59 protein-coding genes and 1 tRNA gene (1 of these 60 running past the window's edge) are annotated in these 55,853 nt (G+C 72.1%); 10 read left to right on the forward strand and 50 right to left on the reverse strand.

What is annotated here, in order from left to right; genetic code table 11:
* Positions 1–474: 474 nt before the first annotated feature.
* From rlmN to QUG98_RS00025, 5 genes are all read right to left on the reverse strand, one after another.
* A complete protein-coding gene (gene rlmN, locus QUG98_RS00005; protein ID WP_058728071.1) occupies positions 475–1,719 on the reverse strand; it encodes a dual-specificity RNA methyltransferase RlmN in 1,245 nt (414 codons plus the stop codon).
* 97 nt (positions 1,720–1,816) lie between these two features.
* Entirely contained in the window at positions 1,817–2,815 is a 999-nt protein-coding gene (locus QUG98_RS00010) for a C40 family peptidase (protein ID WP_289468633.1), read from the reverse strand.
* A gap of 127 nt (positions 2,816–2,942) precedes the next feature.
* The gene (locus QUG98_RS00015) at positions 2,943–3,815 is read right to left on the reverse strand and encodes an alpha/beta fold hydrolase (RefSeq protein ID WP_289468634.1); all 873 of its coding nucleotides are present in this window, start codon (positions 3,813–3,815) and stop codon (positions 2,943–2,945) included.
* A 110-nt stretch (positions 3,816–3,925) separates the two neighbouring features.
* The gene (locus QUG98_RS00020; RefSeq protein WP_289468635.1) at positions 3,926–4,975 is read right to left on the reverse strand and encodes an AraC family transcriptional regulator; all 1,050 of its coding nucleotides are present in this window, start codon (positions 4,973–4,975) and stop codon (positions 3,926–3,928) included.
* On the reverse strand, positions 4,972–5,139 hold the full coding sequence (locus QUG98_RS00025) for a hypothetical protein (protein WP_161968855.1): 168 nt from the start codon (positions 5,137–5,139) through the stop codon (positions 4,972–4,974). Before QUG98_RS00025 ends, QUG98_RS00020 begins: the two co-directional genes overlap by 4 nt.
* 334 nt (positions 5,140–5,473) lie before the next feature.
* Between QUG98_RS00025 and QUG98_RS00030 the strand changes: the two genes are divergently transcribed.
* From QUG98_RS00030 to QUG98_RS00040, 3 genes are read left to right on the forward strand one after another with little or no spacing between them, the layout of a single operon-like run.
* Positions 5,474–6,187: a class I SAM-dependent methyltransferase gene (locus QUG98_RS00030; protein ID WP_289468636.1), complete on the forward strand. Its 714-nt coding sequence runs from the start codon at positions 5,474–5,476 to the stop codon at positions 6,185–6,187.
* Between the two features lie 10 nt (positions 6,188–6,197).
* Positions 6,198–7,139 (forward strand): DUF6807 family protein, encoded by a 942-nt coding sequence (locus QUG98_RS00035; RefSeq protein ID WP_289468637.1) that lies wholly within the window; start codon positions 6,198–6,200, stop codon positions 7,137–7,139.
* A gap of 34 nt (positions 7,140–7,173) precedes the next feature.
* Complete coding sequence (locus QUG98_RS00040; RefSeq protein ID WP_058750438.1) at positions 7,174–7,428, forward strand: hypothetical protein; 255 nt, start codon at positions 7,174–7,176, stop codon at positions 7,426–7,428.
* A gap of 39 nt (positions 7,429–7,467) precedes the next feature.
* Here the strand turns inward: QUG98_RS00040 and QUG98_RS00045 are convergent, their stop codons facing one another.
* Positions 7,468–8,913, reverse strand: coding sequence for a protein kinase domain-containing protein (locus QUG98_RS00045; protein WP_289468638.1), 1,446 nt, complete (start codon positions 8,911–8,913; stop codon positions 7,468–7,470).
* Positions 8,914–9,031: 118 nt separating this feature from the next.
* Here QUG98_RS00045 and QUG98_RS00050 point away from each other — a divergent pair, with 118 nt between their 5' ends.
* The gene (locus tag QUG98_RS00050) at positions 9,032–9,559 is read left to right on the forward strand and encodes a tetratricopeptide repeat protein (RefSeq protein WP_289468639.1); all 528 of its coding nucleotides are present in this window, start codon (positions 9,032–9,034) and stop codon (positions 9,557–9,559) included.
* A gap of 261 nt (positions 9,560–9,820) precedes the next feature.
* Positions 9,821–10,093 (forward strand): hypothetical protein, encoded by a 273-nt coding sequence (locus QUG98_RS00055; RefSeq protein ID WP_289468640.1) that lies wholly within the window; start codon positions 9,821–9,823, stop codon positions 10,091–10,093.
* Positions 10,094–10,233: 140 nt separating this feature from the next.
* On the opposite strand, the gene QUG98_RS00060 is transcribed toward QUG98_RS00055, so the two are convergent.
* The 8 genes from QUG98_RS00060 to QUG98_RS00095 all read right to left on the reverse strand — a co-directional run bounded on the left by QUG98_RS00060 (position 10,234) and on the right by QUG98_RS00095 (position 15,013).
* On the reverse strand, positions 10,234–10,422 hold the full coding sequence (locus QUG98_RS00060) for a hypothetical protein (protein WP_058750437.1): 189 nt from the start codon (positions 10,420–10,422) through the stop codon (positions 10,234–10,236).
* Between the two features lie 39 nt (positions 10,423–10,461).
* Positions 10,462–11,256 (reverse strand): aquaporin Z, encoded by a 795-nt coding sequence (gene aqpZ / locus QUG98_RS00065; protein ID WP_289468641.1) that lies wholly within the window; start codon positions 11,254–11,256, stop codon positions 10,462–10,464.
* A 161-nt stretch (positions 11,257–11,417) separates the two neighbouring features.
* Entirely contained in the window at positions 11,418–11,981 is a 564-nt protein-coding gene (locus QUG98_RS00070; RefSeq protein WP_289468642.1) for a hypothetical protein, read from the reverse strand.
* Complete coding sequence (locus QUG98_RS00075; RefSeq protein ID WP_289468643.1) at positions 11,978–12,553, reverse strand: Asp23/Gls24 family envelope stress response protein; 576 nt, start codon at positions 12,551–12,553, stop codon at positions 11,978–11,980. The genes QUG98_RS00070 and QUG98_RS00075 overlap by 4 nt, the downstream gene beginning before the upstream one ends.
* An 11-nt stretch (positions 12,554–12,564) precedes the next feature.
* Positions 12,565–12,897 carry a hypothetical protein gene (locus QUG98_RS00080; protein ID WP_137766939.1) on the reverse strand — a complete coding sequence of 111 codons (333 nt, stop codon included), beginning with the start codon at positions 12,895–12,897 and terminating at the stop codon, positions 12,565–12,567.
* Positions 12,894–13,085 carry a DUF2273 domain-containing protein gene (locus QUG98_RS00085; RefSeq protein WP_289468644.1) on the reverse strand — a complete coding sequence of 64 codons (192 nt, stop codon included), beginning with the start codon at positions 13,083–13,085 and terminating at the stop codon, positions 12,894–12,896. Before QUG98_RS00085 ends, QUG98_RS00080 begins: the two co-directional genes overlap by 4 nt.
* Positions 13,078–13,539, reverse strand: coding sequence for an Asp23/Gls24 family envelope stress response protein (locus tag QUG98_RS00090; protein WP_289468645.1), 462 nt, complete (start codon positions 13,537–13,539; stop codon positions 13,078–13,080). The genes QUG98_RS00085 and QUG98_RS00090 overlap by 8 nt, the downstream gene beginning before the upstream one ends.
* A gap of 364 nt (positions 13,540–13,903) precedes the next feature.
* Positions 13,904–15,013, reverse strand: coding sequence for a fatty acid desaturase family protein (locus tag QUG98_RS00095; protein WP_289469172.1), 1,110 nt, complete (start codon positions 15,011–15,013; stop codon positions 13,904–13,906).
* 293 nt (positions 15,014–15,306) lie between these two features.
* Between QUG98_RS00095 and QUG98_RS00100 the strand changes: the two genes are divergently transcribed.
* Complete coding sequence (locus tag QUG98_RS00100; RefSeq protein ID WP_289468646.1) at positions 15,307–15,555, forward strand: hypothetical protein; 249 nt, start codon at positions 15,307–15,309, stop codon at positions 15,553–15,555.
* 46 nt (positions 15,556–15,601) lie between these two features.
* Here the strand turns inward: QUG98_RS00100 and QUG98_RS00105 are convergent, their stop codons facing one another.
* From QUG98_RS00105 to QUG98_RS00150, 10 genes are all read right to left on the reverse strand, one after another.
* A complete protein-coding gene (locus QUG98_RS00105) occupies positions 15,602–17,086 on the reverse strand; it encodes a hypothetical protein (protein ID WP_289468647.1) in 1,485 nt (494 codons plus the stop codon).
* Positions 17,087–17,168: 82 nt separating this feature from the next.
* Positions 17,169–18,521 carry a family 1 glycosylhydrolase gene (locus tag QUG98_RS00110; RefSeq protein ID WP_289468648.1) on the reverse strand — a complete coding sequence of 451 codons (1,353 nt, stop codon included), beginning with the start codon at positions 18,519–18,521 and terminating at the stop codon, positions 17,169–17,171.
* Positions 18,518–19,438, reverse strand: coding sequence for a carbohydrate ABC transporter permease (locus QUG98_RS00115; protein ID WP_289468649.1), 921 nt, complete (start codon positions 19,436–19,438; stop codon positions 18,518–18,520). Before QUG98_RS00115 ends, QUG98_RS00110 begins: the two co-directional genes overlap by 4 nt.
* Positions 19,428–20,390, reverse strand: coding sequence for a carbohydrate ABC transporter permease (locus QUG98_RS00120; RefSeq protein ID WP_289468650.1), 963 nt, complete (start codon positions 20,388–20,390; stop codon positions 19,428–19,430). The genes QUG98_RS00115 and QUG98_RS00120 overlap by 11 nt, the downstream gene beginning before the upstream one ends.
* Positions 20,387–21,649: a sugar ABC transporter substrate-binding protein gene (locus QUG98_RS00125; RefSeq protein WP_289468651.1), complete on the reverse strand. Its 1,263-nt coding sequence runs from the start codon at positions 21,647–21,649 to the stop codon at positions 20,387–20,389. Before QUG98_RS00125 ends, QUG98_RS00120 begins: the two co-directional genes overlap by 4 nt.
* An 89-nt stretch (positions 21,650–21,738) precedes the next feature.
* Positions 21,739–22,788, reverse strand: a complete 1,050-nt coding sequence (locus QUG98_RS00130; protein WP_289468652.1) for a LacI family DNA-binding transcriptional regulator — start codon at positions 22,786–22,788, stop codon at positions 21,739–21,741.
* Between the two features lie 152 nt (positions 22,789–22,940).
* Positions 22,941–24,827, reverse strand: a complete 1,887-nt coding sequence (locus QUG98_RS00135) for an arabinofuranosidase catalytic domain-containing protein (protein WP_289468653.1) — start codon at positions 24,825–24,827, stop codon at positions 22,941–22,943.
* Between the two features lie 235 nt (positions 24,828–25,062).
* Positions 25,063–25,136: transfer RNA gene (locus tag QUG98_RS00140), tRNA-Pro, on the reverse strand.
* Between the two features lie 153 nt (positions 25,137–25,289).
* Positions 25,290–25,886 (reverse strand): DUF2238 domain-containing protein, encoded by a 597-nt coding sequence (locus tag QUG98_RS00145; RefSeq protein ID WP_491700643.1) that lies wholly within the window; start codon positions 25,884–25,886, stop codon positions 25,290–25,292.
* The gene (locus QUG98_RS00150) at positions 25,886–26,716 is read right to left on the reverse strand and encodes an endonuclease/exonuclease/phosphatase family protein (protein ID WP_289468655.1); all 831 of its coding nucleotides are present in this window, start codon (positions 26,714–26,716) and stop codon (positions 25,886–25,888) included. The genes QUG98_RS00145 and QUG98_RS00150 overlap by 1 nt, the downstream gene beginning before the upstream one ends.
* Positions 26,717–26,787: 71 nt before the next feature.
* Here QUG98_RS00150 and QUG98_RS00155 point away from each other — a divergent pair, with 71 nt between their 5' ends.
* Together QUG98_RS00155 and QUG98_RS00160 are read left to right on the forward strand one after the other, a co-directional pair.
* Positions 26,788–28,302, forward strand: coding sequence for a hypothetical protein (locus tag QUG98_RS00155; protein WP_289468656.1), 1,515 nt, complete (start codon positions 26,788–26,790; stop codon positions 28,300–28,302).
* A gap of 106 nt (positions 28,303–28,408) precedes the next feature.
* Positions 28,409–30,610: a RecQ family ATP-dependent DNA helicase gene (locus tag QUG98_RS00160; protein ID WP_289468657.1), complete on the forward strand. Its 2,202-nt coding sequence runs from the start codon at positions 28,409–28,411 to the stop codon at positions 30,608–30,610.
* A gap of 45 nt (positions 30,611–30,655) precedes the next feature.
* Here the strand turns inward: QUG98_RS00160 and QUG98_RS00165 are convergent, their stop codons facing one another.
* The 17 genes from QUG98_RS00165 to QUG98_RS00245 all read right to left on the reverse strand — a co-directional run bounded on the left by QUG98_RS00165 (position 30,656) and on the right by QUG98_RS00245 (position 45,668).
* Complete coding sequence (locus tag QUG98_RS00165) at positions 30,656–31,525, reverse strand: oxidoreductase (RefSeq protein WP_289468658.1); 870 nt, start codon at positions 31,523–31,525, stop codon at positions 30,656–30,658.
* A 19-nt stretch (positions 31,526–31,544) separates the two neighbouring features.
* Positions 31,545–32,084 (reverse strand): hypothetical protein, encoded by a 540-nt coding sequence (locus QUG98_RS00170; RefSeq protein ID WP_289468659.1) that lies wholly within the window; start codon positions 32,082–32,084, stop codon positions 31,545–31,547.
* 56 nt (positions 32,085–32,140) lie between these two features.
* Positions 32,141–32,776 (reverse strand): hypothetical protein, encoded by a 636-nt coding sequence (locus tag QUG98_RS00175; protein WP_289468660.1) that lies wholly within the window; start codon positions 32,774–32,776, stop codon positions 32,141–32,143.
* Between the two features lie 15 nt (positions 32,777–32,791).
* Complete coding sequence (gene der, locus QUG98_RS00180) at positions 32,792–34,315, reverse strand: ribosome biogenesis GTPase Der (protein WP_289468661.1); 1,524 nt, start codon at positions 34,313–34,315, stop codon at positions 32,792–32,794.
* Positions 34,316–34,436: 121 nt separating this feature from the next.
* A complete protein-coding gene (gene cmk / locus QUG98_RS00185) occupies positions 34,437–35,132 on the reverse strand; it encodes a (d)CMP kinase (protein ID WP_289469173.1) in 696 nt (231 codons plus the stop codon).
* A gap of 185 nt (positions 35,133–35,317) precedes the next feature.
* Positions 35,318–36,442: a prephenate dehydrogenase gene (locus QUG98_RS00190; RefSeq protein ID WP_289468662.1), complete on the reverse strand. Its 1,125-nt coding sequence runs from the start codon at positions 36,440–36,442 to the stop codon at positions 35,318–35,320.
* 20 nt (positions 36,443–36,462) lie between these two features.
* Entirely contained in the window at positions 36,463–37,218 is a 756-nt protein-coding gene (locus QUG98_RS00195; protein WP_289469174.1) for a pseudouridine synthase, read from the reverse strand.
* A 665-nt stretch (positions 37,219–37,883) separates the two neighbouring features.
* Positions 37,884–38,372 carry a hypothetical protein gene (locus QUG98_RS00200; protein WP_289468663.1) on the reverse strand — a complete coding sequence of 163 codons (489 nt, stop codon included), beginning with the start codon at positions 38,370–38,372 and terminating at the stop codon, positions 37,884–37,886.
* On the reverse strand, positions 38,369–39,055 hold the full coding sequence (scpB, locus tag QUG98_RS00205; RefSeq protein WP_289468664.1) for an SMC-Scp complex subunit ScpB: 687 nt from the start codon (positions 39,053–39,055) through the stop codon (positions 38,369–38,371). The genes QUG98_RS00200 and scpB overlap by 4 nt, the downstream gene beginning before the upstream one ends.
* Positions 39,045–39,887, reverse strand: coding sequence for a segregation and condensation protein A (locus QUG98_RS00210; protein WP_289468665.1), 843 nt, complete (start codon positions 39,885–39,887; stop codon positions 39,045–39,047). Before QUG98_RS00210 ends, scpB begins: the two co-directional genes overlap by 11 nt.
* Positions 39,888–39,915: 28 nt before the next feature.
* The gene (locus tag QUG98_RS00215) at positions 39,916–40,794 is read right to left on the reverse strand and encodes a ParA family protein (protein WP_137766909.1); all 879 of its coding nucleotides are present in this window, start codon (positions 40,792–40,794) and stop codon (positions 39,916–39,918) included.
* Between the two features lie 204 nt (positions 40,795–40,998).
* Positions 40,999–41,832, reverse strand: coding sequence for an SseB family protein (locus tag QUG98_RS00220; RefSeq protein ID WP_289468666.1), 834 nt, complete (start codon positions 41,830–41,832; stop codon positions 40,999–41,001).
* 5 nt (positions 41,833–41,837) lie between these two features.
* A complete protein-coding gene (gene priA / locus QUG98_RS00225; RefSeq protein WP_289468667.1) occupies positions 41,838–42,584 on the reverse strand; it encodes a bifunctional 1-(5-phosphoribosyl)-5-((5-phosphoribosylamino)methylideneamino)imidazole-4-carboxamide isomerase/phosphoribosylanthranilate isomerase PriA in 747 nt (248 codons plus the stop codon).
* 208 nt (positions 42,585–42,792) lie between these two features.
* On the reverse strand, positions 42,793–43,428 hold the full coding sequence (gene hisH / locus QUG98_RS00230; RefSeq protein WP_289468668.1) for an imidazole glycerol phosphate synthase subunit HisH: 636 nt from the start codon (positions 43,426–43,428) through the stop codon (positions 42,793–42,795).
* Positions 43,425–44,027 (reverse strand): imidazoleglycerol-phosphate dehydratase HisB, encoded by a 603-nt coding sequence (gene hisB / locus QUG98_RS00235; protein WP_289468669.1) that lies wholly within the window; start codon positions 44,025–44,027, stop codon positions 43,425–43,427. Before hisB ends, hisH begins: the two co-directional genes overlap by 4 nt.
* Positions 44,024–45,148 (reverse strand): histidinol-phosphate transaminase, encoded by a 1,125-nt coding sequence (locus tag QUG98_RS00240; RefSeq protein WP_289468670.1) that lies wholly within the window; start codon positions 45,146–45,148, stop codon positions 44,024–44,026. The genes hisB and QUG98_RS00240 overlap by 4 nt, the downstream gene beginning before the upstream one ends.
* A gap of 145 nt (positions 45,149–45,293) precedes the next feature.
* Positions 45,294–45,668 carry a LysM peptidoglycan-binding domain-containing protein gene (locus QUG98_RS00245; RefSeq protein ID WP_058728400.1) on the reverse strand — a complete coding sequence of 125 codons (375 nt, stop codon included), beginning with the start codon at positions 45,666–45,668 and terminating at the stop codon, positions 45,294–45,296.
* A gap of 235 nt (positions 45,669–45,903) precedes the next feature.
* On the opposite strand from QUG98_RS00245, the gene lexA reads away from it, so the two are divergent.
* Positions 45,904–46,548, forward strand: a complete 645-nt coding sequence (gene lexA / locus QUG98_RS00250; protein ID WP_137766902.1) for a transcriptional repressor LexA — start codon at positions 45,904–45,906, stop codon at positions 46,546–46,548.
* A gap of 196 nt (positions 46,549–46,744) precedes the next feature.
* On the opposite strand, the gene hflX is transcribed toward lexA, so the two are convergent.
* Complete coding sequence (gene hflX / locus QUG98_RS00255) at positions 46,745–48,283, reverse strand: GTPase HflX (protein ID WP_289468671.1); 1,539 nt, start codon at positions 48,281–48,283, stop codon at positions 46,745–46,747.
* A 61-nt stretch (positions 48,284–48,344) separates the two neighbouring features.
* Between hflX and QUG98_RS00260 the strand changes: the two genes are divergently transcribed.
* Positions 48,345–48,959, forward strand: coding sequence for a class I SAM-dependent methyltransferase (locus QUG98_RS00260; RefSeq protein WP_289468672.1), 615 nt, complete (start codon positions 48,345–48,347; stop codon positions 48,957–48,959).
* Between the two features lie 13 nt (positions 48,960–48,972).
* Here the strand turns inward: QUG98_RS00260 and dapF are convergent, their stop codons facing one another.
* The 8 genes from dapF to QUG98_RS00300 form a co-directional block, all read right to left on the reverse strand.
* On the reverse strand, positions 48,973–49,863 hold the full coding sequence (dapF, locus tag QUG98_RS00265) for a diaminopimelate epimerase (RefSeq protein ID WP_289468673.1): 891 nt from the start codon (positions 49,861–49,863) through the stop codon (positions 48,973–48,975).
* Positions 49,860–50,828: a tRNA (adenosine(37)-N6)-dimethylallyltransferase MiaA gene (gene miaA, locus QUG98_RS00270; RefSeq protein WP_289468674.1), complete on the reverse strand. Its 969-nt coding sequence runs from the start codon at positions 50,826–50,828 to the stop codon at positions 49,860–49,862. The genes dapF and miaA overlap by 4 nt, the downstream gene beginning before the upstream one ends.
* Positions 50,815–52,308, reverse strand: a complete 1,494-nt coding sequence (gene miaB / locus QUG98_RS00275) for a tRNA (N6-isopentenyl adenosine(37)-C2)-methylthiotransferase MiaB (protein ID WP_289468675.1) — start codon at positions 52,306–52,308, stop codon at positions 50,815–50,817. Before miaB ends, miaA begins: the two co-directional genes overlap by 14 nt.
* A 95-nt stretch (positions 52,309–52,403) precedes the next feature.
* Positions 52,404–53,390 (reverse strand): regulatory protein RecX, encoded by a 987-nt coding sequence (locus QUG98_RS00280; protein WP_289468676.1) that lies wholly within the window; start codon positions 53,388–53,390, stop codon positions 52,404–52,406.
* Positions 53,387–54,448 (reverse strand): recombinase RecA, encoded by a 1,062-nt coding sequence (gene recA / locus QUG98_RS00285; protein WP_058728394.1) that lies wholly within the window; start codon positions 54,446–54,448, stop codon positions 53,387–53,389. The genes QUG98_RS00280 and recA overlap by 4 nt, the downstream gene beginning before the upstream one ends.
* A 257-nt stretch (positions 54,449–54,705) precedes the next feature.
* Entirely contained in the window at positions 54,706–54,930 is a 225-nt protein-coding gene (locus QUG98_RS00290; RefSeq protein WP_289468677.1) for a DUF3046 domain-containing protein, read from the reverse strand.
* Positions 54,931–54,993: 63 nt separating this feature from the next.
* Positions 54,994–55,302: a helix-turn-helix domain-containing protein gene (locus tag QUG98_RS00295; RefSeq protein WP_058742950.1), complete on the reverse strand. Its 309-nt coding sequence runs from the start codon at positions 55,300–55,302 to the stop codon at positions 54,994–54,996.
* A gap of 154 nt (positions 55,303–55,456) precedes the next feature.
* Positions 55,457–55,853, reverse strand: the 3' portion of a protein-coding gene (locus QUG98_RS00300; protein ID WP_289468678.1) for a CinA family protein. 158 nt of this gene lie beyond the right edge of the window; the window shows 397 of its 555 coding nt (coding positions 159–555); its start codon lies off the right edge, out of view; its stop codon occupies positions 55,457–55,459.

A 55,853-nucleotide genomic window follows, 5' to 3' on the forward strand; every position in this document is an offset into this window, starting at 1 on the left:
ATCAATTCAATCCAAAAGGAATTGTCTCCGACCCGGTCAGCAAACCGACCAGGCACGGGGTCAAAATAATTGGCATTGACAATGTGCACGCTGTTGAGTTCTCAAGGACCAGACGCACCCCCCACTCAGCACCACAACGTGGTACCTCATCAGAGGGGCTGGAAGTTCGTTGCCGGGGAAGAACCGCGGCGGACAAGATCCCCAGGTGAACCCGGTGACCGTCTCGGCCGTTCCGTTCTCCGCCTCAGCGGCAACGAGTGATTACTCTACACACGCCCCACCAGCTCGGCCAACCCGCCCACCGCCCGGGCGTGTCGTCCCCCGACTTCCCCGAGAACTCGCGGAGGGCGGGGTACCGACGCCCGCCGATGACGACGGGCGGCACGGAGCTGCCGCACCCCGGGAACGACGGAAGGCACGGTGCGGACCCGCACCGTGCCTCCCCTCCGACCGAAGGGCTGTCCGTCCGTCGACTCAGACGTCCGTCTCGTCGGCCGCGGCCAACTGACCGCAGGCCCCGTCGATCTCCTTGCCGCGGGTGTCGCGCAGCGTCGTCGGGACGCCGGCGGCGTTGAGCCGGCGGACGAACTCGTCCTGCACGTGCGGCTCCGACGAGGTCCAGACCGAACCGGGCGTCGGGTTGAGCGGGATCGGGTTGACGTGCACCCAGCCCTTGCCGCGGGCGTTGAGCTTCTCGGCGAGCAGGTCCGCACGCCACGCGTGGTCGTTCATGTCCTTGATGAGTGCGTACTCGATCGAGACCCGTCGGCCCGTCTTCGCGTAGTACTCGTACGCGGCGTCGATCGCCTCGTCGGCCTTCCACCGCGAGTTCACCGGGATGAGCTCGTCGCGCAGCTCGTCGTCGGGGGCGTGCAGCGACAGCGCAAAGGTGAGCGGGATGTCCTCGTCCGCGAGCTTCTTGATCGCCGGCACCAGGCCGACGGTGGACACCGTGATGCCGCGGGCACTCATCCCGAGGCCGTGCGGCTGCGGGGCGATCATCGTGCGGACCGCCTCGATCACGCGCTTGTAGTTCGCGAGCGGCTCCCCCATGCCCATGAACACGATGTTCGTGACGCGCTCGGCGTCGACGCGGTCCTGCCCGCCCTTACGCGGGTCGCCCCCGAGCTCACCTGCGGCGATCGCGGCGTTCGCACGGACGATCTGCTCGACGATCTCGGCCGTCGACATGTTGCGCGTGAGCCCCGCCTGGCCAGTGGCGCAGAAGGGGCAGTTCATGCCACAGCCGGCCTGCGACGAGACGCAGAGCGTGATGCGCCCGGGGTAGCGCATGAGCACCGACTCGACCAGGGCGCCGTCGTGCAGCTTCCAGAGGAACTTGATCGTGTCGCCCTTGTCCGTCGCCAGGCGTCGGGTCTCGGTGAGGAGCGGCGGCAGCATCCCCGCCACGAGTTCCTCGCGCTGGGCCGCCGGCAGGTCGGTCATCGTCGCCGGGTCCGACGAGTAGTGGGTGAAGTAGTGCGTCGACAGCTGCTTCGCGCGGAAGCCGGGCAGGCCGAGCTCCTTGACCTTCTCGACGCGCTCCTCGACGGTCATGTCGGCGAGGTGCACGGGCGGCTTGCCACGCTTCGGCGACGCGAACTGCAGGAGCGGACGCCCCTCGGAGTCCTGGGCCTGGGTCCACCCCTCGGTGCGCGGGCGCACCTGCGGACGAGCGGAGCGCTGCTCCTCGAAGGGGGTGCGGGTATCGGTGGCCATCACTCCAGTTTACGGGAGGTGCGCAAGCCCGCGGGCTCCCCGACCGGGAGGCACGGATCACCCCCGCAGACAGCGGCCCGCCCGCTGGACGGCCGGGTCACTCCCCCGCGGGCAGGAGCCGCGCGAAGTGGTGCGCGTTCGGGTACACCGGCACGATGTCGACCGGGTCGCCGGGGTGCGGCGCCTGCAGCACGACACCGTCGCCGAGGTAGATGCCGACGTGGTCCTCGTTGTCGAACACCACGAGGTCGCCCGGCAGGGCCTCGGACTGCGGGATCGTCGTGGCCACGGCGTCCTGCGACGGGACGTAGTGCACCAGCGGGATCCCGACGGCCGCGTACGCCACCATCGTCAGACCGGAGCAGTCGATGCCGGAGTGGCTCGCGCCGCCCTCGACGTACGGGTCACCCATGTACTGCAGCGCTGTCGACACGATCGTCGCGCGCTTGCCGCCGGCGGAGAGCACCTTCGAGATGGCGGCCTCGGCCTGCTGCGTGGTGACCCCGTACTTCGTGACGATGGTCGGGTAGGACACGATCGTCGTCGTGGTCGTCATGCCGTCGGTCTGCACGACCGGCACCTCGACGTCGCGGGCGACCGTGAAGGACTGCGCGTCGTACGCGGCGATCGACGACGACGTCGTGCCGTGCGTGGTCTGCGGGGCGGCGTCGGCGGGGACCGCCAGTGTCAGGGACGAGGTGACCGCGATGGCCGGTGCGAGCAGGATCGCCGCGCGCTTGGCGTTCGCGGCGCGGCGGACGTGCCGTGGGTCGGCGGCGCGCTCGGCGCGCAGGGCCGCGGACCGCGAGAGCACGGCGGCGCCGGCGACGGCGGTCGAGGCGACCGGACGCGGTGCGGCGAGCGCGACGGTGCGGGCGGGCTTCGCCGGCTGGACGAAGGAGGATCGGGCGACCGCGGGACCGAGGGCGGCACGACGGCCACGGGGACGACGCGGTGCGGCCGTGTCCGCCACTGCCGGAGCAGCCACGGCGGGACCGGTCGGGGTCGCCGCCGTCCGGGTCGGCGCGGGGGCGACCGCTTCGTGTGCGGTCGACGTGCTGCCGTCGGGGGCTGCGGGCAGGGCGTGACGTCCCATGGTTCCTTCCGGGTCGGCGACAGGGTGATCGACCGACTCGGGAAGATAACGTATTGGTCACGAACCTGTGACCGGCTGGGCAGGGACCCCGGTTCCCTGCGGTTCGTCACAGGCTCGGCGGCTGCGGTCAGCTCCGTGCGAGGTGGTCCCGCACCCGTGCCTGCACGGCGGCGGCGTCGTGGTGGTCCCAGAGCCCGAAGTGCGTGCCGCCCGGCAGGGTGACGAGTTCGACGTCCGGTACGGCGGCGGCGGCGCGGGCGCTGTGCTCCATCGGGACCTCGGTGTCCGCGTCGCCGTGCACCAGGAGCGTCGGCGCGCGGACGGCTGCGAGCTCGAGGTCGTCGACCGCACCGAGCACCCGGACGTCGTTGTCCCACCCGGGTCGGTTGCGACCACCGGCGTTGCCGCTCGACGACAGGTCGAGCAGGACCCGGCGGCGCGGCCGGTCGTGCAGGACGTCCGCGACGTGCGCGGTGAGGGCGCGGCCACGCAGCGAGCTGACGCCGGCCTCGGCAGTGCGGACGACGACGGACGGCAGGAGTCTCGCGGCGAACGCGGCGAGCGCCGCCCCCGGACGCGTGGAGGTGACCAGCCACTCCGCGAAGGACGGTGCGGGCGGTACCCACCGGCCCGAGAGACCGGCGACCACGACGAGCGCGCTGACCCGGTCCGGGTGGCGGACCGCGAACCGGTAGGCGGTCGGACCGCCTCCCGACCAGGCGAGCACCGCCACGCGGTCGATGCCGAGTTCGTCGAGGAGTGCCGCGTACCGATCGGCCTCGTCGTCGAGCGACGGCTGGTCCGGCTCGAGGGTCGTGCCCGCGTAGCCCGGTCGGGCGAGCGTCACGACGCGGAAGCGGTCGGAGGGCAGGAAGCGCGCCATCGCCTCGGCGGCGGCGATGCCGCCCGGTGTGCCGTGCAGGACGAGGACCGGAGCGCCGGCGCCGCGCACGGCGACCGCGATCCCGCCGGTCCGGGTGCTCGGTGACGTCCGCTGCATCCCTGCACGCTACCCAGCGCACCATGGGGCGGTCCGAGGTCGCGCAATGGACGCGCCGAGTGCCTCCCGGTCGACCTGCGGATCCGGACAGCCGACGTGCGGGGGACCGCTCAGCCCGCGTGCGACCAACGTGTCCGCCCCGGTGTCCCCGCCACCGCGATCATCCGTCGCTGCCCCCGCAACGTCTCCCCCGGCGGCTCGCCGAAGCGTGCGGCGTAGTCGCCGGCGAACCGCCCCATGTGCCGGAAGCCGCAGGAGGACGCGACGGCCGCCACCGTGGTCTCGCGTGCGTCCGCGAGCTGGAGCGCGAGCCAGGTCTTCTCGAGCCGGAGGTCCCGCAGGTAGGCGGTCGGCGTCGACTCCTCGTACCGCTGGAAGGTCTCCTGGAGCGTCCGGAGGCTGGTCTCGGCGCCGGCCGCGATCTCGGAGGCGCTGAGCGGGCGGGCGAAGTGCGCGTACATGTAGGCCTTGGCGCGCTCGAGCGTCGCGACGGGCACGTCCGGGACCCCGCCGTCGAGGTCGGGGCGGAACGCCTCGAGGACGGCCTCGGCGAGGCGCAGGTCGAGCGCCGCCCGTGGGCCGTCCACCACGTCGACGTCGAGCATCGGGGCGGCGAGCTCGCGGAGCGTGCGCTGGAGCGGCGCGAGCCGGGCGGACGGGACAGCGGCGGGGAAGGCCAGCGGCACGGGGGCGCCCGTCCCGCCGACCACCGCGACGGCCTCGAGGAAGTCCGCGTCGAGGTGCACCAGGTGCACGGTGCCGGGCGGCGCCGCCACGGTGAAGGGGCGACCCGCCGGGCACATCACCGGGACACCCGGGCCGAGGGTGACGCCGTCCTGCCGGTCCGGGTCGAGCACGACGCCACCCTCGACCGACCACGCCAGCAGGTACTGCCGGCCGGGGGCGAGCACGCCGCCGTGGTGCGCCGAGACCGACGAGGTCCGCAGGCTGACCCGCCCGTCCCCGGTCGAGCGGTAGCGGTAGGAGAAGGGCGTGTCGCCGTCGGGACGGGACCACAGGTCGCGACCGTCGTACACGCTCTCGTGGAGGGCGCGGGCCTCGTCGGGTTCCGTCCCGCTGTGCACGACCTGGCGGACCGAGGTCCGGCGTCGTTCGATCGTCCGGTCCTCGGCGGGCGGGTCCTGGGTCGCGGTGATCACGTGCGGTCGCCGCGGCCGGGCCCGCGGACCCGCGCCAGGTCGGCGAGCGAGGGCGCCGGGGTGCCCTCCGGCACCGCCCAGCCGCGTCGAGCGGCACGGCGGAGGTGGCGGTAGGTGGTGACGCGGACCGGTTCGACCCGCTCGTCTGCCTGGTACGTCGACATGTCGTGCTCCCTGCATCACGACCGCCCGGCGTCCTGCGCCGTCCGGAGCGTCGGGGTGGCGTAGCCCACCCTGGCGGCTCCCGCGTGGCGTGGGCGCCGGACGATCTCGTCGTGCCGGTGACGGTACGCGCCGGTGCGCGGCGCCACGGCCACGGGATGCGCAGACCGCGCACTCTGGACGGAACGTCGTCGGGACCGGGTCCGGTGTGCGACGGACGGGAGGCGCGGGGTGGGCGGCGGCGTGCCTCCCGTCCCTCGGTTGCTCGCGGTGGTCCGCGTTGCCGGTCCGGCAAGGATGCTTGCGGTGTGCGCCGCCGCGCGGTGCACTGGGCGCATGCACGCGCACGACGAGCCTGACCACTCCCCCTCCGCCGTTCCCTCGGACGGCGCTCCCGTGGACGGGACGGCCCGCGAGTGGTGGGAAGCCCGGTACGCGGAGCGGGACGGCATCTGGTCCGGCCGGGTGAACGCCGTGCTCGCCGACGTCGTCGCCGGACTGCCGGCCGGTGGCGGCCGAGCACTCGACCTCGGGTGCGGTGAGGGCGGCGACGTCGTCTGGCTCGCGGAGCAGGGCTGGACCGTGTCCGGCGTCGACCTCTCCCGGACGGCCGTCGAGCGCGGCGAGCGTGCGGCGCAGGCCGCCGGCGTGGCCGAGCGGACGCGGTTCGTCGCCGCCGACCTGGCGACCTGGGCCCCGGGTGCCGACGAGCGGTTCGACCTGGTCACGGCGTCGTTCCTGCAGTCGTGGCCCGTCGAGATCCCGCGCGACGCGATCCTGCACCGGGCGACCGCGGCCGTGGCCCCGGGCGGACACCTGCTCGTCACCGCGCACGCCGCACCGCCGCACCGCGACCTGCCCGAGGAGATGCGGGCGTACCGCTTCCCCACGCCCGAGCAGGACCTCGCGGCACTGCAGCTCGACGGCGGGTGGGACGTGGTGGTGGCCGAGGGACGTCCGCGGTCGAGCACCGGTCCGGACGGGGAGCGGCACGAGACCGTCGACAGCGTGGTGCTCGTGCGGCGACGACTCGGGCAGGTCAGCGCGTAGCGTCGGGCCGGTGAGGACGGACGGCAGCGTGGGGACGGACGGCGCTGCGGGGACGGACGGTAGCGTGGGAGCGGGCGGTGCGCGCTGTGTGCCCGGGTGCCTCGAGGTCGCCGAGGTGCGGGTGGGCGAGGTGCTCGACGGCACGGACCTCCCCCGGGCCTGGGCGCCGCGGCCGTTCGTGCACCCCGTGCGCACCCTGGGTGGCGTGGTGCTGACCGACCGGGGTCCGGACGACCACGCCTGGCACTCGGGCCTCGGCATCGCGTTGCCCGACGTCGACGGCGTCAACTGCTGGGGTGGGCCGACGTACGTGCCGGGTGCGGGCTACCGGTGGCAGGACGACCACGGGTTCGCCACGGTCGAGTCCGGGGGCGTCGAGTCCGGGCCCGTCTCGTCCGCATCCGTGGAGTCCGGGTCCGGGTCCGGGTCCGGGTCCGGGTCCGGGGAGCCTGGTGCGTCGGACCGGTCACGGCTGCGGGTGGGGATCGTCTGGCGCGGCCCGGGCGGTGGTCCGCTGCTCCACGAGGACCGCACGCTCGCCTGGGGTCCGGCGTCCGGTGGGTGGCAGCTCACGTGGACCTCGTCGTTCCGCGCAGCCGGTGACCGACGGGTGGTGCTCGGCAGTCCGGGCAGCCACGGCCGCGCCGGGGCCGGGTACGGCGGCTGGTTCCTGCGCTTCGCGCCCTGCACCGACGTCGTGGTCCGGACACCCGACGGGTCGGGCGAGGACCAGGTGCACGGATCGACCGCGCCCACGATGTCGTGGACCGGGTCCTTCGACGGCGGACGGGCGCGCGTGCTCGTCGAGGCGCAGGACCACCACGACCCGTGGTTCGTGCGGGTCGGCGAGTACCCGGCCGTCGGCTCGGCCCTGGCCTGGGACTCCCCCACCGTCGTCGCACCGGACGAGCCGCTCGTGCGGTCGTTCCGCGTGACGGTGTCTGACGCCTGACGGTCTGCCGCTGCTGCTCGCGTAGCCTCGCGGTGTGTTCCTGATCTTCGGTACCCGTGGCACCGACACCCTGCTCACCGTGGTCCGCTTCGTCTGCGGGGTGTGCGGGGTCCTGGCGGCGCAGCGGGTGGTGCGGCGCACGACGAAGCTCAGCCTGTTCTTCGTCCCGCTGATCCCGCTGTCGCGGTCCCACCGCAACGAGTGCGTGAACTGCGGTGCCGTGACCAGCATCACCGCGGAGCAGGCCGACCGCGCCGTGGCCTGGTCGGGCGACCAGCCGCGCGCCTGACGTCGGCGGGCTGTCGTCCGTGCCGGTCCGCGGTGCGGCTCAGTGGGCGCCGTCGAGCGGGAGCGCGTCGCTCGTCGTGCGCAGCCCCTCCTGGCGGAGCTCGAGCTGCGTGACGGCCAGGGCGGCGAGGTCGCGGAGGTTCGCCAGGTCGGCCTCGGATGCCTCGCGCGCGCGGACGTCGAGCACGGCGAGCGTCCCCACCGCGGTGCCGTCGTGCCGGAGCAGGGGGACGCTCACGTAGAACCGGATGCCGAGCGGCCCGGTGACGAGCGGACTCTGCCGCATCTCCGGGTGCACCGAACCGTCCGGGATCACCACGGGTACCGGAACCGGCGCGAAGCCGCTGCGGAAGCTGATGTTCCGAGCCGCCTCGTCGACGCCCTCGGCGATCCACGACTGCGACCACTCGCGGTCCTCGTCGAGTACGTCGACCAGGGCGATCGGGGCGTCGAAGAGCCGCGCGGCCATGGCGACCGTGCGCTGCAGCGACTCCTCGGGCAGCGCGTCGAGGGTGGCCGGGCGGGACCCGGTCGGTGCCGCACCACCCGGGGCCGCACCGCCGTGGTCCGCGTCGGCCGGGGCGGCGATCGACGGTGCAGCGGTCGCAGCGGCGTCGGTCCTGGCTGCTGGGGCCGCAGTGTCGCCCGCGGCGCTCTCGGTGATCACGACGTCCCGCAGCATCGCGACGAGCTGCGCGCCGAGGGGCCGGTCCGCCGGGTCCTGTGCCGTCATGGCGCGGAGCAGGTGCTTCCAGTGCTCCGGCAGCGGCTCAGGAACGACCGGGTCGCGCGACAACCGGGCGATGGCGGACTCGACGAGCGAGCCCGGGAACTCGCGGCGTCGCGTGAAGCACTGGAGCAGCACGAGGCCGAGCGAGTACACGTCGCTGGCGGGACCGACGTCGCCGCCGCGGGCCTGCTCCGGGCTGAGGTAGGCGGCGGTGCCGGTCGTGACGCCGTCGGCCGTGAGCCGTTCGACCCCGGCGGCGAGGGCGATCCCGAAGTCGGTCAGCCGGGCCCGTGCTCGCTCCGAGCCGGTGCCGTAGTCCACGAGCAGGATGTTCGAGGGCTTGATGTCTCGGTGCACGACGCCGTGCGGGTGGATGTACTCGAGCGCCTCGGCCATGTCGTAGCCGATCTCGGCGATGTGCTTCGCGGAGAGCGGCCCGGCCTCGAGCCGGGCCTCGAGGTCCTGTCCGACGACGAGGGACATCACGAGGAAGCGCCTCGGACCGCTCCCGACGACGTCGACCACCCCGGCGTCGAGCAGCCCGACCAGACCGTGGTGCTCGAGTGCCGCGAGGACGCCGAGCTCGGCCTCCTGCCGGGCCAGGTCGACGGAGCCCGGGTGGAAGAGCTTCACCGCGACCGGACGGTGCAGCACCTCGTCGGTCGCGCGGTACACGACGGACATCCCGCCCCGCCCGATCTCCTGCTCGAGCCGGTAGCGCCCGTCGAGGAGCGGCGCCGCGTCGTCGTGTCCCATGGGTTCCTCGTCGTCCTGTCGGTGGGCAACGATGCATCTTCGCATCCCGTCGCGCGTGCGCGCGGGAAGGCACGTTCCCCGGATGCTCGACGTGTCGGACCCCCGCTACGGTGACATCGTGACCGACTCCACGACCCCGCAGAAGCGACCGTCCGACGCCGAGTGGGAGGCGCGGGTCGCCGCACTCTGGGCCGACGAGACCGTGGACGACCAGGTCCGGATCGAGCGGATGCGGCTGCTCGCCGCCGAGGCGCCCCACCCGGCCCTCGGCGCTTTCGAGCTCGGCGGTGCGCACGACTCCGGCGGCCGCGAGGCCGAGGCGCACGAGCACTACGCGGCAGCGACGGCTTCCGGGTTGGCGGACGTGGACCCGGACCGTGCCGCGCAGCTCGTGGTGCAGCACGCGTCGACGCTCCGGAACCTCGGTCGCACCGACGATGCGATCGCGATGCTGCGCGACGCTCCCCTGCATCCCGCGACGGGCGCGGCGCCGCGCGTCTTCCTCGCACTCGCCCTGCACAGCGCAGGTCGGGTGGACGAAGCGCTGCGCGTCGCGATCGAGGCAGTCGAGCCGACGCTCCCCCGGTACAACCGTTCGGTCCGCGCCTACGCCGCCGCGCTCACGGATCCTGATCAACGGGACTGAGGACGCCCCGCTCGGCCTGGAAACTGCCCGCGATTGTGCCGTAGCCCGATGGCGACGGAACAATCACGATCTGATGTTTGATGTTTCTCAGATCAACCGCCACAGTGGACCTCACCGCACCACTCGCGGAAGGAATGAGGAACACATGCCCGGTCCCACGAAGACATCACGGCGGACCTGGTGGCGAGTCGGCGTCGCTGCCCTTGCAATCGCCTTCGTCTCCTCCGTCTCGACAGTCAGTCTCGAGAACAGGAGGGAACAATGCCCGTCGGACGCCTGAGGGTGACCCTGCTCTGCATCGGCGCGTTCCTCGCGGGCGCGGGGACGACCCTCGCGCTCGTCGGCGCCTTCGCCATCCCGCCGGGAACGAGTCGATCGACCCACGTGACGGTCGCCGCCCTCCCCGTGGTGATGCTCGGACTGGCACTCCTCCTCGGAGCGCTGCTGCTCGACCGTGCTCGTGCTCGACGTGGCTCGTCACCCGGCCGCAGCTCCGTCGTGACGGACGGGCACACCCCCGACCGTCCGCGCTGACCGATCAGGACGGATCGATGACGGACGGGCGCGCCCGCTCGGCGGCAACGCGGAGCGTTGCGCGGGGCGCGCCGACCGAGTTTGCGAGGGAGGACGGTGCCAGCTGGCACCGCGCCTCCCGTCCGTCGGTCGGTCCGCGCTCAGCGCGAGGCGGCCTTCTCGATCTTCTTGCGGAGCTTGGCGCGCTGCTTCCGCGCGTGCGGGTCGTTCCAGGCCTTGCGGATGGTCTCGGCGGTGGTGGTCTTCTTGACGACCGGACGGTTCGACCGGGAGCCGATCCAGATGCCGACCAGGGCGATGAGCCCGATGACGATGATGCGGTTGCGCATGCTGTTCTCCTTCTCGCGGTGTGGCGTGACCCGGGAGGGTCAGCCGGTGATGCGTCGACGGCCGCCGACGCGGACGATCAAACCGGCGACGAGTGCGCCGACGATCGGCGCCACGATGAACACCCAGAGCTGCGCGAGCGGCGTGGCCCCACCGTAGACCGCGGCCGCGATGGAGCGTGCGGGGTTCACGGAGGTGTTGCTCACCGGGATGCTCACCAGGTGGATCAGGGTCAGGGTGAGGCCGATGCCGATCGGGGCGACGGCCTGGTACTCCTGCTTGGCGGTGATCGACAGGATCACGGCGAGGAACACCCCGGTGAGCACCGCCTCGGTCAGGAAGACCGAGCCGAGGCCGTAGCCGCCCGGACTGGCACTGCCGTACCCGTTCGACGCGAAGCCGGCGTCGTGCGCAGCCTGGAACGCGCCGGTCTTGCCCGACAGCACGATCGCGATGATGCTCGTCGCGGCCAGACCGCCGAGGACCTGGGAGACGATGTAGCCGGCGACGTGCTTCACGTCGGTGCGTCCGGCGGCGAGCAGTCCGAGGGTGACGGCCGGGTTGAAGTGTCCGCCGGAGATGTGCCCGACGGCGGAGATGCCGGCGACGAGCGTCAGACCGAACGCGAGGGCGACGCCGAGGAACCCGACGCCGGACTGGTTGTCGGTGTCGCTCGGGAAGTTCGCGGCGAAGAGCGCCGTGCCGACGCCGCCGAGCACCAGCAGGAACGTGCCGAAGAACTCGGAGAGGTAGCGGGCGAGCGGCGACCAGTCGGAGGCGTCCTCACGACGCTGCTCCGAGGTCGACGCGCTGACGGGTTCGTTGTTCCGGGCCATGGGTGCCTCCTTCAGGCGTGTGCGGACGGGAGGCTCGGGTCGCCTCCCGGGATCGTCTGCGGCCGTGCGGACGGCCGCCTCCGGGCATGGGTCGGCCGGGGGACGTCGGGCGTCCCCCGGCCGGTGGTGGTGCTGGTGGTGCGGTGGTGTTGGTGGTCGCGTTACTGGACGCGGGTGGTGCGTGCCAGTGCGGTGCGGGTGCCGCCGGTGAGGTGGACCAGGACCGGGATCTGCCGGCCGAGGGTGGCATCCAGGGTGCTCAGGGCGTGATCGACGGCGTCGAGGACGGTGACCGCGTCCCCACCACGGCGGACGTGGACCTTGATCCGCGCCGCGCGGGTCTGCTTCACCAGGTACGTGTCGACCTTGGAGCCGACGATGTCGTGGATGCCGGTGAGTTCGTGGTCGATGACGTCCCGGACGAGGGCGACGTTGACGGTGACCTGGTCGTCGCCGGAGCGTTCCCGGACGGCGACACTGGTGCCGCCGCCACCGCGGGTGAACACCACGACCAACGCGAGGACGATGACCACCGCGCAGACGGCGGCGATGATCCACAGTGCGGTGTCGGGGACGCTGACCTGCTCCGGCAGGGTCACGACCTGCCCGAGGGCGTCGCGGACGGGTTGCAGGACACCGGCGCCGATGACCGCGCCGACGATGATGCTGATCAGGCCGATCAGGAACAGCAGGACCCGGTTGAAGCCGCGGTTGGTGGTGGTCATGCCAGGGTTCCCTTCTGTTCCACGGTGACCTTCACGGACGAGCCGTGCTTGCCGCCGAGCCGTCCGAGCCGGTCCTGGACCGCCTGTTCCACGACATGGCGGTCGACGGGGATCCCGGACAGGGGCACCACGTGCACCTCGGTGTGGTGGCCCCTGGCGGAGGCACTGGTGTTGGACTCCGGGACGCCTGCTGCCAGGGCGGCGGCGTTCTGTGCGGTGGAGGCCAGGATGCGGGTGTCGATCACGACCGCGCCGCGGTCCCGGTCGATCCCGGACCGGGGCTGCCGGCCGGGCCCCACCGCCAACACGATCAGGATGATGCCGAGGATCACCAGGACGGCGGCGATGACCTCGGCGATGGTCGTGAACGCCGCGTCGGGCTTCAGGGCGGTGTCGGCCACGGTCTGCGGGTCCGCCAGCAGCGGCCGCTGCCCGATGGCCTTCAGGACCGCTTCGGTGCCGATCCACGCCGCGAGCAGCGCCACGATGATCAGGGTGATCGCCAGGGCGGTGGACCGGGACCGGTGGATGCTGCGACGACGCAGCCGCTTCTCGAGCTGTTCGGTGCTCATGATGGCTCCTCCTACCGGACCCGGCCCTCGTGCTCACGCACGATCCCGGTCAGTTCGATGTGGGTCCGACCCACGTGACGTCCCGACAACTGGCCGACCCTGCGGCCCACGGCATCGGCGGCCGCAGTGGCCGCCCCGACGATGTCGGCTTGTTCGCGCACGGGTCCCGTGACGTCGAGGGCGATGGACCCCCGGTCGTCGTCGAGCCCCACGCGCAGGCGCTTCGCGGGCACGCCGAGCTGCTCGGCTGCGGCGGCCCGCGCCAGCGCCGTCAACGCTCGTGAGGTGATCTCGACGCGGCCCGGGACGGCAGTCGCGTCGACTCCTACCGGGCCGGCGCTCACCGGGAGCTCCGGCGTCCGGTCAGCACGTCGGTCAGGGCGCCGCGGTCGATCTTGCCCGAGGAGATCGCGGCCACGAGGGCACCGATCAGACCGAACACGATCACCAGCACGAAGCCCCAGAACCCGAACTGCAGTGCCACGACGGCGAGGATGGCGCCGATCAGCGCGCCGACGAGTGTGTTACTCAACGCGCGACTCCTTCTTGTCCTCGTTGTCGTCGTCGTCACCCGGGATGTAGACGTCCTGGACGGTGACGTTGACCTCGGCGACCTCCATGCCGACGATCTGCTGCAGGGCACGGGCGACCGACGAACGGACACCGTCGGCGACCTGCTGCAGCGAGACCGGGTACTCGGCCACGATCGTCACGTCGGCAGCGACCTGCTTCTCGCCGACCTCGACCTTGACGCCCTGGCCGTAGTCACGCTGGCCGATCGCGTCGCGGATCGCGCCGATGGCACGGGCAGCGCCGTTGCCGAGCGAGTGCACGCCGTTGACCTCGCGGGCGGCGATGCCGGCGACCTTCGACACGACGGTGTCGTCGATCGTGGTCTTGCCCGAGGTCGCGCCGGACGCGTGGGTGCCGGTCGAGCGGGTCGCGGCCGAGGTGGTCGCGGGGGTGGTCGTGGTGGTGTCAGCCATTGGTTGCTCCCTTCGAGTGCCCGCCGGGACTCGTTCCCAGCGGATGCTGTTCACGGATGAGACGGGCTGACACCGAGGTTCGTCACGTCCCCCGTTCCACATCGAGCGTTTCCCCAGGGAACGGGCATCAGGGGCCGTTCTTGTACCCCGATCGGCGCTCCGGAAGGGCGTTGTGGTGCGCAACCGGACAGCGCCGGTGCGCTCCGGTCGCCGAGCGCACAGCCGCACGACGACGCAGACGCACCACCATGCAGACGCACCGCGACGACGGACGGGAGGCGCGGCACCGGACCGGTGCCGCGCCTCCCGTCCGTCAGGATCGCGTCGTGCGTCGTGCGTCGTGCGTCGTGCGTCGTTCGTCGGGTCAGTGGATGCGGAGCTGCGCGACCATCGGGCAGAAGAAGGGGTCGCGGGCGCTGAGACCCACGCGGTTCAGGTAGCGCACCACGATGCCGTACGAGCGCAACAGCGTCGTCTCGGTGTACGGCACGTCGAGGGTGTCGCAGTGGTCCCGTACCAGCAGACGGGCCTGCTTCAGGGCCGGACGCGGCATCGAGGGGAACAGGTGGTGCTCGACCTGGTAGTTCAGGCCGCCCATCAGGAACGACACCCACCACCCTCCGCGGATGTTGCGCGAGGTCCGGACCTGGCGCGAGAAGAAGTCGACCTTCGCGTCGTGCGCGATCGTCGGCATGCCCTTGTGGTTCGGGGCGAACGACGCGCCCATCATCACGCCGAACACGGCGAGCTGCACGCCGAGGAAGGCGCACGCCATCCCGAACGGCAGGAACCAGAAGACCACCGTCAGGTAGATGCCGAAGCGGGCGAGGAGCATGCCGCCCTCGAGCCAGCGGTGCCGGACGTCGGCCTTCGTGCCGGAGCCCGTGACGATCGACGTCACGGCGTAGCGGTGCAGGTTGAGGCCCTCGAGTGTGAGCAGCGGGAAGAACAGCCACCCCTGGAAGCGCAGGAAGGTGCGCATCAGCGGGCCCTTCGCCGCCGCAGCGTCCTCGGGCAGGAACCGGATGCCGTCGGGGGCGATGTCCGGGTCCTTCCCGAGGGTGTTCGGGTTGCCGTGGTGGCGAGTGTGCTTGTTCATCCACCACGAGTAGCTCAGGCCGACCAGGAACGTGCCGAGCCACCGCCCGGCGTGGTCGTTCCACTTCTGCGAGGCGAAGACCTGCCGGTGTGCGGCCTCGTGCGACAGGAATGCGAACTGGGTGAAGATGACGCCGAGCGCACCGGCCACGATCAACTGGAACCACGAGTCACCGAGGAACGCGAACGCGACCCAGGCCAGCGCGAGTCCCACGACCAGGCTGCCGAACAGGGACCAGTAGAAGCCGGTGCGTCGGCGGAGCAGGCCGTGGTCCTTGACCTGGGCGAGCAGCGCCGAGTAGGTGGAGGTGCCGGAGCGGCTGCCCGGACCGGGACGGGTCCGGGTGAAACCGGGGGCGAGCGGGGTGGTCGTCATCGAGGACCGACCTTCTGTGGTGAGCGATCCTTCGACCGGTCCGGAGAGTTCACGCATCCGCGCTTCCGAGGACCGTAGGTCACGGAACCGGGAGAACGCCTGGACAGTGCGTGACCATCCGGGGAACGCACGCCCTGGCGGACGGGAGGTGCGGAGCGGCCCCGCCACGTGGACCGGCGGCTGGTCGTCGAGTGTCCCCGGATGGCGGCCATCGTTGCGGTTTCGAGACGGTCCGTCGGTCCGGGGCGTGCGAGCCTCATCGCATCGGAGCACACGAGCGGACGGAGCAGTCGGTGGACCGAGCGATCGCGTGGATCGTGCTGGCGCTCGTCACGGCAGTGCCGGCGGTGCTCCTCGCCGTCACGGAGGTGACCTCGTGTGCCGATGCGGCACCGGGCATGGGGCCGAGCTGGTGCACGAGCGGACCTGTGCTGGGGGTCACGGGCTCGTGGGTGGCCGGTACGGTCGCCGCGGCCGTCGTCGTGGTCGCGGTCGTCCAGGTCGTGGGTGCCGTCCGCTCGGTTCCGGCCGCAGAGGGCTGACAGCCCGGTTGCAGCCGGCCGTTGCGGCCGCGCCCGGGCCGGACGATCAGCCGTTCCAGGCGTCCAACAGCGCGCGCTCCAGGTCGGTGCGGTCCGCTCCCCGTTCCTCGCCCTCGCGCAGTGGCGTGTCCGTCAGCTGCCCGTCGCGGAGGATCAGGTCGGTGGTGCCGCCGGTGCCGCGGTCGGCGAGACGGACGTGCAGCCCGCTGCCCTCCGGCAGCACCGGTCGCACGGCCGCGACGAACGCCGGTACCTGCCCCGCGTCGGTCAGTGTCGCTGCGACCGACTGGTTCGTGCTGAACTGCTCCGACGACGCCGGCAGGAACGCCCGAAGCGCCGTGCCGACCTGGATCGACGCACCAAGCATCGCCGGAGAGCCGTCCACCGACAGACGAGAGGAGTCGTCCGCAGCGTCCCGGTCAGCGCCAACGGCCCCGTTCGGGGTGTCGGCCTTCGGTCCGACCCGGATCGACGTCACCGGGTCAGCCGGAGCAGCGACGGCGAGCGCCGTCGCCGTCGCGAGGACCGCGTCCGGGTCGGCGACCGTCACGTCGACCAGGGTCGGCGTGAGCGACACCGCGGTGACGCCCGGCCGGACGGCGACCGCCGCGAGTCGGTCCGCCTCGGCGTAGTCGTCGGCGTCGGGCAGGTCGTCGTCACCCTGGGGCTCGTCCTTCGTGACGATGCCGCCGTCCACGATGACCTGCGCGTCCGGTGCCGCCTGCTGCGCGATCGCGGTCGCGTCCCTGATGTCGCCGAGGTCCGCCAGGTGCATCAGGAGCCGGCCCGGCGTGACGGAGGCATGGGTCACCTCGTGCGCGGCGCGCACGCGCTCGTACGCGGTGATCTCCGGTGTCGGGTCGCCGACGGTGTCGTCAGTCCCGGCGACGTCGTTCGCGATCCGCAGGTCCGGCGTCTGGTACGAGGGGAGGTCGTCCGGCTGGTCCGCCGACCAGGACGCCGTCGTCGAGGCCGTGTCCCAGCGAGACGACGTGGCGGCCTTCCGGACGGCATCCCAACCGGACACCAGGTCGTCGGCCTCGCGGACGGTGAGCGCGATGCGGCCTCCACCGGTACCGGAGGCGGACGGGGCGTCCACGTCGCCACCGAGCCAGCGGTCGTCGCCGCGGAGCCGATCGACGACGGCGAGCAGCTCGTCGTTCTCAGACGCCCGTGCCTTCAGGGAGAACCCGAACCCGTCGGCCTCCATCGAGCCGCGGTACGTCGTGCCGGGACCAGACTCGTTGTGGAGCCACCGTCCGACCTCGTGGGTGACCCGCCGCAGGTCGGCGCCGGACAGGTCGTCGTCTGCGGTCACGATGACGAACGCCTGTCCGGCGAACGGCAGGTTGTTCGTCGCTGTTCCGCTGACGGAGTGCACACCGTCGACCGCGGACAGCTCACGCTCGGCACGGTCGAGGCCCGCGGTCCCCGCATCGAGGTGCGCCGAGCAGCCGGTCGGCAGCAGGAGCGCGGTCAACGTGGCCGCCGTGAGCGCGGCGGATCGTGTGCGTCGTCTCCCCCAGAGCATGGCGGGAGCGTAACGCAGCGGCCTGCCGCCGCGCTGCGCCGATTGCCTCGGCCCTCGCCCCTATCCCCCGGAGCGGGCGGTGTCAGGTCCTGGGGAGCGGTGGCCGCTGCGTCCTCATCGACGCAGTCGCTCGCTCTGCGAACACCGCAGCGGCCGCGGTCGGGATCCGCTCGAGCGCACCGTCGTGGCGCTCCTCGAGGTGCACGAGACCCATCCGCCGCAGGTACGGCGCTTTCCGCGTACTCGAAGCCCGCCGGGCGACCACGTCCGGCGGGAGCTCAAACTCCTCCACGTTCCGTCCGCCGGCTGCGTACGACCAGTCCACGAAGTCGAAGAGCGGCCACCAGGTGAACCCGCGGACGTCGACCCCGTCCGCGGCGAGGGCCTGCACGGTCTCGGCAGCGTCCTGCACCCAGGCCGACCGGACGTCGTCGTCGCCCTCGATGGAGGTCTCGGTCACGAGCATCGGGAGACCGTACCGGCGCTCGAACCGGCGGAGGCTGTCCGCGAGCCCGTCCGTCCACCGGTCGTGCGCGTGCTGGACCACCCGGTCGCCCTCGAGCACCAGACGTCGCGGTGACAGGTCCGGGTAGTAGTTCACGCCGAGCAGGTCGATCGTGACCGCCCCGTCCACCAGGTCCCGCAACGCCGCCGGCGTCGCCCCTTGGTCGACGAGCCAGGCGTGCGCGGGGTGCTCCGCTGTGACGCGACCGAGCACCAGATCGGTCGGGACGGACCCGAGCAGGTCGAGCAGCGCCGCCTCGACGACCACCTCGGCCGCATCGCCGGTCGGTTCGACCAGGGTGCTCGCCTCGACGTGCACGATCACGGCCCTCGGGTTCGCCGCCCGGACGGCGCGGACGGTGCGTTGGATGCCGGCGACGATGCCGAGCACCACGCAGGTCCACCCGTCCCAGCCGGACAGTCCCGGCGGCCAGACGCCCCGGAGCCCCGCGAAGGACGCCGTGGTGATCGGTTCGTTGAGCGGGGTGACGTGGTCGACGACACCGGCGTACCGCTCGGCGAAGGCGCCGGCGAACTCGGCGATCGCGTCCGGGTACCGCGGGTCGGCGAACGAGTCGTCGAGCCAGGTGGGGGTGCCGTAGTGGACGAGGTCCGCGATCACCGTCACGCCGTCGGCCGCCGCGTGCGGCAGCCGTTCGTCGAGCACCGACCAGTCGAACCGCCCGGGACCGAGGTGCACCCGGGGCCAGTCCACGCCGTAGCGGAGCGCGGTGGCGCCGAGGTGACGGACGGTGTCGAGGTCGGCGCGCCACGCGTCGTCGTGCCCGGTGAGCCGGTGCTCGTCGAGCGGCGCCATCGCGAAGCGCGCGGGCGGGTAGACGCAGGTGTCCTCGATGCCGAGGGCCCAGGCGAACGACCCGTGGCTGAAGGGTTCCGCTCCCGCCGTCCCGGTCACGTCAGCGCCGGTCACTTCAGCCCCGAGGTGGCGACGCCGGCGACGAAGTACTTCTGCGCGAAGAAGAACCCGATCGCGATCGGCAGCAGCGAGATCACCGCGCCGGCGAGGAGCACGGCGTGGTCGGTGACGTGCGCACCTCCGAACAGCGTGAGTCCGGCCGGGAGCGTGAGCATGTCGTTCGAGGTGCTCACGACGAGGGGCCAGAGCAGGTCGTTCCAGAGCGCCATGCCATTGAGCACGGCGACGGTCGCGATGGCGGGCTTCGCCAGCGGCAGGATCACCTGCCAGTAGATCCGCCAGTGCCCGGCGCCGTCGATGCGCGCCGCCTCGTCGAGCTCGGGCGGGATGTCGATGAAGAACTGCCGGAACAGGAAGATCCCGAACGCACTCGTCGCCCGCGGGATGATGAGCCCCTGGTACGTGTTGAGCCACCCGAGGTGGAACAGCTCGACGAACACCGGGATGAGCGTCACCTGGAACGGCACCATGAGCGTCGCGATGACGAGCACGAACGCCACGTTCCGCCCGACGAACCGCATGCGCGCCAGCGCGTACGCGCACATCGAGTCGAAGAGCAGCGTCAGCACCGTGGTCACGACCGTGAAGACGAAGGAGTTGAGCAGCAGCCGGAGGAACGGCAGCTGCGACCACACCCCCTGGTAGCCGTGGAGCGTGATGCTCGTCGGGAACAGCGAGGCCGGGTGGCCGAACAGGTCGGCCTCGGACCGGAAGGACCCGCTCACCATCCAGACGAACGGGACGAGCGCGACCACCAGCCCGACGCCGAGGTACACCCACTTGAGCACGGAGCCGGTGACGACGAGGCCGCTCCGACGACCGTGTCGCCGGGTGCGTCGGTCGTTGTCCGGCCGGGAGGCACGGTGCGGCTCCGCCACGGGCGGTCGCCGGGTGAGCGCGTCAGTCGACATCGTCGTAGCGGAACAGTCGGAGCTGCAGGAGCGAGATGAGCATGATGATCACGAAGAGGACCCAGGAGATGGCCGACGCGTAGCCGGTCTGGTAGTTGACGAAGCCGTCGCGGTAGAGCAGGTTCACGAGCGTGTCGGTGGCGAACACGGGTCCGCCGCCGGTCATCACGTAGACGAGGTCGAAGACCTGGAACGACTGGATCGTCAGGATCATCGACGTGAAGAGCAGGGTCGGTCGGATGCTCGGCAGGGTGATCCGCCAGACGGTCTGCCAGCGGTTCGCACCGTCGAGGTCCGCTGCCTCGTAGCGCTCGGCGGGGACGCCCTTGAGCCCGGCGATGAAGAGGATCATCGCGAAGCCGATGCTCTTCCAGACCGACACCAGGATCACGGTCGGCAGGGCGAGCGACGTCGACTGGAGCCAGGCGACGCTCGGGAGCCCGAACAGTGCGGTCAGGCCGCCGACGAGCCCGATGTCCGGGTCGAGCAGGAACTTCCAGACCAGGCCGATCGTGACGAGCGACACGATCGTCGGGAAGAAGAACACCGACCGGACGATCCGGTTGAGCAGGGTGTCCCGTTGGAGCAGCAGCGCCGCGACGAAGCCGAGCACGACGAGCAGCACGACGGAGACGACGGTGTACTCGAGCGTCACCCGGAGCGCGTTCCAGAACTGCGGGTCGCGGGACAGCTGCACGTAGTTGCCGAACCCGACGAACTGCTGCGTCGCCGCGCCGACCGTCCAGTCGAAGAACGAGTACCAGAGCGACCGAAGGATCGGGAACAGGACGAACACGCCGAGGATGAGCAGCGACGGTGCCATGAAGAGCCAGGCCGGCTGGAAGCGGCGCGCTCGGCGGCGGGTGGGACGCGCCTCCCGGCCGGTCCCGGAGCCGGTGGCCCCGTCGCGCACGCCGCGTGACGGGGCCGACCCGGTGAGCTGGTCGGTCACTTGCTGCAGCCCGTCAGGCCGTCGATGGTCGACGCGGCCTCCTTCGTCGCGTCGGCGACCGACGTGCCGCGGGTGATCTTGCCGATCATCGGGACGTAGGCGTCGGAGTCGACCTTGGTGGCGTTCTCGACGTGCGGCAGGTACAGGCGGGCATCGCCGACCTGGCTGGCGAAGACGGACACGGTCGGGTCGGCCGTGAGCTCGGCGTCGTCCGACAGGTCGGTGCGGAGCGGCGGGAAGCCGGTCTGCAGCGAGAACTTCTGCTGCGCGGTCTTCGACGTCCAGTAGGCCAGGAACTGCTGGGCCTGCTCCGGGTACTTCGTCTTCGCCGAGATCGACAGCGGCGCGATGGACCCGAGGGTGCTCGACTTGCCGTCCACGCCGACCGGCACCTTCACGATGCCGAGGTCGATGCCGGCGCTCTTGTACCCGGACGCGGCCCACGGCCCGTTGATCTCCATCGCGGCCTTGCCGGCGGAGAACAGCGAGTCCGCCTCGGCACCGGTGAGGCCGACCGGGCTGACCCCGTCCTTCGCCACCAGGTCGCCCCAGGCCTCCAGGCCCTGCTGCGAGGCCTTCGTCTGGACGGCGCTGCACCCCTTGCTCGTGACGATGTCGCCGCCCTCGAGCCACTGCAGCACCGGCCACATCTGGATGGTCTGGTTGTCGGCGAGCGCGATGCCGTACTTCCCACCGGTGGTCAGCTGCTTCGCGTCGGCCGCCAGCTCCTGCACCGTCGTCGGCGGGCTCGCGATGCCGGCGTCCTGGAAGAGCTTCTTGTTGTAGTACAGGCTCAGCGTGGCGAAGTTGGCGGGGACGCCGTAGAGCTTGCCGTCGTAGGTGAACTCGTCGACGGTGCCGGGGGCGAACTGCGACGTGTTGATCTTGCCGTCCCCGCTCCCGGTCATCGTGATCGGGAGCACCGAGTTCGTCTTCACGTACTGCGCGACGGCGTTCGGGTCGGAGCTGACCGCCGCGACGTCCGGACCCTGGCCGGTCAGCCACGCCGAGGGCAGCTTCTGCTGGATGGTGTCCCACGGTTGGACGGTCATGTCGACCTTGATGTCGGGGTGGACCTTCTCGAAGTCCTTGACGATCGTGGCGTAGCCGGGGCGGTCGCCGCCGGTGAAGCCGGTCCAGACCTTGAGGGTGACCGGGCCGTCGGTGCTCGCGGTTCCGCCGGCCGAGCAGCCGGTCAGGACGAGGGCGAGCGCGGCGGCTCCGGAGACGACCGCGAGGGTCGTGCGCGTGTGCTTCATCGTTGTAACGCTCCTTTGCGTTGCAGTGGTGCGCGGGTCGGTGTTCGGTGTCGGACGGTGCGCTGTGGGTGGAGGGGTGGGAGAGCAGTTCAGGGGGCGGCGGGGCCCGCGTCGTCGTCGCAGCCGCAGGATCCGCGGAGGACGACCTCGACCGGCAGCTCGGTGTGCTGCCCGGTCGTGCTGGGGGTACGGCGGTCGACCAGATCGAAGAGGCGCTCGGTGGCGATGCGCCCCATCTCCTCGGCCGGCACGCGCACGGTGGTGATGCCCGGGGTGGTGACCCGGGCGAGCCCGAAGTCGTCGAAGCCGACGACCGAGACGTCCTCGGGCACGCGGATCCCGGCGCGACGCAGCTCGCGGAGCCCGCCGACCGCCATGTCGTCGTTCGCGAACACGATGCCGTCGAACCCGGGTCGGGCGCCGACCACGTGCTCCATCGCGGCGGCTCCGGAGGCCTCGGACAGGTCGCCCTCGACGACGGCGACCTCGGAGAGCCCGTGGGCGTTCGCCGCCCGGAGGAACCCGTCGCGCCGGTCGATGCCGGTCTGGTGGTCGAGGGTGCCGGTCACGTGCAGGAGCCGGCGACGGCCGTGCACCGTGACCAGGTGTTCGACGAGCCGTTCGGTGGCCGTGACGTCGTCGATGCCCACGGAGACCGCGCGGTCCAGGTGCGGGTAGTTGCCGATGAGCACCACCGGCAGACCGCTCGCGACCAGGGTCTGCACGTGGTCGTCGTCGATCGCGGCACTGGTGACGATGGCACCGTCGGCGGTCCGGGAGCGCATCACCCGCTCGTAGGCCACACCCCCGGTCGAGGTGTCGGCGTTCGTCGAGACGATGACCTGGGCGTCGTGTGCGTTCGCCGCGGTCGACATGCCCGTTAGGACGTGCATGAAGTAGAGGTGGCCGAACACGTGCGTCGACGAGTTCGGCACGATGAGGGCGACGGCGTCGGCTCGCTGGCTGCGGAGCGCCCGACCGGCGGAGCTCGGCACGTAGCCGAGTTCGTCGGCGGCCTGCTTGACGGCGGCGCGGGTCTTCTCGCTGATCCGCTCGTGCCCGGACAGCGCCATGCTCGCGGCGGCCGAGGTGACGCCGACTGCGGCGGCGACGTCCTTCAGGGTCACGGACTTCGGCACAGGAGGCCTCCTCGGGTCGGGTGGCGCGGTTGCTTTATCGATTAACCGCACGGACAGTCTGCACCTGCTGAATCGATCGAGCAAGTACCGCTGTGCGATCGGACGGGAGGCACGTGGCGGGGCCGCCCCGCGCCTCCCGTCCGACGGGTGGATCAGTTGAAGCGGAACACCTGCGGTGCCTGGCCGTTGCAGTCGTACAACTGCAGCGGCGTCTGGTTCGCGGTGTTGCCGGACGGCACGTCGAGGCACCGGCCGGACTGCGGGTTCAGCACGGAGCCGTTCGCCTGCGGCACCCACTGCTGCCCGCCGACACCGTTGCACGTGTACAGCTCCAGGTGCGTGCCGTTCGCCGTCGCGTTGCCGTCGAGGTCGAGGCACCGCCCGAGCGTCCGGATCGTGTGGTCGTTCGCGTTGTACGCCCACTGCTGGTCCGTCGTCTGCTCGTCGGTCAGCAGCGTCTGGCAGTCGTACACCTGCACCTGCTGGCCGTTCTGCTGCAGGTCGTTGCCCGCCACGTCGACGCACTTGCCGCCGATCGTGCCGATCGGCACTGCGGCGACGAACTTCTGCGCCGCGTTGCCGTTGCAGTCGTACAGCTGCAGGGCCGTGCCGTTCGCGGTGTTGCCGGACGGGTCGTCGAGGCACCGCCCGGACTGCGGGTTCTTGATCGACCCGTCGGGCTGCACGATCCACTGCTGCCCGCCGACGCCGTTGCAGTCGTAGAGCTCGACGTGTGTGCCGTTGGCGGTTCCGTTGCCGTTCGCGTCGAGGCACCGGCCGAGCGTGCTCAGCGTGTGGGCGCCGTAGACGCTGCCGAGCCAGTGCTGGTCGGCGGCGAGGGTCTGGCAGTCCCAGAGCTGCACGACCGCGGTGTTGCCGCCGGTGTCGTCGCCCGCGACGTCGATGCACTTGCCGCCGGGGCCGGTGATGAACGCACCCGGTCCCCCACCCGTCGACACGCCCTGGTAGTTCTGCGCGACGACGTTCGCCTGCACCGCGTCGTCCGCGGCGTCGGACGAGTACCCGGTGGTCATGACACCCTCGAAGAACGACTGCGTGCCGCGGTTCGAGTTGTCACCGCCGGCACCGAGGACGATCGAGCCCTCCAGCTTCATCGGCGTGTAGCCCTGACCGTCGGCGTCCTTGTCGGTCGGCAGTGCACCCTCGTACCACTTCGACAGCGATCCCCCCTGCGCGTCGCCGCCCTTCAGCGCGAAGTTCGCGACGCCGTCGTTCTTCAGGAGCGCGGTGACGAACTTGCTCGAGTTGCCGGTGTTCGCCGTGTTGATCGCCGTCTTTCCCTCGTAGACCCCGTTCTCGATGTCGGCCTGCACCCAGGGGCCGCGACCGGCGCTGCCCTTGCCATTGAGCATGGACAGGTTCAGGGCGTCCATGTGCCCCTTGCCGGTGTCCTTCGGCTGGGTCTCGACGTTGCCGAAGTCCGAACAGCACCCGTGGTTGACGTTCGTGCCGCTGGCGACCTCGTACATCGACTCGGGGCTCGCGCCGCGGGCGGTCCCCTTCGCGACGGTGCTCGAGATCCGGTACGCGACCTGCTGGGGCATGAAGATGCCGTAGGCCTTGTGGCCGGCCACCGTGATCGGCAACGCAGCCGCGTCCGCGGCGTGGTTCGCGGGTCCCGCATCCCCGGCGCCGGCGACCGTGAGGTCGTTGTGGTTGCTCGTCTGGTCGTAGATCTTCGGGATCGTGCACGTCGTGCCCGAGCAGAAGGAGTCCTGCGTCGCAGCGTTGGCGTACCCGCCGGCGGCGAGGAGCCCGACGTTCGTCACCGCCCCGTCCGAGGCACGTTGCACCTGGTAGAGCGGTCCGTTGTAGGAGGCGAAGAGGGCGCGTGTGGAGCTGTAGGCGGCGACGCACGACGTGCCCGCGGTGCCGTAGGTGTCGCAGGGGCCGTTCGTGGCGGCGGAGGCGGTGCCCGCGCCGAGCGTCGCGGCGAAGAGGGTGCCGGCGACGAGGGCGAGAGCGCCGAGCGCGGCGGCGAACGTGCGCCGTCGTCTCGAGGTGGGTTCCGTGTGCATGTTCGAGCTGTTCCTTCCGAGCGTCGTTGCTGGTGGACTGCTGTCGTTCCGCAATGGGTGAACCAGATTGCTTAAACGATTAAACAGAGCATACGCTCCTTCGGCCCGTTCCACCAGCCCGAGCGCGGCAAGCTGGCGATCTCCAGACGTGCCGATGACGGGGGCAGTGACGTGATCGGCGAGGCGGACGAGTGAAGCCCCGATGGAACTCGTGTTCCATCGGGGCTTCTTCCGGTCGGGCTGACAGGATTTGAACCTGCGACCCCTTGACCCCCAGTCAAGTGCGCTACCAAGCTGCGCCACAGCCCGTGAGCTCCGAGGAGCTCGGAACCCCGTTGCCGGTGTCCCACCACCCGCGTCCGACCGGAGCGCGAGCAGCCCGTCAAGCATAGCGGACGCGGGACCCTGCTCGTGCCACGGCGCGTCGCCACCCCCACAGGACCGAAGGACCGGACCGGCCGGTCAGCCCCGCGGCGAGCGCGCCGGCGGCCGCACCACGTCCCGCTCCGCCGCCAGCCACGGCAGCACGAGCCCCACCAGCAGCCCGCCGAGCCCGTCGGCGGCCAGGTCCCCGATCGTGTCGTCGTACCCGACGTAGATCTTCGAGTCGACGAAGTTGTGCCCGAGCCACTCGCACATCTCCCACACGGAGCCGATCGCGAGCCCGAGGGTGAACACCAGGAGCGACACCGAGACCCGCCCTGCGTCCGGGGCGTGCGGCACGAGCCGCAGGTCCGCGGCGATCACGGCGAGCAGCGCCGCGAGCAGCCCGGTGAGCACGACGTGGATCAGCTTGTCCCAGAGGAACACTGAGGTGTACCACTCGAGCGCGCTCGACCACCCGGCGACGAGCACCAGCACGCAGACCGCCAGGTCGAACGCCGGCCGGAGTCCGAGCATCCGCGGCAGGACCACCCCGAACAGCGCGAGCGACATCACCGCGAACGACGTGCTCCCCCACCCGATCGTGGCGACGGGGATGCTGAGGAGCGTCAGGACCCGCACCACGTCGGCCGGCAGGAACCGCCGACGCAGGAAGGTCAGCCCGAGCGAGCGCATCACGACGCCCACCGCACGACCGCGTGCACGGCCGCGTGGTCGGACGGCCAGACCCCGCCCGGTCGGCGGACGTTCACGGCGACCCGGTCGACCACGGCGTCCTCGGTGACGAGCACCCCGTCGATCCGCCGGCCGCCGACACGCGGCGCCCGGTAGTGCGGGTACGTCCCGTACGCCTCCCCCACCTGCCTGGAGGCACTCCCCCAGCTGTCGACGACCCCCGCCTCCGCCAGGGCTCGCCAGGGCGCCGACCCGGCCGGGCAGTTCCAGTCGGCCATCACGACGGCTGGCAGCCCGCGCTCGCGGACGATGCGTCCGAGCAGCTGGGCTCCGCGCAGCCGCGCCCAGGGCGAGGCGACGTCGAGGTGCGTCGCCACGGCCAGGATCCGCTGCCCCGTGGCGCGGTCCACGACGACGGCCCCGACGGCGTGCCGCGGGAAGGCCGTCGCCCACGAGCGTGAGCCCGGACGCGACGGCGTGCGCGACAGTGCCCAGGTGCGCCGATCGACGACGTCGAGGCGCTCGCGGTCGAGGAAGAGCCCGACCGCCTCGCCACCGCCACGTGCTCCGCGACCGACGACCACGGGTTCCCAGCGCGACCCGAGTCGGGCGGTGAGGTCCGCGGTCTGGGTGGGCAGTGCCTCCTGGACGGCCAGTACGGTCGGTTCCTCGCTGGTGACGAGCGCGACGACGGCGTCGCGGCGGCGTTCCCACGCGTCGGGGCGTCCGGCTGCATGCGGCACCCGGCGTCTGAGGTTGAGGGTCGCGCAGTGCACCTCGGGGGCGACCACCGCCCCGATCGTCGGGTGGTCGTCCGGCGCGGCTGGCATGCACCCTGTCTACGAGACGACACCTGTTGCGTTCACAGGGTGTCGTGACCGTCCCTCGTAGGGTGACTCGGATGCGTTCCGCTCGTCCCACCCGTGTCCTGCTCGCGCTGTCGGTCTCCGGGCTCCTGCTCGGTGCCGCCGGCTGCACCACCCACGACGACGCTCCGACGGTCGCGCAACTGACGCGGTCCTCCGCCGACTCGGTGGCCGTGGCGGCCCAGCAGGACCCCTCGGCGCGGTCCGTCGCCACGAGTCGCGCGTTGTTCGCTTCCGCTCCGGGCGCGGTCGTCGTGTCGGCGTCCGACACGGACGCGTTGCGCGACGCGGCGAGCGCCGCTCGAGCCGCCCACGTGCCGCTGCTGGTGGCGGACGACGACGACGCTCCGACGGCGTCACCGACCGCCGGGACGAGCCGCAGCGACGACCGGGTGGCCGCCGAACTCCGTCGGCTCGGGGCGGACTGGTACCAGGCCGAGGGCGCCGTGTCGGTCGACACCGACGTCCCCGAGCGGGACGCACCGGAGCGCGGCGACGCACCCGAGGCGAGCGGGACCTCCCGGACGGCGACGGTGGTCGTGGCCGACCGGCGGGCGGACGTGGCGGCCGTGGCGACGGCGGAGGCCGCCGGTGCCCGCGTGGTCGTGATGCCGGACGGCGTGACCGACCCCGCTGCCGCCCAGGACGTCGTGTCCGCGCTGCATGACCGCGCGGCGCACCCGACCGTGCTCGTCGGGTCGGCGTTCGGTGACCTGCCCGACCCCGACTGGACGGTGCGCGCCGCCGAGAACGGTTGGCAGCTGCCGCACGGCGGGCAGCGGCCGTTCGACGGGCATCGGTACGTCGCGCTGTACGGGGCGCCCGGCGCGCCCGTGCTCGGAGTGCTCGGCGAGCAGGACCCGGCGGCGACCGTGCGTCGGGCCGAAGGGATGGCGGCGGAGTACGACGGGCTCGGCGACGAGCCGGTGACGCCCGCGATGGAGGTCATCGCGACCGTCGCGGCCGGCGACGCCGGAGCCGACGGCGACTACTCGACCGAGCTGCCGGTGTCGACGCTGGAGCCCTACGTCGACGCGGCGACCGACGCCGGGATGCCGGTCGTCCTCGACCTGCAGCCGGGGCGGTCGGACTTCCTGTCGCAGGCGAAGCGGTACGAGTCGCTGCTGGCGAAGCCGAACGTCTGGCTCGCGCTCGACCCGGAGTGGCGGCTGACCGCGGACCAGGTGCCCCTGCGGCAGATCGGGAGCGTCTCGGCGTCCGAGGTGAACCAGGTCTCGTCGTGGCTCGCCGACCTGGTGCGGACGAAGGGGCTGCCGCCGAAGGCGTTCGTGCTGCACCAGTTCCGACTGTCGATGATCCAGGACCGGTCGTCGCTGGCGTCGCACCCGGAGCTCGACCTGCTCATCCACGTCGACGGGCAGGGCTCGCAGCCGGACAAGCAGGCGACGTGGAAGGCACTGCACCAGGGCGCACCGGAGGGCGTGCACTGGGGCTGGAAGAACTTCTTCGACGAGGACGCGCCGATGCTGTCGCCGGAGCAGACCATGGCCGACGTGCAGCCGACGCCGTCGTTGATCACGTACCAGTAGGGGCGTCGGGTCGGGGCCGCGTCGCGTCGCGTCGCGTCCTGCCTTGTTCTCCACAGTCTGGAGGGGCGGGGCGCGTTCCGTCGGCGGCTGCTGACAGCATGGGGGCATGTCTGGTCTCGGTGTCGGTACGTCCGTCGGCTCACCTGCCCCCGGCTCGCCTGCCCCCGTCGTTCCGCCTGCCCCCGCGGCGGCTGCGCCGTCCGCCGAGATCGCTGCAGAGGCGCAGGCGGCCCTGGCCGCCCTGACCGGGCGTCCTGATGCGGTCTTCCACCCCGGCCAGCTCGAGGCGATCTCGGCCCTCGTCGAGCACCGGCAGCGCGCCCTCGTGGTGCAGCGCACCGGGTGGGGCAAGTCGGCCGTCTACTTCCTCGCGACCCTGCTGCTGCGCCGTCGCGGCGGCGGCCCGACCGTGCTCGTGTCGCCCTTGCTCGCCCTGATGCGCGACCAGGTCGCCGCGGCTGCGCGGGCCGGGGTCCGCGCGGTGTCGATCAACTCGGCCAACGCGCACGAATGGGCGGACACGCAAGCGGCGTTGGCGCGGGACGAGGTCGACGTGCTCCTCGTCTCCCCCGAGCGCCTCAACAACCCACGGTTCCGCGACGAGCAGCTGCCGACGCTGATCGCGCGGATGGGCATGCTCGTGGTGGACGAGGCACACTGCATCTCCGACTGGGGACACGACTTCCGCCCGGACTACCGCCGGCTCGCCGAGCTCATCCGGTCGCTCCCCCAGGGTGTGCCCGTGCTCGCGACGACCGCGACCGCGAACGAGCGCGTGGTGGAGGACGTCGCCGAGCAGCTCACCGCCGGCCCGGACGCCCCCGTCTTCACGATCCGCGGGTCCCTGGCTCGGGCGTCGCTCCGGCTCGGTGTCCTGACCCTGCCGGACGCCCGGCAGCGCCTCGGCTGGCTGCTCGCCCACCTGGGCGACCTGCCCGGCAGCGGCATCATCTACACGCTCACCGTGTCCGGAGCCGAGGACATCGCCCGACTCCTGCGCGAGAACGGGTACGCCGTCCGCGCCTACACCGGGCGGACCGACACCGAGGAGCGCGAGCAGCTCGAGCAGCAGCTCAAGGGCAACGCGCTCAAGGCGCTCGTGGCGACGAGCGCACTCGGGATGGGGTTCGACAAGCCGGACCTCGGGTTCGTCGTGCACGTCGGCGCGCCCTCGTCACCCGTCGCCTACTACCAGCAGATCGGCCGCGCCGGGCGTGCGACCGACAACGCCGACGTGCTGCTGCTGCCCGGGCGCGAGGACCGCGAGATCTGGCAGTACTTCGCGAGCGCGTCGATGCCGACCGAGGCCCGCGCCTCCGCCGTGCTCGGTGCGCTCTCCACCGACTCCGCGATGTCCACCGTGGCACTCGAGGGGCTCGTCGACATCAAGCGCTCGACCCTCGAGCTGCTGCTCAAGGTGCTCGACGTCGACGGCGCCGTCCGTCGGGTCGCCGGCGGCTGGGTGTCGACCGGGCAGCCGTGGCAGTACGACGCCGCCCGGTACGAGCGGGTCGCCGCCGCGCGTGAGGCCGAGGCCGCGTCGATGCTCGCCTACGAGTCCACCTCGGCGTGCCGCATGCAGCTGCTGCAGCAGGACCTCGACGACCCGTCCGCCGAGCCCTGCGGGCGCTGCGACAACTGCGCGGGCGTCTGGTACCCGACGTCGGTGTCGGACTCGGACGCCTCGGGTGCCGCCGCCGCGCTGGACAAGGTCGGCGTCGAGATCGCCCCGCGCGCGCAGTGGCCGTCCGGCATGTCCGCGCTCGGCGTGCCCGTGAAGGGGAAGATCCCGGCCGGGGAGCTCGTCGAGCCGGGCCGGGCCGTCGCCCGACTCACCGATCTCGGCTGGGGTGGGCCGCTCCGCGCGCTCTTCTCGGCCACGGCACCGGACGGTCCCGTGTCCCGTGAGCTGGTCGACGGGTGCATCCGTGCGCTGAAGGACTGGCCCTGGGCCGAGCGTCCGACCGGCGTCGTGGCGATGTCCTCGCGGTCGCGGCCGGAGCTCGTCGGGTCGTTGGCGCAGGCGCTGGCGTCGATCGGGCGGTTGCAGTTCCTCGGGACGCTCGGGCGGAGCGGCGGGGAGCCCCGTGGGGACGGTGCGACGAACAGTGCCTACCGGCTGTCCGGGGTGTGGGACACCTTCGTGCTGGACCCGGCGCTCGCAGCGGCGCTGGCGTCGCACCAGGGGCCGGTGCTGCTCGTGGACGACCTGGTGGACAGCCGGTGGACGATGACCGTCGCCGGACGGGAGCTCCGGCGTGCGGGGGCGTCGGCCGTGCTGCCGTTCGCGCTCGCGACGGTGGCCTGACACCCGCGCCCGGGCCGGCGGGCTCGTCGGGACGCGTCGCTCGGCTCAGGCCGCGCCGATCGCGTCCAACTCGCGGATCGCGTCGGCCGGCAGGGTGATGCCCGCGCCTTCGACGTTCTGCCGCAGGTGCTCGACGGACGACGTCCCGGGGATGAGCAGGATGTTGTCCGAGCGCTGGAGCAGCCATGCGAGGGCGACCGACAGGCGCGACTCCCCCAGCCGCGCCGCGACGGCGTCGAGCGCCTCGGACTGGATGGGTGAGAACCCGCCGAGCGGGAAGTACGGCACGTAGGCGATGCCCTCGGCTGCCGTGAGGTCGACGAGGTCGTCGTCCCCGCGTTGCGCCACGTTGTACATGTTCTGCACGCAGACCACGGGTGCGATCCGGAGGGCCTCGACGAGCTGCGCGCCCGTCACCGTCGACAACCCGAGGTGGCGGATCTTGCCCTGCTGCTGCAGTCCGGCGAGCGCCTCGAACTGCGGGGCGATGCTGCCCGGCTCCGGGGCGTCGAATCCGCCGACACGGAGGTTGACGACGTCGAGCTGCTCGAGGCCGAGCCGGTCGAGGTTCGCGTGCACGTCCTCGACGAGCTGCTCGGGCTTGCGCGCAGGCGGCCACTGCCCCTTGTCGTTCCGGCGTGAACCGACCTTCGTGACGATGTGGACCTGTTCCGGGTACGGGTGCAGGGCTTCGCGGATGATCTCGTTCGTGACGTGCGGGCCGTAGAAGTCCGCCGTGTCGATGTGGGTGATGCCGAGTTCGACCGCCGTGCGCAGCACCCGGACGGCCTCGTCGCGATCGGCCGGTGGACCGAAGACGTGCGGACCGGCGAGCTGCATCGCGCCGTAGCCGAAGCGGGTGACCTCGAGGTCGCCGAGGTCGTAGGTGCCACCGGGCAGGCTGTTCGTCGTCATGGTTCGACCATGCTCCCGATCACTGCGGTGTGCCTGGCCCTGGTTGTCCCCTGGTCGCGCGGCCGGGCTTCGGGAAGGTCGCCCGCATGTGGTCGCTCGTCAGCACGTCGCCGATGCCGATCATGAGGAGTGAGAACAGGATCTGCTCGATCACCATCCAGAACGGGTACAACCCCGGGATCGCCGCGACGACGAGGGTCACGACGGGGAAGATCCTGCTGAAGAGTCGCAGCCGCTGGTACGCCCAGTAGTAGCCGAGCTGCGCCCGCCAGGCGAACACGTAGAGCGTCAGGGTGATGAGGAGCACCACGGTCGCCCGGAACCAGACCGCCCACGCGACCGTCTCCCCCGCGCGGGTGAGCAGCACGGCGACGACGATCGCCGCGAGTCCGACCACCGTCTCGGCGACGAGCAGCCACCGGATCCAGCGGAACGACCGCACGGTGTCAGGGTGGGCGAGCATGTCCTCGCGGATCACGTAGTCGGCCTGCCGACCGCCGGCCAGGCGGTCCAGGTGCAGCCGGCACCAGAGACGGTCGGCGAGGACGGGGAGACGCACGGGTCAATGGTGCCGCATCCGGCGCACGACGGAGCGCCGCCCCACTGCGGTGCCGCTCAGTCCGCGGGGACGAGCAGCGCGACGCCGAGGACCTCGTCCGTCTCGTCGTCGACGAGCGCCGCGGAACGCGTGTCCGCCTGGAGGAACGCGGCATCGACGGTGAGCGAGGAGCCACCCGCCGCGTCCCCGGCGACGGGCAGCGTCACGACGGAGGAGGCCTCCGCGAGCACGCCGAGGTCCGGCGTCGCGTCCGGTGCGAGGACGAGTCGGACCGCGCGGGTCGTGGGTGGGACGGCCAGTCCGTCGACGCGGACCGCGACGGTGGACTCGGCGGTGCGTTCGATGCGGACGGTCGCCGCGAACCCGTCGACCAGCGGCGTCGCGCTGCCGGCGACCGGCAGGACCCGGTCGACCCAGTCCTCGACGCTCCGGGGAACGCCCTGTCGGACCTCGGTGCCCGGGATCGGGGCGCCGAGGGCGTTCGACACCGCGAGCGGTCCGGACCCGTCCACGGGTCCGGACGCATCCACAGGCACGGACCCGTCCATCGGTACGGTCGGACGGTCGGTGGGACGCGCGGCCCGGGATCCGTCGTCGTCCCCGGTGACGAGCCAGGCGGCGCCGAGCCCGGACACGACGACGGCGAGCGCCAGCAGGCCCGCCAGGGGTCCTCGCCGTGCTCGCCGTCCCACGTCGTCGTCCGACCGCTACGTGCGCTTGCGGCGCTCGCGCACCCGCATGTTGACGTTGATCGGAGTGCCCTCGAAGCCCCACACCTCGCGCAGACGACGCGTGATGAAGCGGCGGTACTGCGGGTCGAGGAACGCCGAGGTGAAGAGCACGAACGTCGGCGGCTGGCTCGAGGCCTGCGTCCCGAACAGGATGCGGGGCTGCTTGCCACCGCGGACCGGGTGCGGGTGCTCCTGCACGAGCTCGGCGATGAAGGCGTTGACCTTGCCGGTCGGGATGCGGGTGTCCCACGACTCGAGAGCGGTCTCGAGCGCCGGAACGAGCTTCTCGAGGTGCCGGCCCGTCCGCGCGGAGATGTTCACGCGCGGGGCCCAGGCGACGTGCGCCAGGTCCTGCTCGATCTCGCGCTCGAGGTAGCGACGCCGGTCGTCGTCGAGCAGGTCCCACTTGTTGTAGGCGAGGACGAGCGCACGACCGGACTCGAGCACCAGGTCGATGATGCGGAGGTCCTGCGTCGAGATGGGCTCGGTCACGTCGAGGACGACGACGGCGACCTCGGCCTTCTCGAGCGCCGCGGTGGTACGGAGCGAGGCGTAGAAGTCCGCGCCCTGCTGCAGGTGCACACGCTTCCGGATACCGGCGGTGTCGACGAAGCGCCAGACGCGGCCGCCGAGCTCGATCTGCTCGTCCACCGGGTCGCGGGTGGTGCCCGCGAGGTCGTTGACGACGACGCGCTCCTCGCCCGCGGCCTTGTTGAGCAGCGAGCTCTTGCCGACGTTCGGGCGGCCGAGGATCGCGACGCGACGGGGACCGCCGACCTCCTGCTTGGCGACGGCCGACGTGTCGGGGAGCGTCGCGATGATGAGGTCCATCAGGTCCGCGACGCCGCGGCCGTGCAGTGCGGAGACCGGGTGCGGCTCGCCGAGTCCGAGGTTCCACAGCTCGTAGGCGTCCAGGTCACGGCGGTCGTCGTCGGCCTTGTTCGCGACGACGATCACCGGGCGGTCGGTCCCGCGGAGCATCTTCACGACGTGCTCGTCGGTGGCGGTGATGCCGACCGTGACGTCGACGACGAAGAGCACGGCGTCGGCGAGGTCGACCGCGACCTCGGCCTGCGCGGCGACCGAGGCGTTGATGCCGCGGGCGTCGGGCTCCCACCCGCCGGTGTCGACGAGCGTGAAGCGCTTGTCGTTCCACTCGGCCTTGTAGCTCACGCGGTCGCGGGTCACGCCGGGGACGTCCTGCACGACGGCCTCGCGACGGCCGATGATGCGGTTGACGAGCGCCGACTTGCCCACGTTCGGACGCCCGACGATCGCGAGCACCGGGTACGCGGGCAGGTAGTGGACGCCGTCCTCGCCGAGCTCACCGGCGTCGAGGAGTGCGACGTCCTCGTCGTCGAGCTCGTACTCGTCGAGTCCGGCGCGGAGCGCGTTCGCACGCTGGTCCGCCTCGGCGTCGTCGAGTCCGGCGAGCCGTTCGCCGAGCGCGTCGTCGTACTCCGGGAAGTCGTCGTTGTCGTGGCTGTCCTGCTGGGCCATGTGGGTTTCCTCGTGTGCGACCGGAGCCGCGGTGTCGGTGGCCGGTGCCGGCCGGGCCGGTTCCCCGGCCGTGGTGACCGGGCGACCCGGTCGTGGTGACCGGACGGCGCCCGGTCGTGCGTCAGTGCGTGGCCGCTCGGGCCAGGTCGACGACCGCCTGGACGGTCTGGTCGAAGTCGAGGTCGGTGGAGTCGAGCGTCGTGACACCGTCCGCGGCGTTCATGAAGTCGACGACCTTCGCGTCCGCCGCGTCTCGGCGGGCGAGGGCGGCGGAGGTCTCGGCGGCCGACTGCGTGGTGACCTCTGCCGAGCGCCGAGCCATCCTAACCGACTCGTCGGCGGTCAGCAGGATGCGGACCTCGGCGTCGGGTGCGACGACCGTGGTGATGTCACGCCCCTCGGTGATGATGCCCTGCGCGTCGGCCTTCCGCATGACCTGCCGGAACAGCTGCACGAGCTTCTCGCGGACCTCGGGCAGCTTGGCGATGTGCGCGACCGCCGCGGTCACCTCGGGGGTGCGGATCGCCTCGGTCACGTCGGTGTCGCCGACGCGGACGAAGGTGTCGTCGGGGTCGGTGCCGATGGAGTAGTCGAAGGTGTCCCAGCTCGCCACGACCGCGGCGGCGTCGTCGAGGTCGACGCCCTGCTGCAGCGCGTGCCAGGCGAGTGCACGGTAGGCGGCACCGGTGTCCTGGTAGCCGAAGCCCAGGGCACGGGCCGCCGCGCGCGAGACACTGGACTTGCCGCTGCCGGCGGGGCCGTCGACCGCGATGACGGTCTTCGCGACGAAGGCGCCCTGCGGCAGGCCGGACGGCACCGGGGCGCTGGTCGACCCGGGCTCGCCGCCCGGGGTCCCGAGCCCGCCGGCGGGCCCACCGAGCGCACCGCCGTCGGCGCCGCCAGCCGCACCGTCGCCCGGGGTCGGGGTCGGCAGACCGGAGTCGGGCCCCTCGGGGCCCCCGGTGACGCCGGAGTCGTTCGGCGTGACGTGCGTGTCGTCGTTCAGGCCCATGCTGCTGCAATCCTCCATCCGCGCCCCTCGAGTTCCTCGACGAGACGCTGTTCCTGCTCGGGCACGACCGACACCTCGACGATGCCGATCGGTGCGCCCGGTGAGTGCTCGAGGCGCATGTCCTCGAGGTTGATGCCGATCTCCCCGATGAACTGCAGGAGCGCGGCGATCTGCCCCGGGGTGTCGTCGACGAGGACGACCACCTGGGCGAAGCGCTTGGTGGTGCCGTGCTTGCCAGGGAGCCGCTCGACCCCGCGGTTGCCGGCGGCGATGGTCTCCGCGATCGTCCGCGGCGATCCCTGGCCGTCGGGGTCCTCGAGCGCGGCGAGCACCCGGTCGAGGTCGTCGCGCAGGTCCGTCAGCACCGGCCGGATGTTGGCCGCGTTCGCCCCGATGATCTGCACCCACAGGCCGGGGTCGCTCGCGGCGATGCGCGTCACGTCGCGCACGCCACCGCCGGCGAGACCGAGTGACCCGTCGGGGGCCTCCTGCAGCCGCGCGGCCATCAGGGTCGACACGAGCTGCGGCGCGTGCGAGACGTACGCGACGGCGAGGTCGTGCGAGTCCGGTTCCATCGGGACGACGGTCGCGCCGACGTCGAGTGCGAGGTCCTCGACCACCGCGGCACGCTGGTACGAGATCGCGTCGTGCCCGGCGATCACCCAGGGGCGACCGACGAACAGGTCGGCCCGCGCCGCCGTCGGGCCGCTCCGCTCACGACCGGCCATCGGGTGCGATCCGATGTACCGGCTCACGTCGGCGCCCGAGGCCTGCAGTCGCTCCAGCGGTCCCGTCTTCACGCTCGCCACGTCGGTGACGACCGCGCGCGGGAAGGCAGCGAGCTCACGCTCGACGACCGTCGCCACCACGTCCGGCGGGACCGCCACCACGATGAGCTCCGGGTCGTCGCCGTCCTCCGGTCGTCGGCCCGCACCGTAGTCGACGGCGAGCGCCAGTGCGGCGGGCGAGACGTCGTCGAGCACGACGTCGACGCCCTTCTCGCGCAGCGCGAGTCCGATCGATGCACCCAGCAGCCCGGCACCGACGACCCGCACGGGTCCGCGCAGCCGCCGGTCGATGTCCGGTTCGGCGAGCGGGGCGGGGGCGTCGGTCACGGGCCTCAGCCTACCGAGCGTCAGTCGGCAGTCTCCTCGTCGGTGTCGTCCGGTGCAGCGCCCTTCGCCTCGCGCGCGATGCGGAGGAGTGCACCGAGCTCGACGGTCGAGAGCTCACGCACCCTGCCGATCGGCAGCGATCCGAGCTGCAGCGGCCCGAACGACCGACGCACGAGCTCGAGCACCGGGTGGTCGACCGCGTCGAGCATGCGTCGCACGATCCGGTTGCGCCCCGAGTGCAGGGTGATCTCGACCAGGGACTCACCGCGGGCGGACTCGAGCAGCCGCACCTTGTCCGCGGCGATCGGCCCGTCCTCGAGCTCCACGCCGTCGAGCAGCCGCTGCACCGTCGCCGGGTTCACCTTGCCCGCGACCTTCGCGATGTAGGTCTTCGTCACGCCGAACGACGGATGGGCCAGCACGTGGGCCAGGTCGCCGTCGTTCGTCAGCAGGAGCAGCCCGGACGTCTCGGCGTCGAGCCGACCGACGTTGAACAGGCGCTCCTCGTACCGGTCCACGAACTCCGACAGGTCGCGTCGACCGCGCTCGTCCTGCAGGCTCGACACGATCCCGACCGGCTTGTTGAGCAGCACGTACCGCCGCGAGGTGTCGACCTGCACCGGCACACCGTCCACCGCGATCTCGTCCGTCTCCGGGTCGACGCGGCGTCCGAGGGCCTCGACGACCTCGCCGTTCACCGTGACGCGCCCCTCGACGATCAGGTTCTCCGCGACCCGTCGGGACGCCACGCCCGCAGCGGCGATCACCTTCTGCAGCCGCTCACCGTCGGCCTGGAGGCTCGCCGCGCCCCCGGCAGGGGACCCCGCCTCGTCCGCGTCCCAGTCCGGGATGATCGGCCGCTCGGGCGTGCCCTCCACCGGGATGCCGTGGTCGTCACGCGCCCCCTCCGGGCGCGGCGTCGTCCCGCGCTCGGCGCCGCTCGGGATGCGTCCTCGTCCGTTCGTGCCCGGCCGGTCGCCATTGCGTGCGGTGGTCGTGCCACCGACGTAGCGGCGACCGTTGTGCCAGACGGTGCTCGGTCGGCCGTCGGGGGTGCGGCGGTCCTCACGCGCGGGGTCGCGGCGGTCGTCGCGGCGCTCCGCTCCACGCCCGGAGCCGCGGCGGTCGGCGCCGCGACGGTCGTCGTCGCGGCCGCGGTACCCACCGCGGTCGCCACCCTGCCGGTCATCGCGCCCGCGGAACCCACCACGGTCGCCACCCTGCCGGTCGTCACGCCCGCGGAACCCACCACGGTCGCCACCCTGCCGGTCGTCACGCCCGCGGAACCCACCACGGTCGCCACCCTGCCGGTCGTCACGCCCGCGGTACCCACCACGGTCGCCACCCTGCCGGTCGTCACGCCCGCGGTACCCGCCGGAGCGGCCGTCCTCGCGGCCGACGAACCCGTCGCGGTCGGTGCTGCGGCGGTCGGCGTCGCGGCTCACGAACCGGCCGCGGTCTCCCCCGGCCCGGTCGTCGCGTCCGCGGTACCCGCCACGGTCGCCACCGGAACGGTCGTCACGCCCGCGGTACCCACCGCGGTCGCCACCGGACCGGTCGTCACGCCCGCGGTACCCACCACGATCGCCACCCTGCCGGTCGTCACGCGCGCGGTACCCGCCCTGCTCCGAACCACCGCGGTACCCACCACGCTCGCCACCGGACCGGTCGTCACGCCCGCGGTACCCACCACGATCGCCACCACCTGTCGGGCGCTCGTCGCGCCCGCGGTACCCGCCGCGGTCTGCACCGGGCCGGCCACCCGCGCGGCCGGAGCCGGTGGTGCGGTCGCGGGACGCGCCTCCAGGCCGACCGGAGCCGGACCGGTCAGCACCGGACCGATCAGCACCGGACCGGTCGGAGCCGCGACCGTACCCACCGGAGCGGCCGTCCGATCCCCCTCGGGACCCACCTCGTCGTTCGTCCTCATACGCGGCCATCGGGGATCCCTTCGTCGTGCCCGAAGCCGTCCGCGCCGTCCTCCAGCAGAGGCGAGATCAGCGGCAGTTCGTCGAGCGAGTTGATGCCGAGCTGCTGGAGCAGCAGGTCGGACGTGATGTAGTTGATGGCGCCCGTCTCGGCGTCGGTGAACGACTCCTCGATGAGGCCGCGCGCGACGAGCGTGCGGACGACCCCGTCGACGTTCACCGCCCGGATGGAGGCGATCTGCGACCGGGTGATCGGCTGCTTGTAGGCGACCACCGCGAGGGTCTCGAGCGCGGCCTGCGACAGCCGGGCCGGACGCTCTGCCTCGACGAACTGCTCGACGACGTCGTCGAGCTCGCGCCGCACGTAGAAGCGCCAGCCGCCGCCGACCTCGCGCAGTTCGAAGCCACGGCGGACCGTGCCGTCGACACCGTCGAAGTCGGCGACGAGCCGTTCGATCGCCTGACGCACGGCGGGCACGGGCGCCCCCACCGCGGCGCCGAGTGCGACGAGCGACTGCGGTTCGTCGGCGATCATCAGGATCGCCTCGAGCTGCCGGTCGACGGGCAGGTCCGGGTACTCGGTCTGGCGGGCGTGCAGCTCCTGCTCGATCGCGCGGGCGTCGGCGACCTCGTCCGCTCCCCCGGGTTCGGCGCTCGACGCGGCAGCGCGTGCGTCATCCGTCATAGTCGGCTCCCAGGTTCGCGAGGCTCTCGTCGGACCAGTCCTCGGCGGTCCAGCGGAGTGTCAGCTCCCCCAGCGGTTCGAGCTGCTCGAACGAGATCGATGCGTTCCGGTACAGCTCCAGGATCGCCAGGAAGCGAGCTACAACGATACCCGTCTCCGAGACACCGGCGACCAGCTCACGGAACGACACGTCCTCGTCCGCCCGGGTGCGGAGGATCGAGACGACGATCGCGGCCTGCTCACGGATGCTCACGAGCGGGGCGTGCAGGTGGTCGAGCCCCACGGTCGGGATCTCCCGCGGCGCGAACGCCAGCGTCGCGATCGCGGCGAAGTCCTGTACCGAGAGGGTCCACACGAGCTCGGGTGTGCGGGCGCGGAAGCGCTCCTCGAGCCGGACCCGGCGGACGTGTCGGCGGGACTCCTGCTGCCACCGCTCCCCGAACCACTCGGCGGCCTGCTTGAACGCCCGGTACTGCAGGAGTCGTGCGAAGAGCAGGTCCCGGGCCTCGAGCAACGCCACGTCCTCGGCGTCCACGAGCTCGCCCTGCGGCAGGAGCCCGGCGATCTTCAGGTCGAGCAGGGTGGCGGCGACCACGAGGAACTCGCTGGCCTCGTCGAGCTCGTCGGCGGACTCGGCCTGGCGGACGTACTGGATGAACTCGCCCGTGACCGCGCCGAGCGACACCTCGGTGATGTCGAGCTCGTGCTTCGTGATGAGCGAGAGCAGCAGGTCGAACGGGCCGTCGAAGTTGCGCAGCCGGACTCGGAAGCCGGGCGCGGTCGTGGTGCCCGCAGGCGGGGAACCGGCGACGCCGTCGTCGTCGACCGGCACTGTCGGGCCGGACGAGGATGCGGACGGGTCAGGCGACGGCGCCACGCTCGACGAGCTCCCTGGCGAGCGCCCGGTAGGCGTGCGCCGCGGCGTGCTCCGGCGCCGTCTGCGTGATCGGCCGGGCCGACACCGTGGCGTCCGGGAACTTCACCGTCCGGCTGATCACCGTGTCGAGCACGTTCTCGTCGAACGTCTCCACGACGCGCTCCATGACCTCACGCGAGTGCAGGGTCCGCGAGTCGTACATCGTCGCGAGGATGCCGTCGAGCCGCAGTGCCGGGTTGAGCCGGTCCCGCACCTTGTCGATCGTCTCGATCAGCAGCGCGACACCGCGCAGCGCGAAGAACTCGCACTCGAGCGGGATGAGCACGCCGTGCGCCGCGGTCAGGGCGTTGACCGTCAGCAGACCGAGGGACGGCTGGCAGTCGACCAGGATCAGGTCGTAGTCGTTCGACACCTTGCGGAGCACGCTCGCCAGGATCTGCTCGCGGGCGACCTCGTTGACGAGGTGCACCTCGGCGGCGGACAGGTCGATGTTGGCGGGGATGACGTCGAGCAGCGGCACGTTGGTCTGGCGGATGACCTCGCGCGGGTCCTTCACGGAGCCCATCAGCAGGTCGTAGACGGTGGGGACGTCGTGCGTGCGGACCCCGAGCCCGGCGGACAGGGCACCCTGCGGGTCGAAGTCGACGGCGAGGACCCGGCGGCCGTACTCGGCGAGCGCGGCGCCGAGGTTGATGGACGTCGTGGTCTTGCCGACGCCGCCCTTCTGGTTGCAGAGCGCGATGATGCGAGCCGGGCCGTGGCCGTCGAGCGGCGCGGGCACCGGGAACTGCCGGACGGGCCGACCGGTGGGGCCGACCGGGGTCTGCTCGGTGCCGGGGGTGGTCGTCGGGTTCGTGCTCACCCGGTCATCGTACCGGCGTGCCGCCAGGGGCCCCGGTCGCACCGCCGCGCGGGACGCAGCGGACGGGGCGGCGCTGCACTGCGCCTCCCGGCCACGTCACTCGTGCTCGAGTCGTCCGGCAGCGCGACAGGGTCCCCGCGACCGTCGGGCGGACACTGTCGCCTCCGCGGACCACGCGCACCACACGCGATCGCATCGACAGGGTCAGGCGGGCCGCAGCGCGACGCGCATGCTGTCCACCCGGTCCGCGATGACCGCGTCCGCGGTCCAGCGCTGCTGGAGTCGACCGACGAGCGTCTGGACCGCCGCCTGGTCGAGCCCCGGGTGCAGCGCCAGGCCGACCGTCAGCTCGGCACCGGCGAACCTGCCGAGCGGGTCGCCGGGAGACAGCTCGACGCGTGCCACGGCGGGCTCGTCGGCGACGGAGGCTGCGAACGCCTGCCCGACCTCCGGGTCCTCGAAGCACGGGGTCCACGGCAGGTCCTGCCCGATCGCCCACACGGCGGGCCGACGGAGCACGAACTCGGTCGGTGCCGTCGGGTCGAGGACGACGAGCTGCGTCTCCTCGCTCGCCGCCGCCATCGCGACCCGGCGCGAGTCCGCCGGCACCGGGCGCGCGGTGGCGTCCCACGACCGCATCGCCTCGGCCGACGTGAAGGCCGGCATCACACTGCGCCCGTCCGGCCCGGCGACCGTGACGATCGACAGCTCCTGGGTCTTGTCGACGAGCTTCCCCTCGGCGGTGTGCCCGACGTCACCGGCCTCGGCGACGAGCGGGATGAGCAGCCGTGCGCCGCGCAGGGCCTCGACGACCGCACGCTGCGACCCGCCCTGCTGCAGGGCCGTGATCGCCGCGACGACCGCCGGGTCCGCGAGGCCGTCGTCGTCGGCGTAGGCGTCGTCGTGGGCGTCGAACGTCCGTCCGGCCCACGGGTTGCCCGCCGAGTCCGCGGCGCCGCCCGGGGTGTGGGCGTCGTCGTGCGCGCCCGGCTCCGGAGCGTCGGGCCCGGTGCCGCGGCCGTTCGAGATGCCCGCCACGGGGACTACTCGGAGGCGATGTCGAGGGCGGCCGGCAGCGTGAAGGCGCCGGAGTACAGGGCCTTGCCGATGATCGCGCCCTCGAGGCCGTTCGGCACGAGCTCGCGCAGCGCACGGAGGTCGTCGAGCGTCGAGATCCCGCCGGAGGCCACGACGGGTTGGTCGGTACGGTCGCAGACGGCGCGGAGCAGGTCGACGTTCGGCCCCTGCAGCGTGCCGTCCTTCGTGACGTCGGTGACCACGTAACGGGCGCACCCGGCGGCCTCGAGCCGGTCGAGCACCTCCCACAGGTCACCGGCGTCCTCGGTCCACCCGCGACTCGCCAGGGTCGTGCCGCGCACGTCGAGGCCGACCGCGATCTGCTCGCCGTACTCCCCGATCACCCGGGCGGCCCAGTCGGGCTTCTCGAGCGCGGCCGTGCCGAGGTTCACGCGGGCCGCGCCCGTGGCGAGCGCCGCCTCGAGGGACGCGTCGTCGCGGATGCCGCCGGAGAGCTCGACGGAGACGCCCTCGACCTCACGGATCGCCTTCGCGATCACCTCGCGGTTGTCCCCGCGACCGAACGCCGCATCGAGGTCCACGAGGTGGATCCACTCGGCGCCCTGGTCGCGCCAGGTGCGGGCCGCGGCGACCGGGTCGCCGTACGAGGTCTCGCTGCCGGCCTCGCCCTGGGTCAGGCGGACGGCCTGTCCGTCGACGACGTCGACGGCGGGCAGCAGGACGAGGGGCGGGGTCGCGGTGAGGTCGGTCATGGTCCTGTCGGTTCTCGGTGGGAGGTGGTGCGGCCGGTCCGGTGGCCGTCGTGGCCCGTGGCGGCTGCTCGGGTGGCGGCAGCCGGTGCGGTGGCGGCCGATCTGGCGGCAGCCGGTGCGGAGGCGGCCGGGTGGCGGCTGGTGCGGTGGCGGCCGGGAGGCGCGGTGCGCGTCCGTCCGACCCGCCTGCGTCCGGTGGACGGCCGGGTCAGAGCGAGTCGACCCAGTTCCGCAGCAGCCGGATCCCCGGCTCCCCCGACTTCTCCGGGTGGAACTGCGTCGCCGTCAGTGGCCCGTTCTCGACCGCCGCGACGAACCGCTGCCCGTGCTCCGCCCAGGTCAGCCGCGGGGCACGGAAGGGGCCGTAGGCATCGAGCGGGAAGTCCGTCACGCCGTACGAGTGGACGAAGTAGAACCGCTCGTCGTGCAGGCCGTCGAAGAGCACGGAGTCCTCGGGCGCATCGACGCGGTTCCAGCCCATGTGCGGCAGGACCTCGGCCTGGATCTCCTCGACGACGCCCGGCCACTGGCCGAGTCCCTCGACGTCGGCGCCGCGCTCGACGCCCCGGGCGAACATGACCTGCATGCCGACGCAGATGCCGAGCACCGGTCGTCCACCCGCCAGGCGGTGGTCGACGATCTCACCGCCGCGGACGCCCTCGAGCTGGTCGATGACCGCTGCGAACGCGCCGACACCCGGGACGAGCAGCCCGTCCGCACGGAGCGCGGCCTGCTTGTCGTCGGTCAGGGTGACCTCGGCGCCCGCGCGCTCGAGGGCCTTCGCCGCCGAGTGGACGTTGCCCGATCCGTAGTCGAGGACGACGACGTTCGGCTTCGCGGTCACAGCTTCCCCTTCGTCGACGGGATGCCGTCGACCCGGGGGTCGAGCTCGACGGCGCGGCGCATCGCGCGGGCGAGGGCCTTGAACTCGGCCTCGGCGATGTGGTGCGGGTCACGACCACCGAGCACGCGGACGTGCACGGTGATGCCGGCGTTGAACGTGATCGCCTCGAGCACGTGGCGGACCATCGACCCGGTGAAGTGCCCGCCGATCCGGTGGAACGCGAAGCCCTCGGGTTCGCCGGAGTGCACGAGGTAGGGGCGCCCGGACACGTCGACCACGGCTTGCGCCAGGGCTTCGTCGAGCGGCACGAGGGCGTCGCCGTAGCGGCCGATGCCGGCGCGGTCGCCGAGGGCCTGGCGCAGCGCCTGACCGAGCACGATGCCGGTGTCCTCGACGGTGTGGTGCACGTCGATGTCGGTGTCGCCCGTCGCGCGCACGCGCAGGTCGATGAGCGAGTGCTTGCTGAAGGCCGTCAGCATGTGGTCGAAGAACGGCACGCTCGTCGAGATGTCGGACGAACCGGTGCCGTCCAGGTCGAGCGAGAGCTCGATGCTCGACTCGCTCGTGCTCCGGCTGATCGAGGCGGTGCGGGCGGTCATGCAACAACCCTAACCGGCGGCTGGTCGGCGGCCACGCGGCGCATGGCATCGAGGAACGCGGTGGTCTCCTCCTCGGTCCCCGCGCTCACCCGGAGGTGGTTCGGGATGCCGAGGTCGCGGACGATGACGTCCTGGTCGAGCAGGGCCTCGAACGCGGCGTGCGGGTCGGCCACCCCGCCGAAGAGCACGAAGTTCGACCAGGTCTCGTAGGTGCGGTACCCCATCGCCTGCAGCTCGGTGACCATGCGGTCGCGCTGCTGCTTGATGTCGTCGACCATCGCCAGCATGGCGGGGGCGTGCCGGAGCGCGGCGACGGCAGCCGCCTGCGTCAGGGCCGACAGGTGGTACGGCAGGCGCACCAGGCGGAGGGCGTCGACGACGGCCGCGTCCGCCGCCAGGTACCCGACGCGGGCGCCGGCGAAGGCGAAGGCCTTGCTCATGGTGCGGGACACCACGAGTCGCGGGCGGCCGGGCAGCAGGGTGATCGCGCTCGGGGCGTCGGCCGGCATGAACTCGGCGTAGGCCTCGTCCACCATCACGATGCCGTCGGTCGCGTCGTAGGCGGCGCGGATGGTCTCGATGTCGAGCGGCGTGCCCGTCGGGTTGTTCGGACCGCACAGGAACACGATGTCGGGACGGTGCTCCTCGATGGCCGCGACGACGGTCTCCGGCGCGATGCGGAACTCGTCGTCGCGCTGGGCCGGGATCCACCGCGTGCCGGTGCCGGAAGCGAGGATCGAGTGCATCGAGTACGTGGGCGGGAACCCGAGCACCGACCGGCCCGGGCCGCCGAAGGCCTGGAGCAGCTGTTGCAGCACCTCGTTCGACCCGTTCGCCGCCCAGAGCTGCGCCGGGGCGAGCTGCTGCTCGGTGGACAGCCCACCGTTGAGGTAGCCGGCGAGGGACTCGCGGAGTTCGGTGAACTCGCGGTCGGGGTAGCGGTTCACGGTCGTCAGGGCCTGCCGGATCGAGGCGACGATGTCCTCGGCGACGTCCTCGGGGACGGGATGCGTGTTCTCGTTGACGTTGAGCTGCACGCGCACGTGCTTCTGCGGGGCGCCGTACGGGCTCTGCCCGCGGAGGTCGTCACGGATCGGGAGGTCTTCGAGCGTGGTGTCCACCGATCCATCGTAGGCCGCGGCCCGCGAGGGACGACCGGCCGTCCGGACGGTGGCACGGCCGATGGACGAGCAGCAGGACGAGCAGCAGGTGGACGAGCGGTCCCTGCCCCGGGAACCGTCCGGCGGGCGGCGTCCGCCGATCCGGTCAGTTGCCGGCGGTGTACTTCGCCGGGATGGCGATCTGCTCGCCAGCCTGCAGCGTGGAACCGTCGAGCGCGTTGAGGCTCACGACGTCCTGCACGAAGTCGCGGGGGTCGGCCTGCGGTGCGGTCTCCTCCGCCAGCTGCCACAGGGTCTCGCCCGGCTGCACGGTGACGGTCTCGAAGTGCACGGGTGCACCGGCACGGGAGGAGTCACCGGCCGAGGCCTGTCCGCCGTTCAGCACGGAGAGGGCGACGACCAGGAAGACGGGGAGGGCCGCGAGCGTCGTCAGGACGATGCGGCCGCGACGCGTGATGCGCAGGCGCGTACGGACGGCGGGCGTCGCGGTGCGCTGGTCAGCGATGGCGATGGTGCTCATGTCGTTCTTGCCTTCCCGTTCGGAGGAACCGAAGTCGTGTACCGAACATAGTTTCGAATGCCAGCCCACACAAGTCCCAGGAAGGGATTCCTGCGGGATTTCTTGCCGACACGCTCGAACAGGTGTTTGTCCGGCCGGATGCGGTCGGATACTGTTTCGATCGACTGGGACGAGTCAAGCGGGGACCACCGACATTCCTGCGCGACCGCCCGGCACCGACGAAGGGCGGTACGACGTGGCGGACGAACTGCGGGTCCAGAAGCCGTTGACGGCGAAGCAGCAGGCGATCCTCGACGCGATCCGTGCGTCGATCGCCAGCCGGGGCTACCCGCCGAGCATGCGCGAGATCGGCGACGCCGCCGGACTCTCCTCGCTCTCCAGCGTCTCCCACCAGCTCGGCCAGCTCGAGCTCGGCGGCTGGATCCGCCGCGACCCGAACCGCCCGCGGGCGCTCGAGGTCCTGGTCGACGAGCCGACCCCCGACGTGGACACCCCGGACGTCGACGCCACGACCCTCGTCCCGCTCGTCGGACGCATCGCCGCCGGTGTCCCCATCACGGCCGAGCAGCACGTCGACGAGATCGTCCCGCTCCCCCGCCAGCTGGTCGGCACGGGTGACCTCTTCATGCTCAAGGTCGTCGGCGAGTCGATGATCGACGCGGCGATCTGCGACGGCGACTGGGTGGTCGTCCGGTCGCAGCAGACCGCGGACAACGGGGACGTCGTCGCCGCCATGCTCGACGAGGAAGCGACCGTCAAGGTGTTCCGCCAGCGCGACGGCCACACGTGGCTGCTCCCGCGGAACTCGGCGTTCGAGCCGATCCTCGGCGACGCGGCCACCGTGCTCGGCAAGGTCGTCGCGGTGCTCCGCTCGATCTGACCCCGCGGGGACCGCACGAGCGGGGCCCCGCCGTCGAACCAGGGAACCGACATCGAACCAGTCCGATCGGTTGGTTCGATGTCGGGTACCTGGTTCGTCCGGTTCGGGGGCAACTGACGACGGCACCGACGACGGACGGGAGGCGCGGTGCCAGCCGGCACCGCGCCTCCCGTCCGTCCCGGTGTGGGTCCGGGGCCTAGACCGTCGCGACCGGCGCGACCACGTACGGGTCGAGCTCCGCGACCTGGCGCTGGAAGACGCGCACCCGCAGGCGCGTGCCGTCCTCGACGTAGTCGGTCGTCTCGACCGCGCCGGCGTCGTGCAGCGACGACACCAGGTCGCCGCGGTCGTACGGGATCACCACGGTGAGCTCGACGTCCGGCTCCGGCAGTCGGGCCTCGATCGCTGCGAGGAGTTCCGGGACGCCCTCACCCGTGCGAGCGGACACGAACACCGCGTCCGGGACGAGCCCGACGAGCACGAGTCGCTGTGCATCGTCGATCAGGTCCGCCTTGTTGAACGCGACGACCTCGGGGATGTCCCGCGCGCCGACGTCGCCCATCACGTCACGGACGGTCGCGAGCTGCGCGGCCGGGTCCGGGTGCGAGCCGTCGACCACGTGCACGATGACGTCGGCCTCGCCGACCTCCTCGAGGGTGGAGCGGAAGGCCTCGACCAGCTGGTGCGGCAGGTTCCGCACGAAGCCGACCGTGTCGACGAAGGTGAACTCGCGGCCCGCACTGCTCTCGGTCCGGCGCACGGTGGCGTCGAGGGTGGCGAACAGCTGGTTCTGCACCAGGACGCCCGCGCTCGTCAGCCGGTTCAGCAGCGAGGACTTGCCGGCGTTCGTGTAGCCGGCGATCGCGACGCTCGGCACCTCGTTGCGGTGCCGGTCGGCGCGCTTGGCCTCGCGCGCCGGGCGGAACCCGGCGATCTGACGACGGAGCTTCGACATCCGCGTGTTGATGCGACGGCGGTCGAGCTCGATCTTCGTCTCACCGGGACCACGGGAGCCCATGCCTGCACCGCCGGAGACCTGACCACCGGCCTGACGGGACATCGACTCACCCCAACCACGCAGACGCGGCAGCAGGTACTGCAGCTGTGCGAGCTCGACCTGGGCCTTGCCCTCCCGCGTGGTGGCGTGCTGGCTGAAGATGTCGAGGATCACGGCGGTGCGGTCGATCACCTTCACCTTCACGACGTCCTCGAGCGCACGTCGCTGCGAGGGGGCGAGCTCGGTGTCCGCGACGACCGTGTCGGCGCCGGTCGCCTTGACGACCATGGCGAGCTCCTCGGCCTTGCCCTTGCCGAGGTAGGTCGCCGGGTCGGGGGTGGGCCGACGCTGCAGGAGTCCGTCGAGCACCACGGCACCCGCGGTCTCGGCCAGGGCGGCGAGCTCACGCAGGGAGTTCTCGGCGTCCTGGGCGTCGCCCTGGGGGTACACGCCGATCAGGACGACCCGCTCGAGCCGGAGCTGCCGGTACTCGACCTCGGTGACGTCCTCGAGCTCGGTGGAGAGGCCGGTGACGCGGCGCAGGGCGGCGCGGTCCTCACGCTCGTACTGGTCGCCGTCGCCGGACCAGCCGTGCTCGTCGACCGATCGTGTCTGGATGGCCTGGGCGGGAGCGAAGATCGCCGACGAGGCCCGGGTCTCGGCATTGCGGAGGACGCGCTCCACGACACCCTCGGCGCTGTCGTCGGATCGTCCGTCGTTCATGGTGGTTTCCGTCATCTTCTCCACAGGGTACCGCCGCCACGCCCGGGACACACGGGCTCCCCGCTACGGTTCTTCCATGGCGAACGACCACTACTTCTCCGCGAACCCGTCCTCGGAGATCCGTGAGCGCCAGGTGCACGTCACGCTCGCCGGGCAGCCGCTCACCCTGTCCACCGCGGCCGGGGTCTTCAGCCCGGACGGCGTCGACCGCGGCACGAAGGTGCTCCTCGGCTCGGTGCCGCCGCCCGCGTCCGACGGCGCGCTGCTCGACGTCGGCTGCGGGTGGGGCCCGATCGCGATCACGATGGCGCTCGAGTCCCCGGACGCACAGGTGTGGGGCGTGGACGTGAACGAACGCGTCCTCGGGCTCGCGGCACGCAACGCCGTCGCGGCAGGGGTGTCGAACGTCACGGTCGGCCTGCCGGACGAGGTCCCCGCGGACCTGCGCTTCCGGACGATCTGGTCGAACCCGCCGATCCGGGTGGGCAAGGACGAGCTGCACGCGATCCTGCTCACGTGGCTGCCCCGGCTCGAGGTCGGCGGCGACGCCTGGCTCGTGGTGTCGAAGGACCTCGGCGGGGACTCCCTGCAGCGCTGGCTCGGCGACGCGCTCGGCGACGGGTTCCAGGTCACGCGGGCCTCGACGGACAAGGGCTTCCGGGTGATCCGGGTGCGGCGCACCGCAGAGTAGGGGCCGGCCGGCGTCAGACCGTCAGGTCGCCCGAGAACACGAGCTCCGCGGGACCGGCCAGCGCGACGTGCTCGCCGTCCTCGGCGGCGAACATCCGCACCGTGACGACCCCGCCCGGCACCCGCACGCGCCAGGTGTCGGGCGCCGAGGGGCCCGCCCAGTACCGCGTCGCGAGCGCTGCGGCGACCGCGCCGGTGCCGCAGGACAGCGTCTCGCCGCTCCCCCGCTCGTGCACGCGCATGGTGATCTCCCCCACGCCGTCCTTGACCAGCGGGTCGCTGGGCAGCACGAACTCGACGTTCGCGCCCGCTTCGGGAGCCGGGTCGAGCATGGGGATGTAGGTCAGGTCGACCTCGGCGAGCTCGTCCTCGGTCGCGACGGCCACGACGACGTGCGGGTTGCCGACGTCGATGCCGAGCCCCGGCCGCGCGCCGTCGAGCTCCTTCGCCCGGACGGTCACGTCGTTCGCCCCGCCACCCTCGATGCCGAGCCCCCAGCGTCCGAGGTCCGCCGAGAAGCCGTTCGTGGTGCGCTGCACGTCGACGAGTCCCTTGCGGCTGCCGACCGTGAGCGTCTCCCCCGGCGCCAGGTCGACGAGCCCGGACTCGGTCAGGTAGCGGGCGAACACGCGGATGCCGTTGCCGCACATCTCCGCGACCGAGCCGTCGGCGTTGTGGTAGTCCATGAACCACGTCGCGGCGGGTTCGACCGCGACGAGCGGACGCCCCTCGGGCAGCGCGTCCGAGCGCACGGCCCGGATGACCCCGTCGGCCCCGACACCGAAGCGTCGGTCGGCGATCGCGCGGATGCGCTCGGGGGTCAGGTCGACCGTGGCGTCCGGGTCGGCGAACAGGACGAAGTCGTTGCCCGTCCCCTGGCCCTTCGTGAAGTGCAGCTCGGTCACGGCACGATCCTACGGGCCACGGCCTGTAGCCCCGCGACGTCGGCACCGCTGACGTCGACGACCTCGGCGTCGTACCGCTTGAACCACGACACCTGCCGCCTGGCGTACTTGCGCGTCGCGACCGCCGTGGCCTCGACCGCCTCGGCCGTCGTCGCACGACCGTGCAGCACGTCGAGCGCCTGCGAGTACCCGATCGCTGCGCGCGCGGTGCGTCCCTGTTCGAGACCGTCGGCCCGGAGCGCCTCCACCTCGTCGACGAGCCCGTCGCGGAACATCCGCTCGGCGCGTGCGTGCAGCGACGCGACGAGTCCACTGCGCTCGCGGTGCAGGTGCAGCACCCGAGCGGGTCGCCAGGCACGGGGCACGGACGGGAGGCGCGGGGTCACGACCTCGGACCGGCTCGCGATCTCCACGGCGCGGATCAGGCGACGGGGGTTGCGGGCGTCGACGTCGGCCGCGGCCGCCGGGTCCAGGGCCCGCAGGCGCGCGAGGAGGGCGTTCGGGCCCTGCTCGGCGTGCTCGCGCTCGAGCTCGGCGCGCAGCTCGGGGTCGGTCCCCGGAAACGCGAGGTCGAACAGGACGGAGGAGACGTAGAGCCCGCTCCCGCCGACGAGCACCGCGGTGCCGCCGTCCGCCGTGATCTGTTCGACGTCCGCGCGGGCGTCGAGCTGGTAGGCCGCGACGCTCGCCTCGTCGGTGATCGCGAGAACGTCGAGCTGGTGGTGCGGGATGCCCCGCCGTTCCTCGACCGAGAGCTTCGCGGTCCCGATGTCCATGCCGCGGTAGAGCTGCATGGCGTCGGCGTTCACGACCTCGGCGGGCCGACCGGACGCGCGCAGTCGTTCGGCCACGGCGAGACCGACCGCGGACTTCCCGGTGCCGGTCGCACCGACGACCGCGATCAGGTCGGGGGTCGAGTCGTCGCCCCGCCCGACCGCGGGAACCGCCCGGTCAGCGTCCGACACGGAGGCTCGGCAGCCCGAGCGACACCGGACGCGGCCCGGCGGCCGGGGCGGACGGGGTCGGCACGCCGCAGCTGTCTGCCTGCGCGCGGTCCCAGGCGTCACCGGCGCGGGTCCGGCGGATGCGCAGGGGGCCCTCGTCGTCGGCGATCAGGAAGTGCGGGGCCGCGCGGGTGACCTCGACCGTGACGACGTCGCCCGGGCGCGGGACCTCGGACCCGGCGGGCACGGCGAAGTGCACCAGGCGCGAGTCCTCGGCGCGTCCGGACAGCCGGTGCGTGCTGTCGTCCTTCTTGCCCTCGCCGGTCGCGACGAGCACCTCGACGCTCCGACCGACCTGCTTCGCGTGCTCCTCGGCCGTGATGCGGTCCTGCAGGGCGATCAGACGGTCGTACCGCTCCTGCACGACCGCCTTCGGCAGCTGGTCCGGCATCGTCGCCGCCGGCGTGCCGGGGCGGATGGAGTACTGGAACGTGAAGGCCGACGCGAACCGTGACTGCTCGACGACGCGCAGGGTGTCCTCGAAGTCCTCGTCGGTCTCACCGGGGAACCCGACGATGATGTCGGTCGAGATCGCCGCGTGCGGGATCTTCGCCCGCACCCGGTCGAGGATGCCGAGGAAGCGCTCGCTGCGGTAGCTCCGGCGCATCGCCTTGAGCACGCGGTCCGAGCCGGACTGCAGCGGCATGTGCAGCTGCGGCATCACGCTCGGCGTCTCGGCCATCGCGTCGATGACGTCGTCGGTGAACGCGGCCGGGTGCGGGCTCGTGAAGCGGATGCGCTCGAGGCCCTCGATCTGCCCGGCAGCGCGCAGCAGCTTGCCGAACGCCTGGCGGTCGCCGAACTCGACACCGTACGAGTTGACGTTCTGCCCGAGGAGCGTGACCTCGATCGCACCGTCGTCGACGAGCGCCTGGATCTCGGCGAGCACGTCGCCGGGACGGCGGTCCTTCTCCTTGCCGCGCAGCGACGGCACGATGCAGAACGTGCAGGTGTTGTTGCACCCGACGGAGATCGACACCCACCCGCTGTGCGTCGAGTCGCGCTTGGTGGGCAGGGTCGACGGGAAGACGTCGAGCGCCTCGAGGATCTCGATCTGCGCCTCGTCGTTGTGGCGCGCCCGCTCGAGCAGGGTCGGGAGTGACCCCATGTTGTGCGTGCCGAACACGACGTCCACCCACGGTGCCTTCTCGAGGATGACGTTCTTGTCCTTCTGCGCCAGGCATCCGCCGACCGCGATCTGCATGCCCGGGTGCTCGCGCTTGATCCCCGCGAGCTGCCCGAGGTTGCCGTAGAGCCGGTTGTCCGCGTTCTCGCGCACGGCGCAGGTGTTGATGACGACCACGTCCGCCTGGCCGCCGTCGGCCGCGACGTACCCGGCGGCCTGCAGCGATCCGCTCAGGCGCTCCGAGTCGTGGACGTTCATCTGGCACCCGTGGGTGCGGACCTCGTAGGTTCTGGGGCGGGCTTCGACGGTGGCCATGATCGTCCCAGTGTAGGTCGACCACGGCCGCCGCGAGAGCGTCGGAGCGGACGTCGGGTCGGGACGCAGGACCGCGCGGTACGGGCGCCGCAGCGCTACTCGAACCGGACGGTCCCACCGCCCGACGGAGCGCGACGCGGCGGCCCGTCGAGCGCCCGCTCCACGGCGACGCGGACGACGCCCGCGCCGTAGCCCTTGCGAATCAGGAAGCCGCTCAGGCGCCGTTCGGCGGTTGCACGGTCGAGGCCGCGGAGCTGCCGCGCGCGCTTCTCGGCGAGCTCGTTCGCGCGGAGGAACTCGTCGTCCGCGTCGTCCGCCGAGGCCTCGAGCGCCGCGTCGATCGCGGCCTGGTCGATCCCGCGCCGCCGCAGTTCGCCGACGACACCCTGGCGGCCGAGGCCCTTGCGCTCGTGCAGCCGGTCGACCAGGTCGGTCGCGAGGGCCACGTCGTCGAGCAGGCCCACTCGCACCAGTCGGGCGACCTCGTGCTCCACGACCTCCGTGTCGAGGTTCTGCTTCGTCAGCAGCTGCCGCATCTCGGACTCGCTGACTCCCTTGCGACCGAGCGCCCGCATGCTGACGCGCTCGGCGTCGGCGCGCTGCTCGTCGAGCGGTCGCGGGGCGTCGGCCGGGTCGATCTCGTCACCGCTCGCGATGGCGAAGACGGATGCCGTCGCCGCGTCCGCGGTGTCGTCGTCGTACCCGTGCTGCTCGGCACGGGCACTCCGGCCGGAACCGTCACCGACCACCGGGGACACCCACTCGGCCTCGGGCTGCTGCCCGCGGAACGGGATCGCTGCGGGGCGGTCGTCCTCCGCCGGAGCACGGGTGGGCACGGGCCCGAAGCGCCGCTCGTCGTCGCCGAGCAGCATCGAGTCGGGTGCCCAGTCGTCGTCGGACGACCGGTCCGCATCCCCTGGCACGTCGAGCCCGGTGACGGCGTCCGGTTCGATCGGATCCGGGTCCCGGTCCGTGTCCGTGTCAGTGTCCGCCGGCGTCGTGCGTCGACCACGACGGGACCGCGCACCGAACAGGTCGGTGACGGGAGCGAGGCCCTCGTCGTGGTCGTCTGCTCCGGTCACGCGCCCTTGCGCTCCGCCAGCTTCGGTGCGATCGACTCGACCGGAGCCGCGTCGGCCTTGGCGCCGCCGACACCGAGCTTGGCGAGGATCTTGCCCTCGATCTCGGCCGCGATGTCCGGGTTCTGGATCAGGAAGGACCGCGAGTTCTCCTTGCCCTGCCCGAGCTGGTCACCGTCGTAGGTGTACCAGGCACCCGACTTCTTCACGATGCCGTGGTCCACACCGAAGTCGAGCAGCGAGCCCTCTCGCGAGATGCCCGTGCCGTACAGGATGTCGAACTCGGCCTGCTTGAAGGGCGGCGCCATCTTGTTCTTGACGACCTTGACGCGGGTGCGGTTGCCGACGGCGTCGGTCCCGCTCTTCAGCGTCTCGATGCGACGGATGTCGAGGCGCACCGATGCGTAGAACTTCAGCGCCTTACCACCGGCGGTGGTCTCCGGGCTGCCGAAGAACACGCCGATCTTCTCGCGCAGCTGGTTGATGAAGATCATCGTGGTCTGCGTCTGGTTCAGCCCACCGGCGAGCTTGCGCAGGGCCTGCGACATCAGGCGGGCCTGGAGACCCACGTGCGAGTCACCCATCTCGCCCTCGATCTCGGCGCGGGGCACCAGGGCGGCCACCGAGTCGACGATGATCAGGTCGATCGAACCCGAGCGGACGAGCATGTCGGCGATCTCGAGCGCCTGCTCACCGGTGTCGGGCTGCGAGACGAGCAGCGCGTCGATGTCGACGCCGAGCTTCTTCGCGTACTCGGGGTCGAGTGCGTGCTCCGCGTCGATGAACGCCGCGATGCCACCGGCACGCTGGGCGTTGGCGATGGCGTGCAGGGTCAGCGTCGTCTTACCCGACGACTCCGGCCCGTAGATCTCGATGATGCGACCCCGCGGGAGTCCGCCGATGCCGAGCGCGACGTCGAGTGCGACGGACCCGGTCGGGATGGTGGCGACCGGCGCGCGCTCGTCCGAGCCGAGACGCATGACCGTCCCCTTGCCGAACTGCCGGTCGATCTGGGCGAGTGCGGTCTCGAGGGCCTTCTCGCGGTCTGCGGGTGATGGCATGGGGTGCTCCTTCGTGCTCGGTGTCGGCCGCCTGTAGGCTGTCGCGTCCGCCCCAGCCGGTGGTGCAGGGCTGGTGCTCGGCGACAAGGCTTCGGGCTGTTCCCGATGTCCTCGAACCTAGGGCGGGCCACCGACATCACTGCCTGCAGCCGCGCGATCTGTGGACGAGGGTCCGGGACAGCGCCGTTGTGCAGGAACCTAGCACCGATCGAACACGCGTTCGAGCAACACGCCGAACACAGTTTCGGACGAGGACCTCAGTCGCGCGGCTCCGCCAGACCCTTGCCGTGCCGCTTGTCGAGCGGCACGTCCTGCGAGTCGCACAGGGCCTCCCAGACCCGCCGCGCGTCGATGCCGGCGTCGAGCGCGTCCGCCGCCGACCGCCCGCCGAGCTCCTCGAGCACGACGTCGCGGGCCACCACGGCTCCGTAGGCATCGCCGAACACCTGGTCGACGGCTCGCCAGAACTCACTCACGCGCATCGGACCAGCGTAACGACGAACGCCCCCGCCGGAGTCCGGCGAGGGCGTTCGAGGGGTGGTGCGTCAGCGCACCGCGAGGTCGTTGTCGAACTCGGCGACGAGGTCGTCGGGCAGCGTGTCGGGGACCGGGGTGAGCCCCTCGACCACTGCGAGACGGTCGCCGACCTCGCGCATGATGGTCGAGATCGGGGTGTCGAGGGCATCGGCCACCGAAGCGAGGATCTCGGAACTGGCCTCCTTCTGGCCGCGCTCCACCTCGCTCAGGTACCCGAGCGCCACACTGGCCTTGGACGCGACCTGACGGAGGGTCCGGCCCTTCTGCAAGCGGAAGTCTCGCAGGACATCGCCGATCTCCTGACGAACGAGAACCATGGGGACTCCTCCTCTCTGTCGTCTCCGCGCCCGCCTGGTCCGGGTGACCGGGGTCGGGTCCAGCAACAGTAGCGTTGCCGTTCGCAGCATGCTAACCACGTCGGCTGCCGCTCTGCTGGAGATTGCGTGGGATGTAACCCAGTGGCAACAGGGGCTATTCCCCGCCGTCGATCTCGATCGTCATCCGTGCCAGGAGTTCGGAGACGGTGGCCCACCGGATTGCTGCCCGGTCCCCCTCGAGGTGCAGTTGCGTGGCCACGCTGCGCTCCGCGGACGCGACGCCGACGAAGACGGTCCCCACCGGCTTGCCGTCCTGCGGGTCCGGTCCGGCGACACCGGTGGTGCTGATCCCCCACGTGGCGGAGCGACCGTCGACCGCCAGCGCCGTCCGGACACCCGCGGCCATCTGGCGGGCGACCTCGGGGTCCACGGCGCCGTTCGCGGCGAGCAGGTCGGCGTCCACCCCGAGCACGGACGCCTTGACGGGGGTTGCGTAGGCGACGACCCCGCCGTGCACGACGGCGCTCGCGCCCGGGACACCGACGAGGGTC

It is taken from the genome of Curtobacterium subtropicum (genome assembly GCF_030362975.1).
Lineage (GTDB): Bacteria > Actinomycetota > Actinomycetes > Actinomycetales > Microbacteriaceae > Curtobacterium > Curtobacterium subtropicum.

Bases quoted from the DNA above. Each gene is read 5' to 3' on its own strand.
- rlmN (WP_058728071.1), bottom strand. From the start codon at position 1,719: ATGGCCACCGATACCCGCACCCCCTTCGAGGAGCAGCGCTCCGCTCGT.
- QUG98_RS00010 (WP_289468633.1), bottom strand. From the start codon at position 2,815: ATGGGACGTCACGCCCTGCCCGCAGCCCCCGACGGCAGCACGTCGACC.
- QUG98_RS00015 (WP_289468634.1), bottom strand. From the start codon at position 3,815: ATGCAGCGGACGTCACCGAGCACCCGGACCGGCGGGATCGCGGTCGCC.
- QUG98_RS00025 (WP_161968855.1), bottom strand. From the start codon at position 5,139: ATGTCGACGTACCAGGCAGACGAGCGGGTCGAACCGGTCCGCGTCACC.
- QUG98_RS00030 (WP_289468636.1), top strand. From the start codon at position 5,474: ATGCACGCGCACGACGAGCCTGACCACTCCCCCTCCGCCGTTCCCTCG.
- QUG98_RS00045 (WP_289468638.1), bottom strand. From the start codon at position 8,913: ATGGGACACGACGACGCGGCGCCGCTCCTCGACGGGCGCTACCGGCTC.
- QUG98_RS00055 (WP_289468640.1), top strand. From the start codon at position 9,821: ATGCCCGTCGGACGCCTGAGGGTGACCCTGCTCTGCATCGGCGCGTTC.
- QUG98_RS00060 (WP_058750437.1), bottom strand. From the start codon at position 10,422: ATGCGCAACCGCATCATCGTCATCGGGCTCATCGCCCTGGTCGGCATC.
- aqpZ (WP_289468641.1), bottom strand. From the start codon at position 11,256: ATGGCCCGGAACAACGAACCCGTCAGCGCGTCGACCTCGGAGCAGCGT.
- QUG98_RS00070 (WP_289468642.1), bottom strand. From the start codon at position 11,981: ATGACCACCACCAACCGCGGCTTCAACCGGGTCCTGCTGTTCCTGATC.
- QUG98_RS00075 (WP_289468643.1), bottom strand. From the start codon at position 12,553: ATGAGCACCGAACAGCTCGAGAAGCGGCTGCGTCGTCGCAGCATCCAC.
- QUG98_RS00090 (WP_289468645.1), bottom strand. From the start codon at position 13,539: ATGGCTGACACCACCACGACCACCCCCGCGACCACCTCGGCCGCGACC.
- QUG98_RS00095 (WP_289469172.1), bottom strand. From the start codon at position 15,013: ATGACGACCACCCCGCTCGCCCCCGGTTTCACCCGGACCCGTCCCGGT.
- QUG98_RS00105 (WP_289468647.1), bottom strand. From the start codon at position 17,086: ATGCTCTGGGGGAGACGACGCACACGATCCGCCGCGCTCACGGCGGCC.
- QUG98_RS00115 (WP_289468649.1), bottom strand. From the start codon at position 19,438: ATGTCGACTGACGCGCTCACCCGGCGACCGCCCGTGGCGGAGCCGCAC.
- QUG98_RS00125 (WP_289468651.1), bottom strand. From the start codon at position 21,649: ATGAAGCACACGCGCACGACCCTCGCGGTCGTCTCCGGAGCCGCCGCG.
- QUG98_RS00135 (WP_289468653.1), bottom strand. From the start codon at position 24,827: ATGCACACGGAACCCACCTCGAGACGACGGCGCACGTTCGCCGCCGCG.
- QUG98_RS00145 (WP_491700643.1), bottom strand. From the start codon at position 25,886: ATGCGCTCGCTCGGGCTGACCTTCCTGCGTCGGCGGTTCCTGCCGGCC.
- QUG98_RS00150 (WP_289468655.1), bottom strand. From the start codon at position 26,716: ATGCCAGCCGCGCCGGACGACCACCCGACGATCGGGGCGGTGGTCGCC.
- QUG98_RS00155 (WP_289468656.1), top strand. From the start codon at position 26,788: ATGCGTTCCGCTCGTCCCACCCGTGTCCTGCTCGCGCTGTCGGTCTCC.
- QUG98_RS00160 (WP_289468657.1), top strand. From the start codon at position 28,409: ATGTCTGGTCTCGGTGTCGGTACGTCCGTCGGCTCACCTGCCCCCGGC.
- QUG98_RS00165 (WP_289468658.1), bottom strand. From the start codon at position 31,525: ATGACGACGAACAGCCTGCCCGGTGGCACCTACGACCTCGGCGACCTC.
- der (WP_289468661.1), bottom strand. From the start codon at position 34,315: ATGGCCCAGCAGGACAGCCACGACAACGACGACTTCCCGGAGTACGAC.
- QUG98_RS00200 (WP_289468663.1), bottom strand. From the start codon at position 38,372: ATGAGGACGAACGACGAGGTGGGTCCCGAGGGGGATCGGACGGCCGCT.
- scpB (WP_289468664.1), bottom strand. From the start codon at position 39,055: ATGACGGATGACGCACGCGCTGCCGCGTCGAGCGCCGAACCCGGGGGA.
- priA (WP_289468667.1), bottom strand. From the start codon at position 42,584: ATGACCGACCTCACCGCGACCCCGCCCCTCGTCCTGCTGCCCGCCGTC.
- hisB (WP_289468669.1), bottom strand. From the start codon at position 44,027: ATGACCGCCCGCACCGCCTCGATCAGCCGGAGCACGAGCGAGTCGAGC.
- QUG98_RS00245 (WP_058728400.1), bottom strand. From the start codon at position 45,668: ATGAGCACCATCGCCATCGCTGACCAGCGCACCGCGACGCCCGCCGTC.
- hflX (WP_289468671.1), bottom strand. From the start codon at position 48,283: ATGACGGAAACCACCATGAACGACGGACGATCCGACGACAGCGCCGAG.
- QUG98_RS00260 (WP_289468672.1), top strand. From the start codon at position 48,345: ATGGCGAACGACCACTACTTCTCCGCGAACCCGTCCTCGGAGATCCGT.
- miaB (WP_289468675.1), bottom strand. From the start codon at position 52,308: ATGGCCACCGTCGAAGCCCGCCCCAGAACCTACGAGGTCCGCACCCAC.
- recA (WP_058728394.1), bottom strand. From the start codon at position 54,448: ATGCCATCACCCGCAGACCGCGAGAAGGCCCTCGAGACCGCACTCGCC.
- QUG98_RS00290 (WP_289468677.1), bottom strand. From the start codon at position 54,930: ATGCGCGTGAGTGAGTTCTGGCGAGCCGTCGACCAGGTGTTCGGCGAT.
- QUG98_RS00295 (WP_058742950.1), bottom strand. From the start codon at position 55,302: ATGGTTCTCGTTCGTCAGGAGATCGGCGATGTCCTGCGAGACTTCCGC.